Consider the following 55,148-nt stretch of genomic DNA (forward strand, 5'->3'; position numbering starts at 1 on the left):
ATTTTATGGCTCGGGTCCTCCGATTTTATTCGGGGGACCCGAGCCTTTTTTCGTTGTAGCGTCTGGCCCATGGAACCCATGGAGCCCATGGAGCCTGGGGAGTACGAGATACGGACCGTGCGGCCGGCGGAGTGGCGGAAGATCCGCGAGGTCCGGTTGACGGCCCTTCAGGATCCCGTCGCCGTAGTGGCCTTCGCCAGGAGCTACGCCGAGGAGGCGGCGCTCCCCGACGAGGAGTGGCAGCGCCGTGCGTCCGGTGCCGGGGCACAACAGTTCGCCGTCATCCGCCCCCGTACTGGCGACGGCGGGGGAAACAGGGGAGGGGACGGCGACGGCGAGGAGGAGCGGGCCGGGGAGGACTGGGTCGGGATGGCGGTGGTGATCGCCGAACGGCCGGACTACCTGAGCGTCAACGCCGTATACCTGCGGCCCGAGGTGCGGGGCACGGGACTGGCCGAGCGGTTGTTCGCGACGGTGGCGGAGTGGACCTGGGAGCGCGCCGACCGCCTCCACCTGTGGGTGCACCAGGACAATCCGCGGGCCGAGGCCCTCTACCGGCGCGTGGGCTTCGTACGGACCGGGCGGTCGATGGCGCATGCGCGCACTCCCATGCGCAGCGAGTACGAGATGGTGCTCACCCGCGGCTGAGCGGGGCTTTCCTGCCCGGCACGAGGAGCCCTGCCGCGGCTCCCGCGAGGGCCAGTCCCGCCGCCACGCCCATGGCCGGACGGAAACCCGAGGCGAAGGCGGACGCGGAGGCGTAGGTGCCGCAGGCGCTGAAGACGGCGGCCAGGACGGCGACGCCGAAGGCCCCGCCGAGTTGGCGCATGGTGCTGTAGGCGCCCGACGCCTTGCCGATGTCGGCGGGGGCGCTGGTGCTGACGACCGCTTTGGTGACCGCGGGAATGCACAGAGCCGGGCCGACGCCGCTGACCGTGAGGGGGACGACGAAGGCGAGGTAGGAGGCGTGGGTGGTCGCGGCCAGGGCGATCCACGCCGGTCCGAGGGCCGCGAAGAGCATGCCGCCGACGATCAGGGGGCGTTCGCCGATTCGGTCGGCCAGGGCGCCGGTGCGGGGTGCGAGGAGGAACGGGGCCATGCCCCAGGGAAGCATCCGCAGCCCCGCCCCGAGCGGCCCCTGGCCGAGGCTGATCTGCAGGTACTGGGTCATGAAGAAGAGCGCGCCCGCCATGGAGCCGTTGAGCAGGAAGATCACGGTGTTGCCCGCGGAGAAGGAGCGGGAGCGGAACAGGCGCAGGGGCACCATCGGGGTCGTGGCGCGGGCCTGGCGGCGTACGAACAGGGCGGCGAAGAGCGCGCCGGCGGCGAGGGCCCCGGTGACCTCGGGGCTGCCCCAGCCGGCCGCGTCGGAACGTACCAGTCCCCAGACCAGGCCGACGGCCGAGGCGGTGAACAGGGCGAGGCCGGGCAGGTCGAGCGAGGCGGCCTGGCCGAAGCCCTCGGAGACGCGGGTGAGGACGAAGGGGATCGCGGCGAGTCCGATGGGGACGTTCAGCCAGAAGATCCACTGCCAGGCGAGGCCTTGCGTGATGATGCCGCCGAGGGCGGGGCCGAGGAGGACGGCGAGGCTGGTGATGCTGCCGTAGACGCCGATCGCCCAGCCACGGCGCTGGGGTGGGAACGCCGTGTTGAGCAGGCCGAGGGCCAGGGGCATGACGACGGCCGCGCCGACGCCCTGCACCGCGCGGGCGGCGATGAGCGCGCCGACGGACGGCGCGAGCGCGCAGGCCGCCGAGGCGAGCGAGAAGAGGGCGAGCCCGGCCGTGAACAGGCGCCGGCGGCCGAACCGGTCGCCCAGTGACGCGCTGGTCATGAGGAGTACGGCGAAGCTGAGCGTGTAGGCGTTGACCGTCCATTCCAGGTCGGCCATCGAGGCGTGCAGGTCGTCCTGGATCGAGGTCAGGGCGGTGGCCACGACGAGCATGTCGAGGATCACCATGAAGGAGGCGACCGAGGCCAGGACCAGGACCCACCACTGGGCGGCGGTCACCGCGGGGACGGGCGGCGCCGCGCCCGGCCCCGTTCCCCCGGAGCGCGCGTCCGCCCCCGCCCCCGCCCGCGCGCCCGTATTCGTACTCGACTGCGTGCTGCTCACGTTCGTCCTCCGAGGTGTGTCCGGTGTCGGTCCGGTGTCGGTCCGGTCGTGTCCGGTCCGGGTTCCGGTGTGCGTCGGTGGTACGGACACCGGTTCGGGCGGAAAGTGGGCGCGGGGCCGCTCAGTTTCCGCGGCCGGGGGTGTCTGTATCAGGAGGAACGGGGACCAGGACGGGGACGAGGACGACCGAGAGGAGCGGGGTCGTGGCGCGGACGGTGGCGGGAGCCGAGGAGAGCGCGGCGCTGGGGAGGGCGCGGGCGGGGGACGGGGAGGCGTTCCGGCGGCTTGTGGAACCGTACCGGCGCGAACTCCAGCTGCACTGCTACCGCATCCTGGGCTCGGTGCACGACGCGGAGGATCTGCTGCAGGAGACGCTGCTGGCGGCGTGGCGGGGGCTGGGGGGATACGAGGGCCGGGCGTCGGTGCGGACGTGGCTGTACAGGATCGCGACCAATCGCTGTCTGAACGCGCTGCGGGACGGCGCCAGGCGGCCGTCGCAGGAGGCGTCGGGGTGGTGGCGTGCGGAGGTGCCGTGGCCGGAGCCGCAGCGGCGGCTGGCCGAGCCGAGCCGGCTGGAGCCGTATCCGGACGTGCTGCTCGACGGGCTGCCGGACCGGGCGCCTGGGCCCGAGGCGCGGTACGAGGCGCGGGAGGCGGTGTCGCTGGCGTTCCTGACGGCGCTGCAGCAGTTGCCGGCCAGGCAGCGGGCGGTGCTGGTGCTGCGCGATGTGCTGGGGTTCCGGGCGGCCGAGACGGCCGCGATGCTGGGCGCGAGTGAGAGCGCGGTCACGAGCGCGCTCAAGCGGGCGCGGGCCGGTCTGGACGCGCAGGTGGCAGGGGCGGGGCGGGAAGAGGCGCCGCTTCCGGGTTCGGCGCGGGAGCGGCGGATCCTGGACGGCATGGCGCGGGCCTTCGAGACGGGCGACGTCGACGCGATCGTGGCGCTGCTGACGGACGACGCGTGGCTGACGATGCCGCCGCTGCCGCTGGAGTACCAGGGGGCGGCGGCGGTGGGGGACTTCCTGCGGACGGTCGCGCTGCGGGACGGCCGTACGTACGTGATGGTGCCGACGCGGGCGAACGGGCAGCCGGCTTTCGGGACGTACCGGCGCGATCCGCGCAGTCCTGTTCTGCGGCGGCACGGGGTGCTGGTGCTGACCCTCGCCGGGGACCGGGTCGCGATGATGACGCGGTTCATGGACACCGCGCTGTTGGCGGCGTTCGGGCTGCCGGGGTCGCTGCGCGAGGGAGGGGGGTGGCCCGCGTCCCGCGGTGTCTCATGAGTGGCCGCGGGCCGGTTCCGGCTCGTGCCGCGGCGTCTGCTCCTGCCGGAGGAGGAGGAGCGGTGTGGTCAGGATGAGCAGTCCCGTGACGGTGAGAGCGGTGCGCGGGCCGGTGGCGTCGGCGAGCAGCCCGGCGAGCGCGGTGAGGACGGCGATGGACGCCTGCTGCCCGATCGACCAGGCCGACAGGGTGCGGGCGACCAGATGCTTGGGAGTCTGTTCGAGCCGGTAGGTGGCGAGCACCGGGCCGTACAGGCTCATGTTGACGATGATCGCCAGCTCGACGGTCATCACGGTGACGAGGCCGACGACGCCGGGACGGACGAAGGCCAGGCCGATCAGCCAGACGGCGCGCAGGGTGCCGACGGTCCGGAAGACCCACTGCCGGCCGAAGCGGGCCACGACACGGCGGGCAGGTCGGATCGGACCGCGTCAATGGATGCGGACGCACCCGCGTCAATGGATGCGGACGCACCCGCGTCAATGGATGCGGACCGCGTCGGGGACGGCGGGGGGCAGGGTGTCCGCGGTGTCGTCGCCGAAGGCCAGGCGGACGTCGGCGGACTGCCACAGGGGTGAGTGCCAGCGGGCGAGGGCCTGTTCGGGGGAGCGCAGGACGGCGAGGGTGGGCAGGCCCGAGGCGTGGCCGGTGGACAGGAGGGTGGGGAGCTGGGGGAGAGGGGCCAGGGCGGCGACATCGTCGAGGACGAAGGTGAGTGGTGGGTCGAGCCGGCCGGCGGATGACCCTGCGGCCATGCGCCGGCCGTGCTCGACCACGCTGGAGACGAGTGCGGTGAGCAGGGGCATCGCACCCGGGCGTGACTTGGGGTCCTCGATCCGCTCACCCACTACGTACAGCGTTCCCCGTTCGGAGACGAACGACTCCAGGTCGAGGCCGCCGGCAGCGGCCTGTCTCGGAGGGTTGCACGCGTCGCGGATGTGGACGGACCCCAGGGGCTGGAGGATGTGGCGGATGAGCGCCTGGGCGGCGTCGCGGCGGTCGGGGTGGGCGTGCAGGACCGATTCGAGTTCGCCGCTCCAGCCGCTGGTGGCGGCGGTGTGGGTGCGCAGGATGCGGACCGCCTCGCCGGCGCCTGCCCCGGATTCGGGCCGGGCGGAGCCGCGTCTGGTGTCGCTCGCCGCCCAGCGCTGGATCTGCCGGAACGGGCGGCCGTCGACGGCCGCCGCGTGCAGCCAGCAGCGCAGCAGCGTGACGGCGGTGTCGTGGACGATGGCCTCGTCGGGGCGGGCGGGGCGCAGGGGGGCGAGGAGCGCGGCGGCCCGTATCGAGGCGTCCTGGGGGTTTTCGCAGCCGGTGTGCGGTGCCCAGCGCAGCCGCCCGGGGACGTCGAGGAGGTGGGCGGGGTCGTAGACGTGGACGGGACCGAGCTTGGCGCGGTTGCCGACGGTCTGGTGGTACGTGTCGGGGTCCGCGGTGGTGATCACGACCGGTCCCGCGGCGGCCAGGACGGCGGGCTGGATGACGCGCTTGGCCTTGTCGCCGCGCTCGCGGGCGAACAGGGCGTAGGTGCGGGTGATCTCGCCGTCGGCGAAGGGGTGGGCGGCGGTGCGTGCGCTGGGCTCGGGGGTGACGGCGGGCAGGACGGAGGTGGGGGCGTCGTCGCGGCCGGGGGCTCCGGGGGCTCCGGGGGCGTCCGGTGCTCCTGGGGCGCCGGGCGGAGGGACGGCCTGCGGGACGGTGCGGAACCAGGCGTCGAGGGTGTCGTCGCGGTGGGGTGCGGCCGGCCGCCGGGGGGCGGGCACGGCGGCGGTGGGGCCGGTGGGCGCGGCCTGGAGGCCGGTGCCGGGGCCGGTGCCGGGGCCTGCCCCGGAGTCCGCCCCCGTGCCGGGCTCGGCGTAGTCGGCCTGGGCGTCGTCGGCCTCGGCGTAGTCGGGCTCCGGGCCGGCCGTGGGCCGGCGGGCGGCCCGGGGCGTGCGGGCTGGGCGGGCGGGGGTGTCGCGGGGGCGCCGGGGCGCGGGCCGGCGGCGGCCGCGCAGCCGGGCGAGGGTGTTGACCACCCAGACGGCGAGCACGATCAGCACCATGAACTGGCTGATGAACACGCCCCAGAACAGCCCGGAGTCGGGCAGTCCCGCGGGGTCGGCGCCGTTCCAGGCGCCGGGGATGTCGTGCGGGTCGGAGATCAGTGCGCGCATGGCCCGCGGGGTGCGGGTGAAGTGGGCGTCGCCCGGCCAGTGGCCGTGGGCGAGCAGCCCGGCGATTCCGGTGCCGCTCCACACCAGGAAGGTCACCGCGAGCAGGACGGCGATGATGCCGACGACCAGGCCGTCCGGCAGGCCGCCCTCGTCCCTCTTCCGGTCCGCCATGGCGTCACCTCACCTCCTTGCGCTCACGCCACCTCGTCGGCCATCTGCTTGGCGAGCGCGACTTCGGCGGCGGCATGCGCCTCGGCCCGGGCCGCCGCTTCGGCTTCGGCCTCGGCTTCCTGCTCCGCCCGCTGCTGCGAGCTCTCGGTCATGGCGCGGTCGGTGAACACCAGCGGCCGTTCGGCCTCGGTGACCAGGTGCTTGACGACCTGTACGTTGCCGTTGACGTCCCAGACGGCGATGCCGGGCGTCAGGGTGGGAATGATCTCCACCGCCCAGCGCGGCAGGCCCAGGACCCGTCCGGTGGCGCGGGCCTCGTCGGCCTTCTGGGCGTAGATGGTGCGGGTGGAGGCCATCTTCAGGATCGCGGCGGCCTCCTTGGCGGCGGCGCCGTCCACGACGTCGGACAGGTGGTGGACGACGGCGACGAAGGACAGGCCGAGGCGGCGGCCGAACTTCAGCAGCCGCTGGAAGAGCTGGGCGACGAACGGCGAGTTGATGATGTGCCAGGCCTCTTCGACCAGGAAGATGCGCTTCTTGCGGTCCGGGCGGATCCAGGTGTGCTCCAGCCACACGCCGACGATCGCCATGAGGATGGGCATGGCGATCGAGTTGCGGTCGATGTGGGACAGGTCGAAGACGATCAGCGGGGAGTCCAGGTCGATGCCGGAGCTGGTCGGGCCGTCGAACATGCCGCGCAGGTCGCCGTCGACGAGGCGGTCGAGGACGAGGGCGACGTCCAGGCCCCAGGCGCGGACGTCCTCCAGCTGGACGTTCATCGCCTCGGCGGACTCTGCGACGGGGTGGCGCAGCCGCTCCACGATGTCGGTGAGGATGGGCTGGCGGTCCGTCACGGTCTCGGCGACGTGGGCGTGGGCGACCTTCAGTGCGAAGCCGGAGCGCTCGTCCAGGCCGCGGCCCATGGCGACCTCGATGATGGTGCGCAGCAGGGCGAGCTGGCCGGTGACGGTGATCGCGGGGTCGAGCGGGTTGAGTTTGATGCCGCCGTCGAGGGCGGCCATCGGGTCGAGCCGGATGGGGGTGAGGCCCATGGCGCCGGCGATGAGGTTCCACTCGCCGACGCCGTCCTCGCCCTGGGCGTCGAGGACGACGACCTGCCGGTCGCGGAACCGCAGCTGGCGCAGGACGTACGTCTTCTCCAGCGCCGACTTGCCGTTGCCGGACTCGCCGAGGACGAGCCAGTGCGGGGCGGGCAGCTGCTGGCCGTAGAGCTGGAAGGGGTCGTAGATGTAGCCCTTGCCGGAGTACACCTCGCGGCCGATGATCACACCGGAGTCGCCGAGGCCGGGGGCGGCGGTGGGCAGGTAGACCGCCTGGGCCTGGCCGGTCGAGGTGCGGACCGGCAGCCGGGTGGTCTCCACGCGGCCGAAGAGGAAGCTGGTGAACGCGTCCGTGATCGCCGCGAGAGGGTCCAGCATGGGCATGGCAGTGGCCTCCTCGTACGGGCGGGCTAGCGGCGGATGCCGGTAGCGAACGGCAACGTATTGACGAATGCCCGGTGGTGTTCACGATCGCACCACTCAAGCTTCAAATACGACTTACCGGCCGAAGCGCGGATGGTGCGTTTGTCGCGGGCGAGTGCTTCCGGGGTGCGTGAGGAGACTGTGATATAGCCGACGAGGTTCACTCCGGCGGCACCGCTGGCCAGGTCCTCGCCGCGCTGGTCGATCCGGCCGTGGTGGGCGATGTCGCGGGGGTCGATCACGCGGTTCATCTTGGCCTGGCGGCTGGCCTCGGCGTCGTCGTTGGTCTTCTCGGTGAGCATGCGCTCGATGGCCACGTCGGTGGGTTCCAGGTCCATGGTGACCGCGACGGTGCGGATCACGTCGGGCGTGTGCACCAGCAGGGGCGCGAGGAAGTTCACGCCGACCGGGGTGAGCGGCCATTCCTTGATCCAGGCGGTGGCGTGGTGCCAGGGCTCGCGGGTCGCCGACTCGCGGGTCTTGGCCTGCAGGTAGGTGGGCTCGGTGGCGTCGAGTTCGGCCGGCCAGGTGTTGCGGCGGGTCATGGCCTGGATGTGGTCGATGGGGTGGTCGGGGTCGTACATCGAGTGGACGAGGGAGGCGAGGCGGGCCTGCCCGAGCGGCTGGCGGACCCGGATGTCGGCCTCGGCCAGGCGGGCGCAGATGTCGTTGAGCTCGCGGGCCATCACGGCGGCCAGGCCGGCGTCCTTGTCGACCTTGGCGCCGCGGGTGACGGTGGCGCGGGCCATGGCGTGGCCCTCGGCGGCCAGTTCGCGGGTGAAGTGCATGCAGGCGACGAGGTAGGCGCGGTGCTGTTCCGAGGAGGTGGACACCATGGACTGCAGCTGGTCGTAGGAGTCCTTGAGCCACCTGTCGGCGTCGGGGTCGCCGCGCAGGGCGACGTCCTTGGCGTGCGCGTCGGGGTCGGCGGGAAGGGTGCGGGCCAGCATCTGCAGGCGCGTCACATACCCGTCGCCGTTGGCGACATGCTTGAGCAGGGTGCCGAACCGCTCGACGAGGGCCTCCTGGTCCTCGCTGTCGCGCAGGCCGACGCCCGGGCCCTCGATCTCGATGGCGGCGGTGACGGTGCGGCGGTCCACGTGCAGCAGCACCGCGATCTCGTCGGGGCCGAAGGGCGCCGACAGCCAGGTGATCCGCCCGATGCCCGGCGGCGGCCCGACCTCGACCTCGCGCCCGTCGAGGCGGGTGCCGGCCTCCTGGACGCCGGAGCGGTAGGTGGGGGAGACGCGCAGGGTGCGGCGGTAGGTGCGGTTGATCTCGAACCAGCGGTAGAAGGTCCGCTTCCGGTACGGCATGTACACCGCGGCCAGGGCCAGGGTGGGCCAGCCGACGAGGCCGACGATCCGCAGCAGGAGTACCGGGATCAGCAGGCCGCTGAGCATGCCCAGGCCCGCGCCGGCGATGATCAGCGCGATCTCGCCGGTCTCCCGGTTCTTGCCCACGATCGCGTTGGGCCGCGCCTTCCCGATCAGATACGTGCGCCGCGGCTGGGTGAACGGCTGGACCGTCACCTGCGATCACCTCCCTGCGAAGAGCCGTTGGTGGGGCCGGGGCCGGACCTGGAGGGCGAACCGCCCCGGGCCGGCCCGCCCGCTCCGGTGCCCGTACCGGACGAGCCCGGGGTACGGGAGCTGTGGGCGGCCATGCCGCCGGCGACCGGGTTGGCCGGCTGCGGGCCGCCGCCCTGGGCCTGCTCCTGGGGGCCGCCGCGGGCGCTGTGGGTCTTGATGCCCTGTTTGACCAGCGCGGCCGGGGAGGAGATGACGGCGGCGGCCTGGCTGCCGCCGGCCTCCTTGCGGCTGTTGCGCAGGTTGACCACGTCGTCGCCGAAGCCGGGCACGAACCGGTAGATCGCGAAGCTGGCGAAGATCGCGAGCAGGATGATGGCCAGGCCCGAGACGACGGCGGAGAAGGAGTCCGGGCCGTTGTCGCCGGCGGACAGGGCGCCGGCCAGCCCGAGCACGACCACGATGACGGGCTTGACCAGGATGACCGCGATCATGATGCCGGCCCAGCGCCTGACGTGGTGCCACATGTTCTTGTCGACCAGGCCGGCGTAGACGGCAGTGCCCAGCAGGGCCCCGACGTACAGCAGCGCCGCTCTGATCACCAGTTCGAGCCAGAGCACGCCGGCGGCCAGGACGGACACCATCGACACCACGATCAGCATGATCGGGCCGCCTCCTATGTCGGTGCCCTTGGTGAGGGCGCCGGAGAAGGAGCCGAAGAAGATCTGGGTGTCCGACTTGGTGCCCGAGCCGACCACGGCGGTGACGGCGTCCGTGGCGCTCACCACCGTGTACAGCACGAGGGGGGTGAACGCGCTGGCCAGGACGGTCAGCCACAGGAAGCCCACGGCCTCGGTGAGGGCCTCGGTCAGCGGCACGCCGCGCACGGCGCGCTTGGCGACGGCCAGCAGCCACAGGACCAGGGTCAGGATGGTGGACGCGGCGAAGACCACGGCGTACTGCCGCAGGAACGCGGTGTTGGTGAAGTCCACCTGCGTGGTGCGGGTGACGGCGGCGGCCAGTTTGTCGATCGTCCACGACGCGGCGGTGGCGCAGCCCTTGGCCAGCGAGGTGAGCGGGTCGAGGGAGTCGGCGGCGCCGGACTTCGAGGGGGCGGTGGGAGTGCCCCGGGTGCAGTACGACTTGGCGGGGCCGCGGATGTAGGCGCAAGGGTCGTGCGTGGGCGTGGGGTGGCCGGCGCCGTTCGCGGACGAGGTCGCGGACGAGGTCGCGGACGAGGTCGCGGACGAGGTCGCGGACGGGGTCGGGCCGGGGGTGGCGAAGGCGCGCGTGGCCGTCAGGACGGCGGTCGCCTGGACGGCCGCCAGGGCGAGCGCGGCCTTGCGCAGAGCACTACCGGGCATAGGTGAAGCCTCCGAACCCGTTCACCGCGTCGGCCATGTCCTTGGCCGACGACGCCGTCTGGTCCCGTCCTACGGGAGCGGGACCGTCCTTCTGCTGGAAGTCGGTGATCTTCCAGTCGCCGGAGGTCCAGGTCATCCGGAACGTGTTCGTGTACCAGCCCTCGGTCACCGGGCTGGTGGAGCCCTCGCCCGCCAGGCCGAACAGCGAGGAGTACCAGATGCTCACGGTCGCCGTGGCGCCGTCGTAGCCGGTGAGTTCGGCGCCGACGGGGTTGACCCGGCTTATGAACGTCATGCCCTTGGGCGCGGTGCCGTCGCTGTTCAGGCCGATGCGCTGCAGGAACGCGGGGTCGGTGTACGCCTTGTCCAGCTGGTTCCGCGAGGCCGCGGCGGCCCGCGGGGCGTAGACCGTGCTGACGATGCGGTGCCGCGTCTGCGTGTCGAACATCCCCGTCCCGCCCAGGGCCACCGCGTAGTTCGCCGCCGCCGACTGGGCGCCCTGCGCGGTGTGGGCGAAGCCGGAGGGGATGCCGGCGGTCCTGCCCGTGACGGGGGCGACGCCGGTGGGGGCGGTGGGGGCGGAGCCCTTCGAGCCGCGGGAGCCCGAGCCGGAGCCGGAGGAACCGGAGGAGCCGGTGGAACCGGAGGAGCCGGAGGAACCGGAGGAGCCGGAGGAGCCCGAGGCGCTGTCGGAGGACGCCGTGGGGGAGGAGGAGTCGTGGGAGTGGCCGCCGCGGTTGGCGAAGGCGATCGCGGCGATGAGGAGGACGACGATGCTGACGACGGTGATCAGGGCGCGGCGGGGCTGGGCCGGGCGGCGGGCGCCGCCGCCGTGGCCCTCGGGCATCCGGGTCCTGGTCGGGGGGCCGTCCTGACCGAGGCTCATCGGGCCGCCGCCTTCCCGGGCACGCCGCAGCGCCGCGGGACGCGGAGGGCACCGCTGCTCGATTGAGTGGGCATCAGCACGCAGCCTCGGGTGTGAAGGGAAGGCGGAGCCGGGGACGGGCTCCCGGGGGCGGAGCCGGCGCGGGCCGGCGGGGCCGTGGCTAGACGGCCATGCCGTACACGATGGTGAACAGGGTGCCGAGGGAACCGATGATGAACACTCCGGTCAGTCCGGCGATGATCAACCCCTTGCCCTGCTCGGCGCTGAAGGTGTCGCGCAGTGCCGTCGCGCCGATGCGCTGTTTGGCAGCGCCCCAGATCGCGATGGCCAGGCACAGCAGGATCGCCACCGCCATGACCACCTCGACCATCACGCGCGCTTCGTTTCCCAGGCTACCGAAGGGTCCCCAGTCGGGCGCGATGCCGCCGATGATGGTGTTGATGTCGCCCTTCGCGGCTGCAAGATACATATAACTCACCACCCCGCTCGATCAGTTGACTCCCTCGCCGGGGCGCAAGGGGCCAGGATCTATCTTGACTGAGGATTCCGCTGTTTCATGTCGACTCAGCGACTTTCTCGGTGGATCCTCCGTGTGATCCGGCCCCCAACCGGCAGACTGGTGCGCGGACCGGTGTTCGAAAGCCGTGGACGACTACTCTGTGTATCACGAGCATCACCGTAGGGCAACGGAAGGGACGGGCCCGCCGTGGCGCGGAAAATCTGGCTCACCGTCATCATGGGGGTGGGCCTGTTCCTTTCGCTGATCGCGCTTCTCGTGGTGGGGACCTTCTCGGCGGCGGCGGGGCTGGCGAGGAACGCCCGGGAGGCGGTGGCGCTGGCCAAGGGCGCGGTGCCGGCCGCGTACGAGCCGATCGTGCAGCAGTGGGGCAACCTGTGCCCGGCGCTGAACCCGGCGCTGCTGGCCGCGCAGCTCTACCAGGAGAGCGGGTGGAACCCCAGGGCGCGCAGCGGGGCGGACGCGGAGGGGATCGCCCAGTTCATCCCGGGTACGTGGGCGACGCACGGCGTGGACGGCGACGGCGACGGCAAGGCCGACGTGTGGGACCCGCAGGACGCGATCCCGTCGGCGGCGCGGTACGACTGCGATCTGGCGGCGTACGTGAAGAACGTGCCGGGGGACAACACGGACAACATGCTCGCGTCGTACAACGCGGGCGCGTACGCGGTGATCCAGGCGGGCGGCATCCCGCCGTTCGCCGAGACGCAGAACTACGTGCGGATCATCCGCTCGCTGGCGAAGAGCTTCGCGGCGCCCGTCGGCCGCCTGGCGCCCTCGCAGCAGGCGGCGGCGGCGATCTCGTTCGCGCAGGACCAGCTCGGCAAGAAGTACCTGTGGGGCGGCGAGGGGCGGGCCGACCAGGGCGGGCGGTTCGACTGCTCGGGCCTGACGCAGGCGTCGTACGCCTCGGTGGGCGTCAAGCTGCCGCGGGTGGCCAACGACCAGTGGAACGCCGGGCCGCACCCGAGCCGCGACCAACTGCTGCCCGGTGACCTGGTGTTCTTCGCCTACGACCTCAACGACCCGCGCACCATTCACCACGTGGGCATCTACGTGGGCGGCGGCTACATGATCGACGCCCCGCACAGCGGCGCGTACATCCGCTTCGACCCGATCGACGCGGCGGACTACATCGGGGCGACGCGGGTGACCCAGGACGGCGCGGCGGCGCTGCCGTCGGCGCAGGCCGCGTAACGCCTGGGGCGAGTGCGCTCGGTGAGGCGTTGGCCCGTGATCGGGGCCGCGCGGCCCCGCCGGCCCCCGGCGCTGGTCACCCTTGCATAACGGCATGGTGATCATCTGGCGAAAACCGGAACGCTACATATCGTGTCGGCCGTTGTACGGGGGAGAATGGCTTGTGACTCAAGCGACGGGGGTTGCACACGAGCCGAGCCACGTCACGTCAGCCGCCAGACAAGGGGCACCACCGCCATGGCAGAGGTCGCTAACGACAGCGTGAACCCCGACATCCGCCTGCTGCGCGGCATCAACGACCTCGCCCGGCAGGCGCCGCGCGGCGTCGACCGGGTGGTGGAGTTCCTCGCCGAGTACGGGGTGATGGTCGCGCTGGCGGCCGTGACCGCCTGGTGCTGGTGGCGGGTCGCCCGCCGCTCGGACGACGCCCCCGCCGCGGTCGCCGGCGTCGCCTGGTCGGTCCTGGCGGCCGGCGTCACGCTCCTGCTCGGCATCCCGGTGCGCGCCCTGGTCGCGCGCCCCAGACCGTACGAGGAGCACGACGGCCTGGACGTGCTGGCGCGCGCCCACGGCTTCTCCTTCGTCAGCGACCGCTCGGCGGTCGCCGGGGCCGTGGCCGTCGGGCTGTTCATGGTCAGCCGCAAACTCGGCGCCGTGGGCGGGCTGCTGGCCGCCGCCGAGGGGTTCGGCGTCGTCTACCTGGGGCTGCACTACCCGACCGACGTCATCGGCGGCTACGCGCTGGGCGCCGCCACCACCTTGCTGCTGGCCCCGCCCGCCCTGGCCCTGCTGACCGCCGCGACCACGGCACTGGCCCGCTCCCGGTGGGCGGTTCTGGTACGGGTGCCGGCGCGGGCCGGCGCACAAGGCGGTGCCGCGGGCGAGCGGGAGAGGGAGCGGGGGCGGGAGCGGCCGCGCGGCACCCAGCCGGCCCAGCGGCACCACAGCGCGGCCGACAAGGACCTCGCGGCGTAGCGCGGGGACGCGCCGGACGGCACCTCGGGCGCGCCGCACCTCCCCGCGCGGCCCCTCACAGGCCCCCGCGCGGCCCCACGCGGCCTCGCAGGCCCTCGCAGGCCCTCACAGGGCCTGCGGGAAGTCGAACAGCCGGGAGGGGTCCAGGCGGTGCTTGACGGCCGTCAGGCGGTCGGCGTTGGGGCCGTAGTAGGCGGTGCGCCAGGAGCCGAGCGTCGGATCGGCGTAGTTGGCGTAGGCGCCGCCCGAGGCCCAGCGCCGCATGGCCGCGTGAGTGTCCGTCAGCCACGAGCCCGTGGACAGGTGGTCCGAGGCGATGTACTGCACGAGCACGCGGGACCTGCGGTGCGGGAAGGCGGTCGCGGTCGGCGAGGGCCGGTTGACGGCGCCGCCCAGGGCGGTCAGCGCGATGCTGCCCGCGCCGGAGCCCGACAGCCGGCTCAGCCGCTCGGTGTGCGCGAGCAGGGCGTCGACGCCGGCGGACGGCAGTTCGGCGGAGACGAAGTCCGAGCGCGCGGTGTACGTCTCGCGGCCCAGGTGGCCGGCCGGGGCCAGGTGGCACTGGGCGGCGGACAGGTTCGCGCAGCCCGCGTACGCGAACATCGCGTTCACGTAACTGTGGTCCCGCAGGGTCACCGACCTCGCGGGCGAGCCGACCGCGGCGGTCAGGGTGGCGACGGCGGCGGCGAGGCCGGCGTGCGAGCCGGTGGACATCATGGGGACGGCCACCGAGGGCGGGCCGCCGGCCGCGCAGTCCAGGTGCAGCGCCGACCAGATCGCGTCCGGCTGGTCGGGGCCCCAGTGCTGCCAGGCCCGCACCACCTCGGCGGCCCGCGACCAGGGCCAGGTCAGGTAGCCGGTCACCACGGACGGCACCGGGTGGGTGGCGAAGGTCAGGGAGGTCACGACGCCGAACTGGCCGTTGCCGCCGCCGCGAAGCGCCCAGAACGTATCGGGATCGGACGAGGCGGACACCTCGCGGACCCGGCCGTCCGCCGTGACGAGGGTCGCGCCCGTGAGGCTGTCGCAGGTCAGGCCCATGGACCGGCTGACCACACCGTGCCCGCCGCCCAGGGTGAGGCCCGATATGGCGACCGACGGGCACGAGCCGCCCGGAACCGTACGGCCGCGCTGCCCGAGCGTGTTGTAGACGTCGATCAGCTTCGCGCCCGCCCCTATGGTGGCCGTCGTGCCGTCCAGCCGGATCGAGTTGAGCCTGGAGACGTCGATGATCAGCCGTCCGTCGCCGCTGGAGTAGCCGGCGTACGAGTGGCCACCGCTGCGGATGGCCGGCGGCGTGCCCGTCCGGCGGGCGAAGTCCAGGCACGTCCTTATGTCGGAGGTGCTCGTCACATAGGCGATGGCGGCCGGGCGCAGGACGTCGAAGCGGGTGTTGTAGAGGCGGTGGTCGCGGGCGTAGGCGCTGTCCCGCGGGCGTATCAGCGGCCCGTGGAGCGAGGCGGCCAGCGCATTCCAGTCGGCCTTGGCGTGAGCGGCGGTGGTACGGCCGCCGGCCCCGGGCGTCGCCGTCGCGGACGGCGTTGACGCGGCGGACCCGGCCGGCGCCTTGGCGTCGCCGCTCCCCTTGTCCGTGCACCCGGCGGTCAGCCACGCGCCCGCGACCGCCCCGCCGCCCGCCCTGAGCGCCCCGCGCCGCGTCGTACCGCCCATTCCGCCCATCCGCCCACCGCCGTGTCGAGTCCGCAGGTCACCGGGTCGCCCGGCCACCGAGTCAGGAGGGCCGCACTGTCCCGCGCGCGCCTCCGCAAACCCAAGACGCGGGGGGTGGGATTCCGGTTGCCGCCGGCACGGCGGCGGGCTGGGCAGCGTGCGGGGCGGCAGGCGGCGGGGCGGCAGGCGTCCGGTTGCGCCCGGGCGCGCGCCGCCCTCACGCCTGGCCGGTGCCGTCGGCGTGGGACAGGGCGTCGCGCCGGGCGCGGTCGCGGGCACGGCGGGCGGGGCCTTTCCAGCCGCAGTCGCAGCGGGCGGAGGCGAAGGAGCCGCGTTCCACGACGCGGGTGCGGTGGCCGGGGCCCGGGTCGGGGTCCGCGTCCGGCTCCGGGGCGGGCTCGGCGGGCTCGGGCGTGGGGTCCGGCGACGGCACCCTCCCACCGTAACGGGCGAGCGGGCGTCCCGTGACGGGGTCGTCGGGACCGTCGTTATCAGGACGCGGCCCCGGCTGGAAGAGCTGTGGCGGCGGTGTCCCACGGTGTCCATGGGGGTGCGGTGATGGCGGTACGGCGACTGCCCGGCGTGGCGGCGGCCACGGCTCTGGGCGCGGCCCTGCTGTCCGGCTGCGGCGGTCAGGCCGCGGGCTCGGCGGCGGCCGACACCCGGGACGGCGCCGCGGCGCGCGCGGTGACCGCCGCCGCCGACACGCTGGTACGGGCGGGCAGCTCGCGGGTGACCACCGCCATGCGGATGGCCAGCGGCGGCACCTGGCTGACCATCACCGGCACCGGCGCTTTCGACTACACGGCGCGCCGCGGCCGGCTGACCCTCACCCTGCCCAGGAACGCCGCGGGCGCCCAGGAGCACAAGCCGATCACCGAGCTGCTGCTCCCCGGCGCCCTCTACATGAAGGACCGCGGCGAGGGCGTGCCGCCCGGCAAGTGGGTACGGGTGGACACCACGCGGCTGCCCGACGGCAACCTGGTGACCGGCGGCGCCACCGGGCCGCTGGACGCGGCCGACCTGCTGCGGGGGACCCGGGAGGTCACCCTGGTCGGCGAGGAGACCCTCCCGGACGGCACGAGGGCGCGCCACTACGAGGGCACCGCCGACATCGCGCTCGCCGCCCGCGCGACCCCGGCCGCCGACCGCGGCCCGCTGGAGGCAGCGGCCAAGGGCTTCGCCAGGACCCGGGTGCCGTTCGACGCGTGGCTCGACGCGGAGGGGCGGCTGCGGCGGCTGAGTCAGACCTTCACGTTCGGCGCGGCCGGCACCGGCGGGGGCGCGGTCCGCGAGGTCACTGTGGTCTCTACCACTCGCTTCGACGGGTTCGGGGTGCCGGTGCCGATGGCGATGCCGCGACCTGCGGACATCTGGTCCGGAAAGATCGTTTCTGCGCCGGCGGGGCGGGGGTCCGGCCCGGTCGGGTCGCGCTAAATGGTCCTTCCGTGCCATGCGGAGGGGCGCACGGGGTCCTTACGCTGGTGAGCGGCCGCCGCGGGTGCACGGCACGTGCGCCCGCGCTCACGAGCGAGGAGGTGGTGTGCGTATGGCGCCGTCGCCCGGAACCTCGGTGCAGGACGATGCGGTCGCCCTCGCCGAGATCGACCTGTGCGGTGAGCTGATGATTGCTGCGTCCACCGCTGATGAGGAGAGGTTGAGCTTCGCTCGGATCGATGAGGTGCTTGAGGTGGGGCGGGGGACGGGTGCGGGTTGACGGTTCGCCCGGCCTGCGCCGGGCCTGGCCTCTCCGCTGCGCGGCTTGAGGCTTGCGCTTTGCGCTTTGCGCTGCGCGGCACGCTGCGGCCGGGTACGTCGGCGTCGGCGTTCGGCTTGTGGGTTGAGCGGGCGGGCGCCGTTGATGGTTTCGGGCCGTTGCCGTGTGCCGGTGCGTCGTGGCTGGTCGCGCAGTTCCCCGCGCCCCTGTGGGGGCGCGCCCTGCGGGCGCAGCCTGGGTGGCGGCAGCCGAGGGTGAGCCGCAGCCTCCCTTCTTTGGGGCGCGCCCTGCGGGCGCAGCCCGGCGCCCGGGTTCCGCGCCCCTGCGGGGGCGTACGTTCTCTGGGCCTGGCGGCGGCTTCGAGCCGTTGGTGGGTTTGGGCCGTTGCCGTGTAGCGGTTCGTTGTGGCTGGTCGCGCCCGCGCGGCGGCAGCCGCATATCGGGTTGAGCCCCGCGCCCCTGTGGGGGCGCGCCCTGCGGGCGCAGCCCGGCGCCCGGGTTCCGCGCCCGGGTGGCGGCAGCCGAATATCAGCCACAACCCCGCAACCCTTTGCGGGCGCGGCCCGTGCGGCGGGAGCGGATATCAGCCACAGTCCCGCGGCCCTTGCGGCGGCAGGCGCGGGTGAGCCCGCAGGCTCGCGGCCGGGGGCGCGGCGCCTGGGGTGCGGGTTGGGGGGGCGGAGCTCCCCGCAGGGGCTAGGTGCGGAGGAGGCGGGCTATCGCGGCGGTCGCTTCGGCGACCTTCGCGTCGGTTTCCTCCTGGCCGCCGCCCACCGCCGCGGCGGCCACGCAGTGGCGCAGGTGCTCCTCCAGGAGCTGGAGGGCGAAGGACTGGAGGCCCTTCGTGCTCGCCGAGACCTGGGTGAGGATGTCGATGCAGTAGACGTCTTCCTCGACCATGCGCTGCAGGCCGCGGATCTGGCCCTCGATCCTGCGCAGCCGCTTCAGATGGGACTCTTTGTCATGGCTGTAGCCATGCGGTCCGGACGGCTTCACAATCTCACCCGCGACGCTTTCCGTGGTCATCCCGCCTGCCAGCCCTTCTGTCCCGTTATACCCCCGATGGGTATAGCTTACTGAATCGATACCGAGTGCGAGGCATCCCCCGTTCAGGGGGTGTGTGAGCATGGGCGACACTGGGGGACGCCGGTTAGCCGTGGCCGGATGATGCGCCTAGCATCAACGAGACCCGATCCGAGTACAACGAGGACCCCACGTGCGCTTTCGTCTGACCCCCAGGGAGACGAGCTTCTACGACATGTTCGCCGCGTCCGCGGACAACATCGTCACCGGCTCGAAGCTCCTGATGGAACTGCTCGGGGCCGATTCGGCAACGAGGACCGAGATCGCGGAACGGATGCGGGCGGCCGAGCACGCCGGGGACGACGCGACGCACGCGATCTTCCACCAGCTCAACTCCTCCTTCATCACACCCTTCGACCGTGAGGACATCTACTCGCTGGCGGGCTCCCTCGACGACATCATGGACTTCATGGAGGAGGCCGTCGACCTGGTCGTCCTCTACAACGTCGAGGAGCTGCCCAAGGGGGTCGAGCAGCAGATCGAGGTGCTGGCGCGGGCCGCGGAGCTGACCGCGGAGGCCATGCCCAACCTGCGCACGATGTCCAACCTCACCGAGTACTGGATCGAGGTCAACCGGCTGGAGAACCAGGCCGACCAGATCCACCGCAAGCTGCTCGCCCACCTGTTCAACGGCAAGTACGACGCCATCGAGGTACTCAAGCTCAAGCAGATCGTCGACGTCCTTGAGGAGGCGGCGGACGCCTTCGAGCACGTCGCCAACACCGTGGAGACCATCGCGGTCAAGGAGTCCTGACCCGACGTGGACACCTTCGCGCTGCTCGTGACCATCGTGGTCGCGCTGTTCTTCACGTACACCAACGGCTTCCACGACTCGGCCAACGCCATCGCCACCTCGGTGTCCACCCGGGCGCTCACCCCCAAGGCGGCGCTGGCGATGGCGGCCGTGATGAACCTGGTCGGCGCCTTCCTGGGGTCCGGCGTCGCCAAGACGGTCAGCAAGGGCCTGATCGCCACCCCGCAGGGCCGCACCGGCATGGCCATCCTCTTCGCCGCGCTGGCCGGCGCGGTGGTGTGGAACCTGATCACCTGGTACTTCGGGCTGCCGTCGAGTTCCAGCCACGCGCTGTTCGGCGGGCTGGTCGGCGCGGCCCTGGCCGGCGGCACCACCGTGCACTGGAACGGGGTGGTGAACAAGGTCGTCGTACCGATGATCCTCTCGCCCGTGGTCGGCCTGACCATCGGCTACCTGCTGATGCTGGCCATCCTGTGGTTCTTCCGCCGCTCCAACCCGCACAAGGCCAAGCGCGGCTTCCGGATAGCGCAGACCGTCTCCGCGGCCGGCATGGCGCTCGGGCACGGCCTGCAGGACGCGCAGAAGACGATGGGCGTGGTGGTGCTGGCCCTCGTCATCAACGACCCGTCCAAGGGCTTCGGCATCCCGGTCTGGGTCAAGCTGGTGTGCGCGCTGATGATGTCGCTGGGCACGTACGCCGGCGGCTGGCGGATCATGCGGACCCTCGGCCGGCGGATCATCGAGCTGGACCCGCCGCAGGGCTTCGCCGCCGAGACGACCTCGGCGTCGATCCTCTACGGCACCGCGTACATCTTCCAGGCACCGGTCTCCACCACCCACGTGATCACCTCCGCGATCATGGGCGTGGGCGCGACCCGGCGGGTGAAGGCGGTGCGCTGGGGGGTGGCCAAGAACATCGTCGCCGGCTGGTTCATCACGATGCCGGCCGCCGGGCTCGTGGCCGCGTTCTGCTTCTACGTCGTCAAGCTGGTCTTCGGCTGAGCCGGGCCGAACCGAACCGAACCGAACCGGAAACGGCCGGGCCCCCTTCCCCGCGCGGGGAAGGGGGCCGTGCGCCCTGCGGTGGCACCGCCATGCAGCACCGCACGGCGGTCTCGGTCAGCCGAAGCGGCCGGAGATGTAGTCCTCGGTGGCCTGGACCGACGGGTTGGAGAAGATCCGCTCGGTCTCGTCGATCTCGATGAGCTTGCCGGGCTGCCCGACCGCCGCCAGGTTGAAGAAGGCGGTACGGTCCGACACGCGCGCGGCCTGCTGCATGTTGTGGGTGACGATGACGATGGTGAACCGGGTCTTCAGCTCGCCGATCAGGTCCTCGATGGCGAGGGTGGAGATCGGGTCGAGCGCCGAGCACGGCTCGTCCATCAGCAGCACCTGCGGCTCGACCGCGATGGCGCGGGCGATGCACAGCCGCTGCTGCTGGCCGCCGGACAGGCCCGCGCCGGGCTTGTTCAGCCGGTCCTTGACCTCGTTCCAGAGATTGGCGCCCTTCAGCGACTTCTCGACGATCGTGTCGAGCTCGCCCTTCTTGCGGACGCCGTTGAGCCGCAGGCCCGCCGCCACGTTGTCGTAGATCGACATGGTGGGGAACGGGTTGGGGCGCTGGAAGACCATGCCGACCGTGCGGCGCACGGTCACCGGGTCGACGGCGGGGCCGTACAGGTTCTCGTCGTCCAGCATCACCTTGCCCTCGACGCGGCCACCGGGGGTGACCTCGTGCATCCGGTTCAGGGTGCGCAGGAAGGTGGACTTGCCGCAGCCGGACGGGCCGATGAACGCGGTCACCGTGCGCGGCTCGATGGTCATGGATATGTCGTCGATGGCGCGGAAGCCGCCGTAGAAGGCGGACAGTCCGCTGACGTCGATGCGCTTGGCCATGGTGTCGCTCTCTATTCTCTGTCGCCGATGTGGCCGCGTCAGCGACCTGTCTTCGGTGCCTTCCAGCGCGCGATGCCGCGGGCCAGCAGGTTGAGGATCATGACGAAGGCGATCAGCACCAGTGCCGCGCCCCACGCCCGGTCGTAGGAGGCGTCCGTCCCGAGGGTGTACTGCTCGTACACGAAGTACGGGAGGGACGACTGCGGGTTGTGGAACGGGTCGTTGTTGATCGCCGGGTTGCCGAAGACCAGCAGCAGGATGGGCGCCGACTCACCCGCGATGCGGGCGACCGCCAGCATGACGCCGGTCAGGATGCCGCCGATGGAGGTCGGCAGCACCACCTTGAGGATGGTGCGCCATTTCGGGACGCCCAGCGCCAGCGAGGCCTCGCGCAGCTCGTTCGGGACGAGCTTGAGCATCTCCTCGGTGGAGCGGACCACGATCGGGATCATCAGGATGGCCAGGGCCAGGGAGCCGGCGAAGCCGGAGAAGCCGAAGCCGAGGATGAGGATCCAGAACGCGAGGATGAACAGGCCGGACACGATCGACGGGATGCCCGTCATGACGTCCACGAAGAAGGTGACCGTCCTGGCCAGCGCGCCGCGCCCGTACTCGACGAGGTAGATCGCGGTGAGCATGCCGACCGGGATGGCGATCAGCGAGGCCAGGCCCACCTGCTCCAGGGAGCCGATGATGGCGTGGTAGACGCCGCCGCCGGCCTCGGTGTTGAGCACGCCGCTCATCGAGTGGGTCAGGAAGTGCCCGTCGATGATCTTGGCGCCCTTGGAGATGGTGGTCTCCACCAGGGAGTACAGCGGGACGACGGCCACCACGAAGCAGGCCCAGACGAGGCTGGTGGCCACCCGGTCCTTCGCCTGGCGGGTGCCCTCGACGCGGGCGGTGACCGCGTAGGTGCCGCCGACGAACAGCGCGAGCGCGATCAGTCCCCACTGGACGTGGCTGGACAGGCTCGCGCCCGCTCCGATCCCGACGCCCAGGGCGATCGACACGGCGGCTGTGGCGGCCGGGGCCCAGCGCGGCAGGCGGCGGTGGGTCAGGGACGGCTGGGGGACGGAGGCCGGCGCGGGGCCGCCGGCGGCGGCCGTTGTCGTGTCGCTCATGCGTTGGCCCCCGAGTACTCCTTGCGGCGGGCGATGATCACCCGAGCGGCGCCGTTGACCAGCAGGGTGATCACGAAGAGCACCAGGCCGGAGGCGATGAGGGCGTCACGCCCGAAGTCGTTGCTCTCGTTGAACTTGATCGCGATGTTCTGGGCGAAGGTGCCGCCCGCGGGGTCGAGGATGTGCGCGGTGAGCACCGGGCTGGAGGACAGCACGGTCGCGACGGCCATCGTCTCGCCCAGCGCGCGGCCGAGCCCGAGCATCGAGGCGCTGATGATGCCGGAGCGGGCGAAGGGCAGCACCGACAGCCGGATCACCTCCCAGCGGGTGGCGCCGAGCGCGAGCGCGGCCTCCTCCTGCATCCTCGGGACCTGGCGGAAGACCTCGCGGCTGACGTTGGTGATGATCGGCAGGATCATGATCGCCAGCAGGATGCCCACCGTGAACAGCGACCGGGCCGCGGTTCCCGCGTTGGACTGGTCGAAGACCACGGTCCAGGCGAAGTAGTGGTCCAGCCAGGTGTTCAGCCCGTTCATGTGCGGCACCAGGTACAGGGCGCCCCACAGGCCGTAGACGATGCTGGGCACGGCGGCCAGCAGGTCGATCACGTACGCCAGCGGCGTGGCCAGCCGGCGCGGGGCGTAGTGCGAGATGAACAGCGCGATGCCGACCGCGACCGGCACGGCCAGGATCATGGCGATGACCGAGCTGACGACGGTGCCGTAGGCGAGGACCGCGATGCCGAACACCGGCGGGCTCAGCTGCGGGTTCCACTCGAACGTGGTGAGGAAGTTCCCGTGGTCCTTGGAGACCGCGGTGATCGCGCGCACGGTGAGGAACACCGCGATCGAGGCCATGATCAGCAGGAGCAGGAGGCCCGAGCCGCGGGCGAGGCCGGCGAAGACCCGGTCGCCGGGGCGGCTGACCGGTTTGGCCGGGGCTGGTGGGGCGCTGGTGGGAGGTGCTGTGGTTGCCATGGGAGGGTCTCCGGTCTGTGGTGGGGGAGCGGTCGTGCTCCCCCGGCGGCGGTGCACCGGATGAACGGGGCCGGACCGGGCGGTGAGCGCCGGTCCGGCCCCGTCGGGTCAGGACAGGGAGGAGATGGTGGCGCGGACCTTCGTGGCGATCGTGTCGGGCAGCGGGGCGTAGCCCTGGTCGCCGAGCAGCTTCTGGCCGTCGGCGCCGGCGATGTAGGTCAGGAAGGACTTGACCAGCGGCAGAGTGCCGGCCTTGTTGCCCTTGTCGCAGGCGATCTCGTAGGTGACCAGGGTGATCGGGTAGGCACCCTCCGCCTTGGTCTTGTAGTCGAACTTCAGGGACAGGTCGCTGCCCGTGCCGACCACGGAGGCGGCGGCGATGGCCTTGGAGGCGTTGTCCGTGGTGGCCTCGACCGGGGCGGAGGCGCCCGTGGCGATCTTGACCGTGTTCAGGCTGCTGGCGGTGGCGTAGGACAGCTCGCCGTAGCCGATGGCGCCCTGGGTCTGCTTGACCTGCGCGGTGACACCGGAGGTGCCCTGCGCGGACTGGCCGCCCTTGGCCTGCCAGGCCTTGCCGCCGGTGTACGGGAAGTCGCTGCCGGCCGCGGCGATCAGGTACTTGGTGAAGTTGTCCGTGGTGCCGGAGTCGTCGGAGCGGTGGAACGCCTGGATCGACGTGGACGGCAGGGAGGCGCTCGGGTTGAGCTTCTTGATCGCCTCGTCGTTCCACTTGGTGATCTTGTTGTTGAAGATCTTGGCCACGGTGGGCGCGTCCAGGACCAGGTTGTTCACGCCGGGGAGGTTGTACATGATCGCGATCGGCCCGCCGACCATGGGCATGTCGATGGCCTGGCCGCCCGTGCAGACGGACTTGGACTTGGTGACCTGGTCGGGCTTGAGCGGCGAGTCCGAACCCGCGAAGGAGGTGCTGCCCTGCAGGAACTCCTCGATGCCGGCGCCCGAGCCGTTGCCCTTGTAGTTGATGCTCGCGCCGGAGCACGCCTGCTGGTAGTTCTTCACCCACAGCGCCATGGCGTTCTGCTGCGCGGTCGAACCGGACGCGAGGACCTGGCCCTTGGCGCAGGAGATGCTGGAGGCGTTGGTGGCGCTGCTGGCCCCGGAGGAGCCGCTGCTCGGGGTGGAGTTGTCACTGCTGCTGTTGTTGTCCGAACCGCAGGCGGTCAGGACCAGCGCTCCGGTAACCGCGACCGCGCCGACGGTCAGGGCGCGCAGCCCGCTCTTACGCTGAAGCTTCACCTTCGTGTGTTCCTTCCGAGAGCCCGCCGGTGGACGGCGAAGCAGAGGGTTGAGGAGTTCTGCATCCACCCGGCGGCGATGCGCCCACCGGTACGGCCGAAATTAGGCAGATCAGGTGAAGCGACCCTCGGGGGACGGTGAACGCGAGGTGAACCTCGTCCGTCGGGGTGATGGCGCACTTGTCCGCCGTGACACAGAGCGTCGTACGAGTGACACGTGTGGTTCACGGAAAAGCTGCGGTCACGACCGCATAACGTTACGGTCTCAAGGCCCGGAGCAACGCGTCGAGCAGCGGACGGTCCCGGTCGTGGGTCAGGCGGTGCCGGGCGGCGGCCGGCGGCAGCCACTCCATCCGGTCGACCTCGCGGCTGGGCTCGAACCGCCCGCCGCCGGCCCTCGCCTCCCAGTAGCGGACCTCCTTGGGGCGCCCGTCGACCAGGTAGCGGCAGGTGGGCAGCGGCTCGCCCAGCTCGCACTCCGTCCCGGTCTCCTCGCGTGCCTCGCGCGCCGCGGCCGCCGGGAAGTCCTCGCCGCGCTTGAGCTTGCCCTTGGGCCAGCTCCAGTCGTCGTAGCGCGGCCGGTGCACCAGGGCGACCTCGATGCCGCCTCCCCCTGCCGCGGGGCGCCACATCAGCACGCCCGCGGCCCGGACGGGAGCGGGGCCGGGCGGGAGGCCCGCGATGTCGGTCCTGGTCATGTCTCCTCCTGTCCCGGGAGGCCGGTGGCGGCTGTTACCCGCGCGGGCCGGGCAGCGGACGGTCGCCCTCCGGCGCGGGGGGCAGGCCCTGCCACAGCCGGGAGAAGGCGAACCTGGCGGCCTCCACCTCGTGCCGCTGGTCGGCGTGCAGCACGCCCAGGGCGTACGCGGTGGCGGGCGCGATCCGCGGGGTGCGGGCGGCGGCGGCCACGGCGGCGGCGGACTCCGCGGCCTCCCGGTGCCGCCCCAGCACCTGCGCGGCCTCCACCAGCCGGTCGTCGCCGTACGGCTCCACGCCGGGCACCTCGGCGGCGTACCGGGCCAGCCGCAGCAGGATCCGTACCTGGTGCCAGGGCGCGTCCTGCAGGTCGGCGGTCAGTTCCGCGCCCAGCGACGCCTGCACCGCCTCCGCGTTGTACGGCAGCGCCGCCCGCCCCAGCGGCAGCGCGTCGGCGGCGTCGCACAGCCGCTGGTACGCCTGCGCGGCCAGCGGCGGCAGTACGGCGGGGGCGGGGTCGGCGGCGCGCCCGGTCAGCGGCACCTCCGAGGCCAGCACCGCCATGGAATCGGCCAGGCCGTGGAAGCGGGAGGAGCCCACCGCCTGCAGGGCCGCGGAGTGCGCCCGGGTGCGGGCCAGCGTCAACTGCCGCTCCAGCAGCGCCGCGGCCCGCGCGGCGCCCAGCGCGAGCGGTCCCGACCCGGTGCCGCCGCCCTCGACCTCGGCGAGCACGGACTCGGGCACGCCGGCCGTCGACAGCCGCCTGAGCGCCTCCAGCAGCCGGGCCAGCCGGCCGGTGTGCTGCGGCTCGCGGCCCAGCGTCGAGGTGAGCCAGCCCAGTTCGCCGCGCAGCGCCTCCGCCCAGCCCGGCTCGGTCAGCGGCGCGTACGTGTGCAGCACCGCGGCGATCCGCCGCGCGCTGCCGCGCAGCAGCGCGTCCGCCTGCCCCTCGCGTTCCGAGCGCAGGCCCAGGCCCCGCAGGAAGGCGGTCGCCTGTTCCCGCAGGTACCCGGTCAGCGCCCGCCCCGCGGTGAGCGTGCCCGCGGGGGGTGCGAGAACGGCCGTGTCGGGCGGCCCGCCCGTGGTGCGCGCGGGCGGTTCCCCGCCCGGCGTCGTCTTGCCGCTGGCCACTGCCGTGCTCCCCGTTCGCCTGGCCGCCGTGCGGTCGCGCGGCGGCTCGCTGGTCGTCGTCACTCCCGCACCCGGTGCCGCGGACGCCCGTCCGGGCGGCACGGCCGGTTCAGGTGGCTGCTGCTGGGCCACGCCGGCGCCTCCGGGCGTCGATGAGCATCTCCTGGATGTTGGTCAGCGGCCGGCCCTCGGCGTCGGCGCTGTGCCGGGTCCAGTTGCCGTCGGCCGACAGGTGCCAGGACGACGTGGTGTCCGCCATCCCCGTCTGCAGCAGGTCGTTGAGCGTGGCGCGGTGGACCGGGTTGACCACCCGTACCAGCGCCTCGATCCGCCGGTCGAGGTTGCGGTGCATCATGTCGGCGCTGCCCAGCCACACTTCGGACTCGCCGCCGCCGCCGAACACGAACACCCGGGAGTGCTCCAGGAACCGGCCCAGGATGCTGCGCACCCGGATGTTGTCCGACAGCCCGGCCACGCCGGGCCGCACCGCGCAGATGCCGCGCACCCAGATGTCCACCGGCACCCCGGCCTGCGAGGCCCGGTACAGCGCGTCGATCACCGCCTCGTCGACGATCGAGTTGACCTTCATCCGCACGTACGCCGGCCGGCCCGCCTTGTGGTGCGCGATCTCCGCCATGATCCGGCGGATCAGGCCCTCGCGCAGGCTGCGCGGGGCGACCAGCAGCCGCTTGTAGGCGTCCCGCCGCGAATAGCCGGACAGCCGGTTGAACAGGTGCGACAGGTCGGCGCCCACCTGCGGGTCGGCGGTCAGCAGGCCGAGGTCCTCGTACACCCTGGCCGTCTTCGGGTGGTAGTTGCCGGTGCCGACGTGGCTGTAGCGGTTGAGGACCTCGCCCTCCTGCCGCACCACCAGCGACAGCTTGGAGTGCGTCTTCAGGCCGACCAGCCCGTACACCACGTGGCAGCCCGCCTCCTCCAGCTTGCGGGCCCACTTGATGTTGGCCTGCTCGTCGAAGCGCGCCTTGATCTCGACCAGCACCAGCACCTGCTTGCCGGCCTCGGCCGCGTCGATGAGCGCGTCCACGATCGGCGAGTCGCCGGAGGTGCGGTACAGGGTCTGCTTGATGGCCAGCACGTCCGGGTCGGCGGCCGCCTGCTCCAGGAACGCCTGCACCGAGGTGGAGAACGAGTCGTACGGGTGGTGCAGCAGCACGTCCCGCTCGCGCAGCGCCGCGAAGATGTCCGGCGGCGAGGCGGACTCCACCTCGGCCAGGTCGCGGTGGGTGCCGGCGATGAACTTGGCGTACTTCAGCTCCGGCCGGTCCAGGCCCGCGATGGCGAACAGCCCGGTCAGGTCCAGCGGACCGGGCAGCGGGTAGACCTCGCGGTTCTGCATCTTCAGCTCGCGCATCAGCAGGTTCAGCACGCGCGGCGCGATGGACTCCTCGACCTCCAGCCGCACCGGCGGGCCGAAGCGGCGCCGCATGAGCTCCTTCTCCAGCGCCTGGAGCAGGTTCTCCGCGTCGTCCTCCTCGACCTCCAGGTCCTCGTTGCGGGTGACCCGGAACATGTGGTGGTCGATGACCTCCATGCCGGGGAAGAGGTAGTCCAGGTGCGCGGCGATCACGTCCTCCAGCGGCACGTACCGCTGCGGGCCGGCCTCCAGGAAGCGGGACAGGATCGGCGGCACCTTCACCCGCGCGAAGTGCTCGTGCCCGGAGACGGGGTTGCGCACCACGACCGCCAGGTTCAGCGACAGCCCCGAGATGTACGGGAAGGGGTGCGCCGGGTCCACCGCCAGCGGCGTCAGCACCGGGAAGATCTGCTGCCGGAACAGGATCGCCAGCCGCTCCTGCTCCTGGCGGGTCAGATCACCCCAGCGGATGACGTGGATGCCCTCCTCGGCGAGCTGCGGCGCCACGTCGTTCTGGAAGCAGGCGGCGTGCCTGGCCATCAGCTCGCGCGACCTGGTGAGTATCAGGTCGAGGACTTCCTTGGGCTGCAGGCCGGAGGCCGAGCGGGTGGCCACACCCGTGGCCATGCGGCGCTTGAGGCCCGCCACCCGGACCATGAAGAACTCGTCGAGGTTGCCGGCGAATATGGCCAGGAACTTGGCCCGCTCCAGCAGCGGGGTGGTGGGGTCCTCGGCGAGCTCCAGCACCCGCTCGTTGAACGCCAGCCAGCTGCGCTCGCGGTCCAGGAACCGGCCCTCGGGCAGTTCCTCGCCGAACTCCTCGCCCGCCTTGCTCAGGTCGGGCAGGTCGGGTTCGGCGGGCGGGGCGACCAGGCGCGGCCGGAAAACGCCGTCGGGCTCCCCCGGCTCGCCGGGCAACGACTGGGCGGGGACACTGGGATTGTTGGTCTGGGCCATGGGGTTCGAGCCCTCCTCCGGTTCCGGCACGTGCGGCGTGCGGCCGGCGGCCTTGCCGAGGCGGCCATCAGCCGTCGCTCCATTGTCCCGTGTTCCCGAGGATTCCGGCAGGTCGGGCGGGGGTGCGGGGGCAGGGGCGGCGGGCTGCATCCGCCGATGCTCGCAAGGGAGATTGAATCGCCGGTAACGAGCGCGTTGCCGTCAGGCAAGCGGGGTGCTTCCGGAAAGGGTGGGGCGGGGGCGGCGGAGGGGTCCGTTCCGGGTTCCTTCCGGGCTCGCTCGCGGCTCGTTCCGGGCTCGTTTTCGGCCTCGTCCGCGTCCTGCCAACGCCGTTCCCGTGCCCTCGCGGCGCCCGCCCGCGCCCGCCGTTCCCCGTACCCTCCGCGGCCGCCGTATGTCCTTGCGTGCCTCAGTTCTCCGTGCGGTACATCAGGTCCGTCTCGTGCACAGTGAACCCCAGGCGCTCGTAGACCGTCACGGCCGGGGTGTTGTCGGCGTCCACGTAGAGCATCGCCGTCGGCAGGCCGCGGTCGCGGGCCAGGTGGCGCAGGCCCAGCACGGTCAGGGCCCGGCCGAGGCCGCCGCCCTGCTCGCTGGGGGCGACCCCGACGACGTACACCTCGCCGAGCCGCTCCTCCTGGTGCACCTTCGTCCAGTGGAACCCGGCCAGCGCCGGGCCGCGGAAGGCCAGGAAGAACCCGGCCGGGTCGAACCAGGGCTCGGCCTTGCGGTCGTCCAGGTCGCGCTGGGTGAGGCTGCCCTGCTCGGGGTGGTGGGCGAAGGCGGCGGCGTTCACCGCGAGCCAGGCGGCGTCGTCCTGGCCGGGTACGAAGGGCCGTACGGTGACGCCCACCGGCCAGGACGGCTCGGGCAGGTCGGCGCAGTCCGGGTCCAGCGGGCGGCGCATCTGCCGCAGCTCGCGGAAGAGCTTCAGGCCGAGCTGGACGGCCAGGTGGCGGGCCGGCGGGTGGCCGCCGTGGGCCCACACCCGCAGCCGCTTGCCGGTGGCGGTCAGCAGCGCCCGGCCCAGCGCGGCGCCGTGCCCGCGCCCGCGGTGCGCCGGATGCACCACGAACTCCGCGGCCGGCGCCTCCACCGGATCCGTCCCGTCGAGCTGGCCGTAGCCCACCAGGACCTCGGCCTCCCCGTCCCCGTCGGGCGCCCACACCAGCAGATGCCGCACGCCCTCGCGCGCCCCGCCCCGTACATGGAGCCTGCCCTGCTCCGACACCGCGGCCTGGCCGTCCTGCGCGGCCGCCGCGCCGATCAGCCCGAGCACCTTGTCGGCGTCGTGCCCGGGCAGTTCGCTCACGTCCTCGATTCGCCGGTCGGTCATGGTGCAGATCGTACGGCGGCCCGCCCCGGTGATCGATGAGGAACGGCGATACGCCCGCCCCGTCCCGCTAAGGCCGCCCGGCCGCCCCGAGCTCCGGTGCCGGTCCCTGCCCCGGTCCCTGCCCCGGGCCCTGCCCCGGTCCGGCATCAGGAGCTTCCGGTGCCTCGGCCCCCTCCCGTTCCCGCCGCGCGGCGACCGGCACGATCAGTGCGGACAGGCCCGCCGTGGCCGCGGCCAGCGCGAAGCCGGGCCAGTAGGCGGTGGCCGAGATCACGGCCGCCATGGCCGGCGGCACCAGGGCGGCGGTGAGGTTCTGGCCGGTGTTGTGCACGCCCAGGGCGCGGCCCGACCAGGCGCTGCCGGCGATCTCGGCGGTGGAGGTGAAGGACAGCCCGTTGGTGCTCGCGGTGATCGCGATCGCCGCGACGAGCAGCGCCGGGGTGAGCGGCGAGGGGAAGGCGGTGCTCAGCGCGGTGGCGGCGACCACCGCGGCGGTCACGGCGGCGAGCTGCCGCATGGGCCGCAGCCGGCTGCCGGTCCGGTCCGACCAGCGGCCGACCAGCACGCGGGACAGCGCGCCCAGCCCCTGGGCGAGCGCGATCAGCCGGCCCGCGCCGACCGCCGACCAGCCCCGCACGTCCACCAGCAGCACCAGCGCGAACGCCCCGGCGGTGAACTGCGGCACCACCAGCAGCGCCGCCGAACCGTGGATCCGCGGCAGGACGCGCGAACCGCGGTACGGATTGGGCGCGGGCCCGGCCGCCGCCGTCCGCGGCCGGGCCGGGTCGGCGGCGAAGGCCGCGACGAGTGCGGCGACGACCCCGCAGGTCACGGCCAGGAACCCGATCGCGCCCGGCAGCCCGTGGGCGCCGGCCAGCGGCGGCATCGCCAGCGCGGCCAGGCCCATGCCCAGCGGGGTGGAGGTCTGCCGGATGCCCATCGCCAGCCCGCGCTCGCGCCGCCCGAACCAGCCCATGACCATCCGTCCGCTGGCCGAGTACACCGAGGCTCCGGCCGCGCCGGCGACCACGAGCAGCGCGCCCAGCGGCACCGCCCCGTGTACGCCCCACGCGGCGGCTGCCAGCGCGCCGAACGCCGCCGCGAGCCCGCAGGCGATCACCAGCCGCTCCCCGAACCGGTCGGCGGCGGCGCCCCAGGCGTACAGCGCCAGCACCAGCCCCGCCGTGGGGCAGGCCACCAGCACCCCGACCTGCGTCAGCGAAAGCCCCTCGCGCCCCCGCAGCTCGTCGGCGAGGTACGGCACCCCGTACACGAACGCGCAGGCCGCCGTCTGCGCCGCCGTCCCCAGCGCGAGCATGATCCATCGACGCAACGCCTCGGCACCTCCTGGGTGGGTGGTGCGGCCAAGTATCCGCTGAGGCCGTCATGTGAGACAGACATTTCCGTATGGCGAGACGATCACGGACGGACGGCTGCGGCCCCTGCCCCGTCATTACTCTGTCGTCCATGGAAACGACCGCACCCGAGTTCATCCGGAACGCGTCGAGGATCCTCGCGGCCGCCGAGCGCGGCGAACGCGTCACGGTGACCAGGAACGGGCGGCCGGTCGCCGTCCTCACTCCCGTCGGCGACAAGAGGGACGTCGCCCTGTGTCCGACCGGCCCGATGGGCGAGGACGACGAGGCGCCGGTGTTCCGCGGTGGCACCGCCGTGGACCGGTCCGCCGGGCGCGAGGGCTGCCTTGAGGGGTTCGGGGCGTGACCGAGCTCATCGCCTCCGCGGTCGAGCGGGAGCTGCGCGGCCGGATTCTCGACGGGTATCTGGCCGAGTACGAACGGCGCAAAGGGCCGCTGTCCCGCGAGCAGCAGGACCGTGCCCAGCAGGTCTTCGACGAGGCGTTTGATTCCCGGTGTGATCCACCCCGCTCACCCGCCGCCGCTCCCCGGTGGGGCCGTCGGGGCTCCTGGGAGGAGGAGTGAGGCGAGGGTGCCGCCGCCCGGGGCCGGGGTGAGGGAGACCTCGCCGCCGGACTGCTCGACGGTGCGGGCCACGATCGACAGGCCGAGGCCGCTGCCGGGCAGGCTGCGGGCCGAGGGGGAGCGCCAGAAGCGCTCGAAGACGTGCGGGAGTTCGTCGGCGGGGATGCCGGGGCCGTGATCGCGCACGGTGAGCCGGCCGCCGTGCAGGCGGACCTCGATCTCACCACCCGCCGGGCTGAACTTCACCGCGTTGTCCAGCAGGTTGACGATCGCGCGCTCCAGGGCCGCCGCGTCGCCGCGGACGTACCAGGGCGCGACATCGGAGATGATCTTCAGGTCCGGGCCGCGCAGCCGGGCCCGCTCCAGGGCCGTGGCCGTCACCTCGTGCAGCGCGACGACCGTGACGGCGGGCCCGGCGTCCGGCCGGGACAGCTCCTGCAGGTCGCCGATGAGCGCGGCCAGCTCCGACATCTGCGCCTTCACCGAGGCCAGTAGGGCCTTGCGGTCCTCCGGCGGGATCGCCCGGCCGGTCGCCTCGCTGCGCTCCAGCAGTTCGATGTTGGTACGCAGGGACGTCAGCGGCGTGCGCAGCTCGTGCCCCGCGTCCGCGATGAGCTGCTGCTGCCGGTCCCGCGACGAGGCGAGCGCGGCGGTCATCGCGTTGAACGACGCGCCGAGCCGGGCGATCTCGTCCTCCCCGCTCACCGGGATCCGCACGTTCAGGTCCTCGGTCCTGGCGATGTGCTCCACGGTCTGGGTCAGGGTGTCCACCGGGCGCAGCCCCGTCCGCGCGATCCACATGCCGGCGCTGGCCGCGCCCAGCACACCGACACCGGACACGGCGAGCAGCACCCAGGCCAGGGTGGTGAGGGGGTCGGTGACGTCGCTGGTCGGGCGGGCGACGGACAGGGCGGCCGGCTGGCCGCCGTTGACGAGCAGCCCGTTGGTGGTGCGCACCCGCAGGCGGTGGCCGTCGTCCTTGACCGTGTGGGTCACCGAGACCGGCGGATCGCTGGGCGGCACGGCGGCGACGGCCTTGTCCTCGGCCGTGACGGTGAACGTGCCGGACCCGGAGATCCAGCAGGTGGTGCCGTCGGCGAGGACGAGCTGCGCGGTGACGTTCGACGGGTTGATGTTGTACTGCCCCTGGTCGGGCCGCGGCGGCCGCGTCCGGCAGGGGAGGACGCCGAGGGTCTTCTCCACCTGCTGGAGCTGCCGGGAGGCGTCCGCCTGCCCCTCGCTCAGCGACTTGTCGAGCTGCGAGTTGAACCGGTCCCTGGTGATCAGCCAGCACGCCAGCGCCGCGGCGGCCACCGCGACCGCGACGGCGACCGCCGTCAGCAGGGTGAGCCGGGAACGCAGCGGGAGCTTGCTCATGGATCGGTCCCGTCCGTCAGCGGCCGGGGCCGTTGTCCGCGGCGCGCAGCACGTAGCCGACGCCCCGCACGGTGTGGACGATCCGCGGCAGGCCGCCCGCCTCGGTCTTGCGGCGCAGGTACATCACGTACACGTCGAGCGAGTTCGAGGACGGCTCGAAGTCGAAGCCCCACACCGCCTTGAGGATCTGCTCGCGGGTGAGGACCTGGCGGGGGTGGGTCAGGAACAGCTCCAGCAGGGTGTACTCGGTACGGGTCAGCTCCACCGGCCGCCCGGCCCTGGTGACCTCGCGCGTGGCCGGGTCCATGCGCAGGTCGCCGAAGGTCAGTGCGGTGTCGTCGGGGTGGCCGGCGGCGGCGGTGTAGGAGGAGCGGCGCAGCAGGGCGCGCAGCCGGGCCAGCAGCTCGTCCAGTTCGAAGGGCTTGACGAGGTAGTCGTCGGCGCCCGCGTCGAGGCCGGTGACCCGGTCGCCGACGGTGTCGCGGGCGGTGAGCATGAGGATCGGGGTGGTGACCCCGCCGGCCCGCAGCCGGCGGGCGGTGGTCAGGCCGTCCATGCGCGGCATCAGGACGTCGAGCACGATGGCGTCCGGGCGGTGGGCGGCGACCTGGTCGAGGGCGGCCAGGCCGTCCCCGGCGAGTTCCGTCTCGTACCCCTCGAAGGCCAGGCTGCGGCGCAGCGCCTCCCGCACCGCGGGCTCGTCGTCCACGATCAGGATGCGGGCGGGCGCCTCGCCGTTCTCGCCGGAGCCGGAACCAGGGCTCATGTGTGGGTTACCTCGCTGCTGAAGGCTCGAAGGCCGCTCGAAGGCCACTTGACGACCGTACGTATGGATGCCGAACCGCTGGTGCCGTCGCCGGACCGGGCAGGACCGGGGCGTCCCGGCACCCCTCAGCGTCGCACAGCGCCGCGGTGCGGTGCGGCGGGGTGCCGCGGGTGGGCCGGTGCCGCCGGTGCGGGGCCCGGCCCGGCGGCTCGGCGCCGGCCGCCTCAGCTCTGGGTGCCGCCGGCCCGCAGGGTCGCCAGGTCGGCCTTGACGGTGTTGACCGGGATGGCGAAGCCCAGGCCCACGCTGCCCGCCGACGAGGAGCCGGCCGAGGAGGAGCCGGCGTACATCGCCGAGTTGATTCCGACGATCCGGCCGCTCATGTCGATCAGCGCGCCGCCGGAGTTGCCCGGGTTGAGCGAGGCGTCGGTCTGGATGGCCTTGTACGTGGTGGTGGACGAGCCCGTGTCACCTTTGTACTGGTTGCCGCCGAAGGAGAACGGCCAGCGCCCGTCGCCGCCGCCGAACGGATTGCCCTGGCTCTCGTCGGTGGGCACCGTCACGTCGCGGTCGAGCGCGGAGACGATGCCGCTGGTGACGGTGTTGCTCAGGCCCTCGGGGGAGCCGATGGCCACCACCTGGTCGCCGACCGCGAGGCCGCTGGAGTCGCCCAGCGTCGCCGCCGGAAGTCCGCTCGCGCCCCGCACCTTGATCAGCGCGAGGTCCTTCTTCGGGTCGGTGCCGACCACCGAGGCGCTCGCGGTCCTGCCGTTGCAGTACGTCACGGAGACGTCGTCGGCGCCGGCGATCACGTGGTTGTTGGTGACGATCTGGCCGTCCGCCGTGATGATCACGCCGGCCCCGGTGGACTTCCCGGAGTTCGAGGTCGCGTTGATCTCCACGACGCTCGGGCCGACCGCCTTGGCCACGCCCGCTACGCTGCCGTCGAGCGCGCTGGCGTTCCTCGCGGCGGCGGCCGACACGGTGGCCGTCGTGTCCGAGCCGCCGGCCGCGTTCCCGATGAGGGCGCCCGCGCCGCCCCCGATCGCGCCCGCGGCCACCGCCACGGCGGCCAGCAGGGCGTACGGTCCGCGTACCCGCCTTCTGCGCCGGCCCGCGGCCTCGGGGGCGGGGGCGTACGCGTACGCCTCAGGAGTCGCGGGGCCCGTGGGCGCCGTGGGCGCCGTGGGTCCGAAGTAGAGCGGAAGCTGAGGGTCCGGCCGACCCTGGTGTTCATCGCCGGTGTGGCTGCTCTCGTTCATGTCTCCGACTGTGCGGCGCTTTCATGAGAGGTTCCTGAGCGCACGCTGAGAAGCCCGGCAGAAGGGTGTACGCCCGAGATGAGGATCCACCGGACGGGCCCGTGCCGCCCCGGTCAGTGCGGCCCGCAGCCGCAGGAGTTGCGGACGACGAGGCGGGACGGGAACTGCCGCACCCGCTCGCGCCTGCCGCCGGGCACCCGCAGGGAGTCGTCGAGGACGGCGTCCACCGCCGCACGGGCCATGGCCTGGCGGTCGGAGGCGACGGTGGTGAGCGGGGGGTCGGCGAGCGCGGCTTCCTTGACGTCGTCGAAGCCGGCCACCGCGAGGTCGCCGGGCACGTCGAGGCGCAGCTCACGGGCGGCGCGCAGCACCCCTATCGCCTGGTCGTCGGTGGCGCAGAAGATCGCCGGGGGCCGGTCGGGTCCCGACAGCAGCCGCAGTGCGACCTCGTAGGCGTCGTAGCGGTTGTACGGGGACTGGAAGAGGCGGCCCTCGGTGGGCCGCCCCGCCTCCTGCATGGCGCGTCTCCAGCCGGCGACGTGGTCGGTGACCGGGTCGCCGGTGACCGGGGTGATCTCGGTGCCGCCGAGGCAGGCCACGTACTCGTACCCGTGCTCCAGCAGGTGCCGGGTGGCGAGCTGCGCGCCGCCGATGTCGTCGGTCACCACGGCGATGTCGTCGATGGCCTCGGGCCGCTCGTGCAGCAGCACCACCCGGGCGTCCCAGGCGTCGATCTCGGTCGCGGCGTTCTCGCTCGGGCCCTGGCTGATCAGGATCAGGCCGGAGACCCGCATCCCGAGGAACGCCCGCAGGTAGTGCACCTCGCGCTCGTCGAGGTAGTCGGAGTTGCCGACCAGCACCATCTTGCCGCGCTCGGACGCCGCCTGTTCGACGGCGTGCGCCATCTCCGCGAAGAACGGCTGCCGCGCGTCCGGCACGATCAGGCCGATCAGGTCGGTACGGCGGCTCGCCATCGCCTGGGCCACCCGGTCCGGGCGATAGCCGAGCTGCTTGATGGCCGCGAGCACCCGCTCGCGGGTGGCCGGGGCTACCGGCCGGGGTCCGTTGTTGATGACGTAGCTGACGACCGCGGTCGAGGTCCCCGCCAGCCTGGCCACGTCGTCGCGCGTCACCTTGGGCACGTCGCGCAGTCTACGCGGGTCCACCCTGCGGCCATACGGCTTGTCACACGGTCTGCTCGGCGGAGGTACGGGCCCGCTCCCGGCCGCCGTCCGCCGCGCCCGCCCGCGCCGCGCCCGCCGGCCCCGCGGCCTGCTCCCCGCCCCGCGCGCCCTCGCCGCGGGCCGCGTCCTCGGCGGCGCGCTCGGCCTTGTCCGGTGCCACGAAGCGGTAGCCGACATTGCGCACGGTGCCGATCAGCGACTCGTGCTCCACGCCGAGCTTGGCCCGCAGCCGCCGTACGTGCACGTCCACGGTCCTGGTGCCGCCGAAGTAGTCGTAGCCCCACACCTCCTGCAGCAGCTGGGCCCGGGTGAACACCCGCCCCGGGTGCTGCGCGAGGTACTTCAGCAGCTCGAACTCCTTGAAGGTCAGGTCGAGCACCCGGCCCTTGAGCTTCGCGCTGTACGTCGCCTCGTCCACCGACAGGTCGCCGTTGCGGATCTCCATCGGGCTGTCGTCCGTGGTGATCTGCTGGCGGCCCATGGCCAGCCGCAGCCGCGCCTCGACCTCCGCCGGTCCCGCGGTGTCCAGCAGCACGTCGTCGATGCCCCAGTCCGCGGTCACCGCGGCGAGCCCGCCCTCGGTGACGACCAGCAGCAGCGGGCAGCCGGGCCCGGTGGAGCGCAGCAGCTGGCACAGGCTGCGCACCTGCGGCAGGTCGCGCCGGCCGTCGATCAGTATGACGTCGGCCCCGGGGGTGTCGACCAGGGCCGGGCCCTCGGCCGGGGCCACCCGCACGCTGTGCAGCAGCAGCCCGAGCGCGGGCAGCACCTCGGTGGAGGGCTGGAGGGCGTTGGTCAGAAGCAGGAGAGAACTCACCGGGCGCTCCCGTCGGTCGTCCTGACGTGCCGCGCGGCGCCGGCGGTGCCGCGCGTTCGGCGTGGGTCGGGCTGCTGGTCGGGTCGGCGCAAAGTGAACCCCTTCCTCGCCCCCGGCGGGGACGACGTGCCGGGTGCCCGAAAGCACGAAAGGACCCGGGGGCGACATTGCCCAGGTCCTCTGCACGGAAGAATAGCCCACATGGACAGCCCTGCCGAGACCGGCGACGAGCGTTTCCGTGCTCCCCTGATCACTTCGGGTGGCCGGCGGGCGGTTCTGTTGACGTCGGACGGCGTGCCGATCGAGGCCGAACACCGCCCCGCGCAGGACGATTCCGGCCATCTCGCGATCGTGGTCGCGCACGGTTTCACCGGGGCGCTGGACCGGCCCGCGATCCGCGCGGTCGCGCGGCGGATGTCCGGGTTCGGCGCGGTCGTCACGTTCTCGTTCCGCGGGCACGGCCGCTCCGGCGGGCGCTCCACCGTCGGCGACCGCGAGGTGCTCGACCTCGACGCCGCCGTCGTGTGGGCCCGCTCCCTCGGCTACACCCGGGTGGCCACGCTCGGCTTCTCCATGGGCGGCTCGGTGGTGCTGCGGCACGCCGGCCGCACCGGGCCGGTCGCACCGCGGGCCCGTACGGACGCGGTGGTCGCGGTCAGCTCGCCGGCCCGCTGGTACTACCGGGGGACCGCCCCCATGCGGCGCCTGCACTGGGTGGTCACCCGGCCCGCGGGACGGCTCGTCTCCCGCGTCGGCCTGCGCACCCGCGTCCACTCCCGCGAGTGGGACCCCGTACCGCTCTCCCCCGTCGAGTCGGTGCCGCACATCGCGCCGACCCCGCTCCTCGTCGTCCACGGCGACCGCGACGGCTACTTCCCGCTCGACCACCCCCTGTCCCTGTTCGACGCGGCCGACCCCGCCACCAGCGACCTGTGGATAGAACGGGGCTTCGGCCACGCCGAGAACGCGGCGGACGCCGCCCTCCTCTCCCGGATCGGGGAGTGGCTGCGCCGCAGCACGTCGCAGGCACCCTCGCCCGTCACGGCGGACCCGGTCCGCACGGAGCCGCCCGCGGGGACCGGGCATGATGGACGTCGACACGACGAGACGTGAGGGAAACGCTCATGGCAGCAGCCGAGAGGGCCGCGGCGGCGGGGACGATCCGCTACTGGGCCGCCGCGAAGGCCGCCGCGGGGACGGCGGAGGAGCCGTACCGCGGGGCGACCCTCGCCGACGCCCTGGCCGAGGCCCGCGCCCGCCACGACGCGGAGTTCGCGCGCGTGCTGGGACGGTGCTCGTTCCTGGTCGACGGCACCCCCGTGGGCACCCGGGAGCACGCGAGCGTGCCGCTGCCCGACGGCGGCACCGTCGAGGTGCTCCCCCCGTTCGCGGGAGGCAGCGCGTGAGCGACCGGCAGGACGACGACTACGGACACGGGCCCGGGCCCGGGCCCGGACACGGACATGGGCCCGGACATGGGCCCGGACACGGGCCCGGCGGCCACGGGAGCCACGGCGCCCCGTACGACCCGGCGTACGACAGCCCCTACGTGCCCGAGACCTACGTGCCCGAGCCGCTGAGCGGCCAGGTCCCGCTGGAGTCCGAGCCGGGCGCGGCCTTCGGCGCCCCGGCCGGCGGCGACGCCTGGGCCGCGCCCGCGCCCGAGGCGCCCGGCGGCCACGGGGCGTACGGCACGGCGCAGGAGGGCTGGGCCGCCGCTCCCCCCGCCGCCCAGCCCTGGCAGGCGCCCGCACCCGGCGCGTGGGAGCACTCGGGGGAGCAGGGCCAGTACGGCGGGGGGTTCGCGCCGCAGCCGCAGCCGCAGCCGTATCCCCAGCACCCCCAGCCGTATCCCCAGCACCCCGGGCCCTCTCCGCAGCCGTATCCGCAGTCGTATGCCGAGCCGCAGCCGCAGCCGCAGCCGCAGCCGTACGCGCAACCGCAGCCGTACTCCTACGACGGGCCCGCGCCCGCCGGGGGCGGCGAGCACACCGCCGTGCTCCCGGTGGTCGAGGAGCTTGCGGCGCCCGCCCACGCGGGGCACGGCGAAGCCGCGTCGCCGGCGGCCGCCCGGCGCACCGGCTCGCCGATCATCCCGCCGGGTATCGAACCCGCCGCGCTGACGGCCGGGCTCGGCCTGCTGACCGCCGGCGCCGCCGTGCTGGGCAAGCCCGCGCTCGCCGTGGCGCTGGTGCTGCTGCAGGCGGTCACCGCCGCCGGGTGGTTCCGGCTGAACGGGATGTGGCCCGCCCGGCAGGGCATCGCGCTGGCGTTCCTGTCCGGGGTCACCGCGGACGTGGCGCTGCTCGCGGTCGACGGCCGTCACGGGCCGCCGGCGCTGGCCGGCACCCTCGGGGTGTGGCTGCTGCTGGTCCTGGTGCTGCAGTTGCGCCACCACGGCAGCGCCGACGAACGCCTCTCGTCGCTCACCGCGACCTCGGCGTCCACCCTGCTCACCGTGGTCGCCGCGACCTACCTGGCGACGGCGTCCTCGCACGCGGGCCCGCACCCGGTGGAGGTGGGCGCGATCGCCGTGGCGGCCGCGACCCTGGTCCGCGCGGTGCGCCTGCCGGGCGGCGAACCCGTCTCGCTCGTGCTGTCGCTGCTCGCGGCCGTGGCCACGGGCCTGGCGACCGGCCCCGCCACCGGTTTCGGCACCGGGCATGCCGTCCTGCTGGCCGCCGCTGCCGGGGCGTGCGCCCTGGTCGGGCTGCGGGTGGCGAGCTACGACTGGCCGTCCCGCTTCGTGCACTTCACGGCGGGGGTGGCGCTGCCGCTGACCGCCGCGGCGCCGGTCGTGTACGTCCTCGGCCGGGCGCTCGGCTGACGTGCGGCGGGGCGGCGCGGTTCGCGACGCGGGCCGCGACGCGGTTCGTGACGCGGTTCGTGACGTGAGCCGCGCCGCCGGCGGCCGCCCGGGTGGCCGCCGCGTAACGGATCGGCAGCGGCGGGAACCGCGGAGCCCGTACCGCCCGTCAGGCGTTGGGGAACGTTGATCGAACGGGGGAGTGCGCACGCATGCGAGTGGCCCGGATTGTCCTGATCGTACTGGTGGTCCTCGGCGGGCTGTTCGTCGCCGCCGACCGGATCCTGGTGTCCGTCGCCCAGGACAAGGCCGCGGAACAGGCGAAGATCACCGAGGGGCTGAGCAGCAAGCCGCACGTGTCGATCGAGGGTTTCCCGTTTCTGACCCAGGTGCTCACGGGCAAGCTGGACGACGTGAAGGTCGAGGCGACGGGTCTGGCGGCGGACGGCGGGACCGGGCAGCAGGTGCGGTTCCAGAGCCTGCGCGCTGACCTGCGCGGGGTGAAGCTGTCCGACGGCTTCAAGCGGGCGGTCGCCGACAAGGCCGACGGCCAGGTCTTCCTCACCTACGCCGACCTGCGCGACGCGATCGGCGTCCCCGGCCTGAAGGTCTCCTACGGCGGCCCGGCGAAGAACGGCGCCGCGCTGGTCAAACTGTCCGGGCCGATCCTGGGCGGCGACCTGAGCGTGGTGAGCGAGGTCAGCGTGCGCGGCGGCGACTCGGTCGCCCTGCACGCCGAGAACATCCCCACCGCGTTCACGGCGCTGGGCCTGGAGAACCAGGTGCGGCAGCGGATCGACGTCCAGGTGCCGATCGCCCATCTGCCCTCGGGACTGGGCCTGACCGGGGTCGGCACGGCCCCCGACGGCATATCCGTGGCGGCCGCGGGCAAGGACGTCGTGCTCGCCGACTGAGACGGCGGTGTCCGCACACGGGTACGAAGGGCGGCACGCGGCGGCCCGGTTCGGCCGCCGTGTCCGATTCCGCCCCGCCCGCGAGTGCCCACCCGGCGCCTGCCACGGCGTGAGCGTTCCGCCGCATTCCGCCATACGGACAATCTTGTCTCGACATGCGACACGGCGGTGACACCCGCCCTTCGGTGTCCCTACGATCGAGCGCATGAAGCGACAGGCGGACCTCACGAAGCGGCGGGCAGTCGACCTGTGCCGCGTTGCCGCCATGCTCTGTCGCATGTCCTAGGGCGCCGCGCCTCCCGCGCCGCTTCCGGCCGGCCCGGCCCGATCCGGGTGCCGCCCGCGCCCCTCACCTGACGCCCGCCCCGGCGCGCGCAGCCGCGCGCCCCAGCAGATCCACGCGCATCCGCAATCCGCACTGCCCCGGAGGAGAACAGCATGAGCCGCAGTGACGTCCTGGTCGACGCCGACTGGGTCGAGGCCCACATCGACGACCCCAAGGTGGTCATCGTCGAGGTCGACGAGGACACCTCGGCCTACGACAAGAACCACATCAAGAACGCCGTCCGCATCGACTGGAAGCAGGACCTGCAGGACCCGGTCCGCCGCGACTTCGTCGACCAGGCCGGCTTCGAGGCCCTGCTGTCGGCCAAGGGCATCGCCAACGACGACACGGTCGTGCTGTACGGCGGCAACAACAACTGGTTCGCCTCGTACGCCTACTGGTACTTCAAGCTCTACGGCCACGAGGACGTCCGCCTGCTCGACGGCGGCCGCAAGAAGTGGGAGCTGGACTCCCGCGACCTGGTCGCCGCGGTACCCGAGCGCCCCGCCACCGAGTACAAGGCCAAGGCGCAGAACACCGCGATCCGCGCCTTCCGCGACGACGTCGTCGCCGCGATCGGCTCGCTGAACCTGGTCGACGTGCGCTCGCCCGACGAGTTCTCCGGCAAGCTGCTGGCCCCCGCGCACCTGCCGCAGGAGCAGTCGCAGCGCCCCGGCCACGTGCCGACCGCCCGCAACATCCCCTGGTCGAAGTCGGCCAACGACGACGGCACCTTCAAGTCGGACGACGAACTGAAGGAGCTGTACGAGAGCGCGGGCGTGGACCTGTCCAAGGACACCATCGCGTACTGCCGGATCGGCGAGCGCTCCGCGCACAGCTGGTTCGTCCTGCACGAGCTGCTGGGCCAGCCCAACGTGAAGAACTACGACGGCTCGTGGACCGAGTACGGGTCCCTGGTCGGCGTGCCGATCGAGCTCGGCGCCAACTGAGCGGCCCGAGACGGCCCCGAGACGCGAGAAGGACGGAACAACCATGTGTGGAGCGAAGGCCGGCGGCCCGGATCTGGCAGGAGTTGACGTGGCGAACGAGACGATCATCCAGGGTTCGGTGACCCGCGACGGCGAGCCGGTCAGCGGCTACGTGCGGCTGCTGGACGGCGGCGGCGAGTTCACCGCGGAGGTGCCGACCTCCGCGACCGGGCAGTTCCGCTTCTTCGCGGCCCCCGGCACCTGGACGGTGCGCGCCCTGGTCCCGGGCGCCACGGTGGACCGCACGGTCGTCGCCCAGCAGGGCGCGGCGGCGGACGTCGCCATCGCCGTCTGAGCCACCAGGCGGCTCACGGCGGCTCACCGCGGCGCACGGCGCGCCGGACGAGGGCCCGGGCACTTCCGGACACCGGAGGTGCCCGGGCCTTGCCGTGCGGGTGCCGCCCGCACCCGTCCGGCGTACGGTTGAAGTGTGTTGGCACGGCGTCGTCACATGTACTACGCCATGATGGGCACCTGCGTGGGTCTGTTCGTCCTGGCGTGGGCGGTCGTACGCATCTGGTCCGTGCCGGCGGCCATCGGCATGTGCGTGGTGGCCATGGTCATCCCCCCGGTCGCGGCGATCGTCGCCAACAGGCGCGGCCCGGAGGACCGGTGGTGGGACGACCCGTCCGGTGATCCGCAGTCCGACGAATGGTGGGCCGAACTCGACGGCCGGGACCGCGGTGACCACAAGGACCGCCACGAGTAGTGTCCGCGGGCCGCGGGCAGGCGGCACGGGCCCCGCGCGCGATCAGTAGACGAGTGCCTGCGTCCCGTCCGTCATCGCCTCGCTGACGAAGACCTGCGCCCCGGCGATCCGCACTCCCTCGATGACGTCGGCCTCCCCGATGTCACGGCGGGCCGCGCACTGCGTGCACAGCGTCACCGTGCCGCCCGCGAGCACCGACTCCAGCAGATCCGGCAGCGGCGCGGAGTGCGGCAGCTCGAACCCCGCCGCCCGCCCCGGCAGCGCGAACCACGCCGACTCCCCGGTGAGCCACAGCGACACCTCGACCCCGCTGGCCACCGCGACCGCCGCCACCGTGAACGCCTGCGAGCACCGCTCCGGCGCGTCCGCACCGGCCGTCACCTTGATAACGAGCCTCTTCGCCATGCGCCCAGCCTAGGCCAGCGCTGTGACCGGGAAGGTTCACCGGTTCGCGACCCTGCCCGCCGGGCGTACGGCCCCTGCCCGCCGGGCGTACGGCCGGGTCCGGCGGCGGGGGCCGGGCGGCCGAGGTGCCGTTCCGGCAGACCGTACGGCTGCAGGCCCGCCTGCTGGGATGACCCGCGTCCCGATTAGACTCGGGGGCGGCCGTGAACGTACCGCCTGTCCGAGGAGCACCCCGCCGTGCGCATTGAGTACTACTTCGACGCCTTGCTGGTGCTGGTGTGCCTCGGCGTCGCCGCCTTCACGCTGTACGTGGTGAAGAAGCTCTACCAGGGCCAGCGCTGACATGATCGAGATCCCCTCCGACCTGCACCCGAGGCTCGTCCCGCTGGCGTTCCTGCTCGGCCGCTGGACGGGCGCGGGCGTGCACGACTTCCCCGGCGCCGAGAAGTGCAACTTCGGGCAGGAGGTCGTCTTCACGCACGACGGCCGGCCCTTCCTGGAGTACACCTCGCACACCTGGGTGCTCGACCAGGAGGGCAACAAGGTCCGGCCGCTGGAGAACGAGACCGGCTTCTGGCGGGTCGACGACGAGCGCCGGGTGGACCTGACCACCACGCGCGACGACGGCGTCGTGGAGATCTGGACCGGCGAGCTGGCCCAGGGCAAGCCGCAGATCGACCTGGTCACGGACGCGGTGGCCCGGCTGGCGGGCGCGGCCGAGTACAGCGGCGGCAAGCGGCTGTACGGCTACGTGAACGGCGATCTGATGTGGGTCGGCGAGAAGACCACGCCGTCCGTGCCCCTGCGCCCGTACATGTCCGCGCACCTGAAGAAGGTGCCGGACCCGCGGGAATGGGTGGCGGACCTCAAGGACCTCCCGGACGACGGGATCGCCTTCTTCAAGTGAGGGTTCCTACACTGGCCGTGTGGCGAGCACGGACTGGAAGAGCGATCTGCGGCGGCGCGGCTACCGGCTGACACCGCAGCGGCAGCTTGTCCTGGAGGCCGTCGACACCCTCGAACACGCCACGCCCGACGGCATTCTGTGCGAGGTCCGCAAGACGGCCTCCGGGGTGAACATCTCCACCGTCTACCGCACGCTGGAACTGCTGGAGGAGCTGGGCCTGGTCAGCCACGCCCACCTCGGGCACGGGGCGCCCACGTACCACCTGGCCGACCGGCACGACCACATGCACCTGGTGTGCCGGGACTGCGGCTCGGTCACCGAGGCCGGGGTGGAGCTCGCGGCGCCGCTGCGGGACGGGCTGCGGGAGCGGTTCGGCTTCGAGACCGACATGAAGCACTTCGCGATCTTCGGGCGCTGCCGGGACTGCGCGCGCACGGCGGGGAACCGGGGCGGGGCGCCCGGCGGGGACGCCGGACGGCCGGCGGAACCGGGCGGGTGACCAGTCGTACGCTTGACGGCATGACGAAGAGCCCTTTGCTGTCGCTGCCCGGCGCCGTCCCCGCTGAAGGCCCCGACGAGGGTGTCGCCGCCCACTACGGCGACCTGTTCCGCGAACAGCGCGCGCTCGCGGACGGCACGGGCTTCGTGGACCTGTCGCACCGCGGCGTCGTCACCGTCACGGGCGAGGACCGGCTGTCCTGGCTGCACCTGCTGCTGACCCAGCACGTCGAACAGCTCCCGCCGCACCAGGCCACGGAAGCGCTCATCCTGTCGGCCCACGGCCACGTCGAGCACGCCCTCTACCTGGTGGACGACGGCACGACCACCTGGATGCACGTCGAGCCGGGCACGCAGGGCGCCCTGACGGCGTACCTGGAGAGCATGAAGTTCTTCTACCGGGTCGAGGTCGAGGACGCGACCGAGCGGTACGCGGTGGTGCACCTGCCGGCCGGCTCCATCACCGCCGTCGGGGACCTGACCGTGCGCGAGACGCCGTACGGCCGGGACGTCTTCGTCCCCCGCGAGCGCCTCGCGGCCTTTGCCCGCCCGTCTCCCGCCACCACCCTTCCAAGGAATGGCTCCGCCGCCTTCCTTTTCGAGGCCGGGCCGGCGATCGGTGTCCTGGCGTACGAGGCGCTGCGGATCGAGGCGCACCGGCCGAGGCTGGGCCTGGAGACCGATCACCGCACCATTCCGCACGAGGTGGGCTGGCTGGACACCGCGGTGCACCTGAGCAAGGGCTGCTACCGCGGCCAGGAGACGGTCGCCCGGGTGCACAACCTGGGACGCCCGCCGCGCCGGCTGGTCTTCCTGCACCTGGACGGCAGCGAGGTGCGGCTGCCCGGGCACGGCGCGCCGGTCCGGGTCGCCGAGGACGGCGCCGACGGCCGCCCGGTGGGCTTCGTCACCTCCTCCGCCCGCCACTGGGAGCTCGGCCCGATCGCCCTCGCCCTGGTCAAGCGGAACACCCCGGAGAACGCCACGCTGCTGGCGCAGGACACGGCGGCGGCGCAGGAGACGGTGGTGGCGCCGTAGCGGCGGTCACCGCCACGCGCGGGCGCGCGCGCCTCGCATGCGCGGGTGCGCCGACCTGCGCGTGCACGCAGGCATGCGCGGGTGCGCCGACCAGGGTGCGCCGCCCTTGCGCGGGTGCGCCCGAGCGCCCGCGCCGGCCTATATGTCGATGACCACGGTGAACGGTCCCTCGTTGGTCAGGGACACCCTCATCTCGGCGCCGAACACGCCCGTCGCGACGGTCGCGCCCAGCTCCCGGAGCCGGGCGACGACCTCGTCGACGAGCGGTTCGGCGACGTGACCGGGCGCGGCGGCGTTCCACGTGGGGCGGCGGCCCTTGCGGGCGTCACCGTAAAGCGTGAACTGGCTGATCACCAGGAGCGGTCCGCCGGTGTCGGAGCAGGACTGCTCGCCGGGCAGGATGCGCAGCGTCCACAGTTTGCGGGCCAGCGCGGCGGCCTTCTCCTTGGTGTCGTCGTGCGTCACCCCGACCAGGACGCACAGTCCGGGACCCCCGATCTCGCCGACGGTCTCGCCGCCGACCACGACCTTCGCCTCGCTCACCCGCTGGGCCACCGCTCGCATGGCCTCATTGTGCCGGGGCGGCGCGGGAGCCTTCCGGGCGGGCCGGACCGGCCGGTTCGTACACCTGTCGCGGCGGCCGTTCGGGTGCAGGGCGCTGCGCTGCGTGACCGGCTAGTGGCAGCATCGGAAACCGGGCGCGGCGTACGCGCCGCCAGGAGGGGATACGACACCGCATGACCACACCCGCCACTGGACACACTCCCGGCACCGCCGTACCCGCCGCAGCGGCGGTGTCCGTCACGAAGGGGCCACGTATGCCGGAGGCCGAAGCGCCGGGGCCGCAGGTCCCGTCCGGCCCGTGCGACGCGCTCGCGGGGCCGCTCGAGGGGGAGCCGGGCCCGCCCGACCCGGGCGCGCTGGACCTCGCCGCCCTGCGCGCCCTGCGCCGCGACGCCCAGCGGCAGGAGGCCGACCTGTCGTACCTGCGGCGCCTGCTGCACGGGCGGATCGACATCCTCCAGGCCGAGCTCGGCCGCCGGGCGCACCGGGCCGGTGCCGCCGGGGGGCCCGCGGCGGCACCGGCCGCGCCGGAGTCGCCCTCCTCGCCGCTGGTCGACCGGCTTCCGGAGATCCTCACCGACGAGCCGTCCCCGGTCCGCACCTCCGCCCGGCACGTCACCTTGGGCACCCCGCTGACCGAGCCGGTCCGCCGCCTGGCCGAGGACATGCTCGCCGAGGTCGGCCTGTCCGACCCCGCCGCCCGTACGGACGCGGAGCTCACCGCCGCGATGGCCCGCCTGCGCGGCCACGAGCACCACATCTCGCGCCGCCGCCAGGCGCTGCAGCAGACCGTCGACGCCACCTCCGCGGAGATCGCCCGCCGCTACCGCAGCGGCGAGGCGCGGGTGGACGACCTTCTGGCGGGTGAATGAGCTGCGAGCGGGACCGTGCACGGGCGAGCGGACGAGCGGGCGCGTGGGCGGCGCGGGCGGGCGTGAGCGCGGCGTGAGCGGGGGATCGCGGGCGGTACGCGCGGGGCCGGTGGCCCGGGACCTGCGGTTTATTCGAGTGCGCCCGGCGATCCGCCGCCCTTAGCGTGCGGGTATGACCGTGGAGATCCGCACCCTGGACGAGTCCGACGTCGCCGACTGGCTGAGGGCCCTGCACGCGGGGTTCCTCATCTCGCCCTCGGTGACCGAGGAGGAGGTCGCGGTGCGCCGCCCCTCGTTCGACCTGGCCCGCACCCGCGGTGCCTTCGACGGGGGCCGCTGTGTGGGGACCTTCCGCAGCATGCAGCGGGAGCTGACCGTGCCCGGTGGCGCGGTGGTGGCCGCCTCCGCCGTCACGAACGTGTGCGTGCTGGGCACCCACCGCCGCCGCGGCCTGCTGTCGCGCATGATGGCCGCCGACCTCGCGGAGGCCAAGGAGCGCGGCGAAGCGGTGTCGATCCTGATCGCCGCCGAGCACCCGATCTACGGGCGGTACGGCTTCGGCCCGGCGACCTGGGTCGGCGAGTGGGAGATCGACGTCATGCGCGCCGCGCAGGACAAGCGGTACGGGGGCCCGGCCGACGGCGGCCGGGTGGACCAGGTGACCGTCGCCGAGGTGCGGAAGACCGGGCCCGCGCTGTTCGACCGGGTCCGCGCGGTGACGAACGGCGCGATCGACCGGCCGCCGTTCTGGTGGGAGCTGGCCACCGGCGAGCGCGTGCCGCCCTCCCGTCCGTGGAAGGAGCCCTTCTTCGCGGTCTACCGCGACGCCGCCGGCCGCGCCGACGGCCTCGTCGCGTACGACGTGGACGACCACGAGTGGCCCAACAAGCTGTCGAGGACCGAGGTGAAGGTGCGCCAGCTCGTCGCGGCCACCCCTGCCGCCGAGGCCGCGCTGTGGCAGTACCTGATATCGCTCGACTGGGTGACACAGGTGCGCACGAACCTGCGGGCGCCGGACGACGTGGTGCCGCTGCTCCTCGGCGACCCGCGGGCCGCACGCCCGGTGACGTACGCGGACTTCATGTGGCTGCGGGTGCTGGACGTGCCCGCGGCGCTGTCCGCCCGCACCTACTCGGGGACGGGCCCGGTCGCGCTGGTCCTCGACGTGGCGGACCCGGACGGCATGTCCGGCGGGCGCTTCCTGCTGGAGACGGACGTCTCGGGCGCGGCCGTGTGCGGCCCGGCCCCGGCGGGCGCCTCGCCCGACCTGACCGTGCCGCTGCCCGAACTCGGCCGTCTCTACCTCGGCGACGAGTCGCCGGTCAGGCTGGCGGCGCTCGGCCGGCTCACCGAGCACCGGGCGGGCGCGGCCAGGACAGCCGACGCGCTGTTCCGCACGCCGCGCCGCCCGTGGTGCCCCGACTTCTTCTGACGGCCCGCCTCACTGCGCCAGCAGCAGGGCCAGTGCGGTGAGCCCGACGGCGGTGAAGGCGGTGCTGCGGATCCTGTGGCCGACGGTGACCAGGCCGACGGCAAGGACGCCGGCCCATCCGTACCGCCACTGGACGACTTGATCGGCGATGTAGGCACACATCGTGAGAGCGAGCACAGTTCCCTCCTTCGTTGCGCTGGGTGTGGCTGAAGGCGGGTGGGTGCTGTGCGTCCCCGTACGTCCTCGGACGGGAAGTCCGGCATCCCCCGTGGAGAGGTTGCCTCATTCAACTCCCGGTGATCGACCAGTAGTTGAATGATTCCTCTCATGTCCTGGTGTGCCCGGTTGGCAGAGATCGGTAAACTTGGTTCCATCAAGGGGTCTTCCTGGTCGGGCAGTTGTAACGTTGCCTCGTGGACGAGGACACCCGTACCAGTGACCGCCTGCCCGCCGGAGCGGCCCCGTATCTGCGCATCGCCGACATTCTGCGCGGCGAGATCCTCGACGGGCACCTGGCGATCGGTCAGCGCATCCCGTCCCAGGCGGAGTTGGAGGAGCGGTTCCAGGTCTCCCGCCCCACCGTTCAGCGCGCCCTGACCAAGCTGCGCGAGCAGGGCTTCATCGACAACCGCAGGGGACGCCCCGCGGAGGTCCTGCCCTGGCGGGAGCGGGGCGGCGCGGCCGCTCCCGTGGCGACGGAGGAGCCCGAGCGCGCCTTCGCCTCCCTGGCCACGCACCTGGCGGCGGCTTTCGAGCGCGCGCACGTCACCATCGACGCCTTCTCCCTCACCGCCGAGACGCTCAACTCCGCGCTGACCACCCAGATCCAGCGGGTGCTGCGCGGCGAGGTGCACCCCAAGTCCCTGCACGTCCGCCTGCTGCTGCCCAGCCCGTCGGCCCGCCTGGCGATCCCCCGCCTGGTCGCCGACCCCGCCGACGAGCGCCCGCTGCGCCGGCTGTACCAGCTCGTGCACGGCCAGACCATCACCTTGCGCAGCGCCTTCAACGGCCTGCGGGACACCGGCCGCGACATCGAGCTGTCGATCGGGATCAGGACCGTGCCGGTCACCCCGCTGCACAAGCTGTACCTGATCAACCAGACGACCGCGCTCTACGGCCTGTACCGGGTCGTCGAACGCCCGGTCCGGCTGACGGACGGCGAGTTCGCGGAGATCTACGACGTGCTCGGCATCGACGCCACCCTCTTCCCGTACCGGGCCGACCCCATGCGGCCCGAGACGTTCGACTCCCGGTACGTGGCGGAGGCCTACGCCTGGTTCGAGTCGCTGTGGACCACCATCGCCGAACCGCTGACCGACCTTGGCTGACCCCGGGCCGCCCCGGCGGCGGCCGTCCCACAAGGAGCAGCCGCAGGAGCTTCTGCGGGAGCCCCGCCAGGAGCCGTCGCAGGAGCTTCGGCGGGAGCCGTCGAAAGAGCCTCGCCAGGAGCCGTCACGGGACCCCGGCCAGGAGCCGCCGCGGCCCGGCGGACCCGCCCCGAGCCCGGGGCGGCGGGCTCTGGCGGCCGGACCGGTGTCCACCGAGACTCGACAGGTGACTTCCGCGCACGACGGGTTCCCCGGGGCCCCAGAGGTTCCCGCGGCCCCCGAGTTCCCCGAGTTCCCCGGGTTCCCCGGGTTCGACGCCTTCGCCGAGTTCGACCGGTCCGGCGGCCCCGCCCTGCTCGCCGCCGCGCGCGGCCTGCTGCTGGACTTCGACGGACCCATGTGCCGGCTGTTCGCCGGCCACCCGGCGGACGGGGTGGCGCTGCGGATGCGCGAGCTGCTCGCCGAGCGCGCGGGGATCGCGGACCCCGGTCCGGTCCGGGCCGCCCTGCGCGACCCGCACGGGCTGCTGCGCGCCGCGCGCGGCCGGGAGATCGTCGCCGACCTTGAGGCACTGCTGGCGGAGCAGGAGGAGGTGGCCGCGCTGTCGGCCGAGCCGACGCCCGGGGCCGGCGCCTTCGTACGGGCCGTGGCGGACAGCGGCAGGGTGCCGGCCGTCACCACGAACAACGCGCCCCGCGCCGTCCTGGCCTACCTGAAGGCGCACGGGCTCGACGCATGGTTCGGCGACCGGGTCTTCGGCCGCGACCCCGAGGACCCCTCGCGGATGAAACCGCACCCCGACTGCCTGCTGCGGGCCGTCGCCGCGCTCGGCGTGCCGCCCGGGGACTGCCTGATGATCGGGGACTCGCCGGCCGACGCGGAGGCCGCCGTCGCCGCCGGCGTGCGCTTCCTCGGCTACGCCCGCAGCCCGGACCGCGTGGCCCGGCTGCGGCGCGACGTCCCGCACCCGGTGGTCGTGGGGATGGCACCGCTGGTGAGCGCCGCCCGCACCTTGGGCGCCGTGCCGGGACCGTCCGAGGAGTGAGACCCGCGGCGCGCCCGCGTCCGCGACACAGCCCCACGACGCCCACCCGTCCCGCGGCCCTCTAGTCTTCCGTCTGCCGGACCGTCGTACCGCCGGCCGGACCGTGATCGTGCAGTGGCCGACCGTACAGGAGAGGCGCCTTGGGCAGTTCTGGAACGGCGACGGCGGCCGGGACCGGCGAGGCGGGCGGCACCGCCCCCGGCCCCGGCTCCGCGGCCGGCCCCTGGCAGCGGCTGCTCACCGACGCCGTCTCGCGCGGCCGCCCCCTCGCCGGGTTCCACAACAGCAACTACGTCCTGGAGCGGGCCGGCGGCCACGCCCGGCTGCTGGACGTCGACCCCGGCACACCGCTGAAGGTCCGCGTGCGGCGCGGGGCGCTGACGGTCGTGGAGCGGGCCTGGTCCGACGAGGGCGCCATCCTGGCGGCGCTGGACCGCACCGAGGCCGTGCGGGGCACCCCGCGCCACTACGCGGGCGCCGGCGAGGCGTGCGTCCACGAGTACGTGCCCGGGGTCGCGCTGTCGCAGGTGTGCCCGCCGGGCAAGCCGCTGGAGCGGCGGTACGTCGAGGCCGTCGCCGCGCACCTCGCCTCCTTCGGCGCGGTCCGCCTCGCCGACCTGCCCCCGCTGCCCGCCGGCTGGGCCGCCGACGGCGACTCGCGCGCCTTCCTGCTCGGCCGGGTCCGGTTCACCGACACGCGGGTCAGGGGCGCGCACGAGGCGGATTTCGGCGGGCTGCTGGGGGCGCTGGGGGTGCCGGAGCGCGCGCTGGACGACTACGCCGCCCGGCTGCCCGCGCTGACCCGGCGGCCCTTCGCCCTGCTCCACGCCGACCTGCACCGCGGCAACCTGATCGTCCGCGACGACGGCGACCTGGCCGTCGTGGACTGGGAGCTGGCCCTGTGGGGCGATCCGCTGCACGACCTGGCCGTCCACCTGGTGCGCACCCGCTACCCGGACGACCAGCGCGACGAGGCCGTCCGTGCCTGGCGGGACGCCGTGGAGCCCGCGGCGGCCGCCGGCCTGGCCGACGACCTGCCCGTCTACATCGGCTACGAGTACGCCCAGTCGCTGTACGCCGACACCTTGCGCGCGGCCCACGGCCTGAGCGAGCACCCCGAACCCGCCGCCTTGGACGCGGCCGCGCGATGGGTGCGGGACGCGCTGTGGCGGGCCGCGGCGCCGCTGCGGCTGGACCGGGTGCCGACCCTGACCGAGGTGGAGCGGGCACTGCTGGCGTGGGCGCGGCGCCGGGCCGGCGCCCGGCCGTGAGGCGAGGGGCGCTACCGGCCCCGTACGCGTGCCTCGTCCGCGGGCCGTCACCGCCCGCCCAGGGTCATCCACTTCTCCGGGTCGGACAGGGGCTCGAAGCCGAACCTCGCGTAAAGGGAGTGGGCGTCGGCGGTGGCGAGCATGATCCGGCGCAGGCCGTAGGGGGCGAGGTGCTCGCGGACGGCGGTCAGCAGCAGGGTGGCGACGCCCTGGCCGCGGACGGCGGGGTCCACGTAGACGTCGCACAGCCAGGCGAAGGTGGCGCGGTCGGTGACCACGCGGGCGTACGCGTGCTGCTCGCCGGTCCCGGAGTGGTACGCGCCGAAGTTCAGCGAGCCGGCTATCGCCGCCTCCTGCTTGGCGAGGGGGCGGCCGAGCGCCCAGTAGGCGTCGGTGGACAGCCACCGGTGGACACGGGGAACGTCGAGGCGGGCCGGATCGGCGGAGATCTCGTACATGGGGCAGCAGCGTAGAACTGCTTAAGGGTTCCCTGCACGACAATTAACTGGACCTTCTGTATCGGTGCGGGCGAGACTCGGGGACATGATCCACGTACCGCTGATCACGCCCTTCGGGAGCGACGGGCGGGTGGCGGCCGCCGCGCTGGAGGACCTCGCGCACGAGGTGCTGGCGGACGGCGCCGGCGGCCTGGTCGCGCTCGGCACCACCGGGGAGCCGGCCGCCCTGGACGACGGGGAGCGGGCCGAGGTGGCGGCCGTCGTCGGCCGGGTCTGCGACGAGCGCGGCGCCCGCTTCGTGGTGGGCGTCGGCGCGAGCGGCACACGGCGGGCCGCCGCCGGGCTCGCCGCCCTCGCCGCCCTTCCCGTCGTGCCGGACGCCGCCTTGGTGACGGTCCCGTCGTTCCTGCGCCCCGGCGAGGCCGGGGTCGTCGCCCACTTCCGCGAGCTGGCCGCGGCGAGCCCCGTACCGCTGCTCGTCTACCACGTCCCCTACCGCACCGCCCAGCCGCTGTCCGCGGCCGCCCTTGCCGAGCTCGCCGGGATCCCGGGCGTGGCGGGCGTGAAGTACGCGACCGGCCGCGTCGACGGGCAGACCGTGGAGCTGATGGGCGCCCTGCCCGACGGCTTCGAGGTGCTGGCCGGCGACGACGTGCTCGCTCCGGCCCTGTTCGCGCTGGGCGCCCACGGCGCCGTCCTCGCCTCCGCGCACCTGGCCACCGCGGCCTGGGCGCACCTCGCGTCCGGCGGCGGCACCGGTCCGGACCGCGCCGCGCTCGGCCACCGCCTGGCCGCGCTGGCCGCCGCCGTGTTCCGCGAGCCGAACCCGGCCGTGGTCAAGGCGGTCCTGCACGCCCAGGGCCGCATCCCCACCCCGGACGTCCGCCTGCCGCTGCTGCCCGCGAGCCGGGAGGCGTTCGAGGACGCGCTCGGCGCCCTGGACACGCTGGCCGGACCGGACGCGTACGAGGGCGCCCGCGCGGGCGCCGCCAGGGGGCGTCTCGTCCCCTGAAACCCTCGCGCGCCCTCCCTTCCGCCGGGGTGATACTCGAAGCGGGCACGGGCGGGGAGGGGCGCCCACCGTCAGCCGCGTAGCAGATCGGAGAGAGACCGCATGAGGATCGGAATCGTCGGAGCCACCGGACAGGTGGGCGGCGTCATGCGCCAGGTGCTGGCCGAGCGCGAGTTCCCGGTGACGCGGCTGCGGCTGTTCGCCTCGGCGCGTTCGGCCGGGCGGACCCTGGACTGGGCCGGCACCCCGGTCACCGTCGAGGACGCGGCCACCGCCGACTACAGCGGCCTGGACATCGTGCTCTTCTCGGCCGGCGGGGCCACCTCCCGCGAACTCGCCCCGAAGGTCGCCGCCCAGGGCGCGGTCGTGATCGACAACTCCTCCGCCTGGCGGCGCGACCCCGAGGTGCCGCTGGTCGTCTCCGAGGTCAACCCGCACGCGCTGGCCGACCGCCCCAAGGGGATCGTCGCGAACCCCAACTGCACCACCATGGCCGCCATGCCGGTCCTCAAGCCGCTGCACCGGGAGGCCGGACTGGTCTCCATGGTCGCCACCACCTACCAGGCGGTCTCCGGCTCCGGCCTGTCCGGCGTGGCCGAACTGCACGCCCAGGCGCTGAAGGTCACCGAGACCGCCGACCGCCTCACGTTCGACGGCGGCGCGGTCGACTTCCCGGAGCCGAGCGTCTACGCCCGCCCGATCGCGTACAACGTCCTCCCGCTGGCCGGCAAGATCGTCGACGACGGCCTGTTCGAGACCGACGAGGAGCAGAAGCTCCGCCACGAGACCCGCAAGATCCTGGAGATCCCCGGGCTGAAGGTGTCCGGCACCTGCGTGCGGGTCCCGGTCTTCACCGGCCACTCCCTCCAGATCAACGCCCGCTTCTCCCGCCCCTTGGACGTGGCCCGCGCCTACGAGATCCTCGCGGACGCGCCCGGCGTGGAGATCTCCGAGATCCCCACCCCGCTCCAGGCCGCCGGCAAGGACGCCTCGTACGTGGGCCGCATCCGCCGGGACGAGACCGTCGACCACGGCCTCGCCCTGTTCGTCTCGAACGACAACCTCCGCAAGGGCGCGGCCCTGAACGCCGTCCAGATCGCGGAGCTCGTGGCGGCCGAGGCGAGGTAGCCGTCAGAGGCCCGGCGGCCGTCAGTCGAAGGCCCCGCCCCCGCCGTCCGAGCGCCAGATGAGCTCGGGCGGAGTGTCCTCGGCGACCTCGTACCACCCCTCCGGCTGCCGCGGGCGCGGTATCTCGCCGCCCCGCCGCAGCCGGTGGGCGTCGCGCACGTGCCGGCCGAGCAGCGCGCCGCCGAAGACGACGAAGCCGACGCCGACCAGCCAGGTCTCCACCGTCAGCACGGTGCCGACCGGCCCGTAGGTGTCGGCGTTGGCGACGGTCATGCGGGCGAAGACGAACTGCGAGAACACCCGCAGCCCGGCCAGGCCCAGCATCGTGAAGACCGCGCCGGGCAGGGCGGTGCGCACCCGCACCCCGCCGCCGACCAGGAACCGCTGGCCCCAGGCGAAGAAGGCGACGCCGAGGACGAAGGTCGCCGCGATGCGCACCGCCCGCGACACCA

Annotated in this window: 57 protein-coding genes and 1 pseudogene (1 of these 58 running past the window's edge); 28 read left to right on the top strand and 30 right to left on the bottom strand. The window is 73.4% G+C overall.

The window, feature by feature from the left end:
* Positions 1-69 precede the first annotated feature (69 nt).
* Positions 70-648, top strand: coding sequence for a GNAT family N-acetyltransferase (locus K7G61_RS18470; protein WP_225847980.1), 579 nt, complete (start codon positions 70-72; stop codon positions 646-648).
* Here K7G61_RS18470 and K7G61_RS18475 read toward each other — a convergent pair.
* Positions 635-2,116, bottom strand: a complete 1,482-nt coding sequence (locus K7G61_RS18475; RefSeq protein ID WP_225847981.1) for a DHA2 family efflux MFS transporter permease subunit — start codon at positions 2,114-2,116, stop codon at positions 635-637. The two genes, K7G61_RS18470 and K7G61_RS18475, sit on opposite strands and share 14 nt — an antisense overlap.
* Before the next feature lie 203 nt (positions 2,117-2,319).
* On the opposite strand from K7G61_RS18475, the gene K7G61_RS18480 reads away from it, so the two are divergent.
* Positions 2,320-3,399, top strand: coding sequence for a sigma-70 family RNA polymerase sigma factor (locus tag K7G61_RS18480; protein ID WP_225847982.1), 1,080 nt, complete (start codon positions 2,320-2,322; stop codon positions 3,397-3,399).
* Here K7G61_RS18480 and K7G61_RS18485 read toward each other — a convergent pair.
* The 7 genes and pseudogenes from K7G61_RS18485 to K7G61_RS18515 all read right to left on the bottom strand — a co-directional run.
* Positions 3,394-3,819, bottom strand: a pseudogene (locus K7G61_RS18485) (MFS transporter); the annotation flags it as partial. The gene K7G61_RS18480 and the pseudogene K7G61_RS18485 overlap by 6 nt on opposite strands.
* A gap of 60 nt (positions 3,820-3,879) precedes the next feature.
* Complete coding sequence (locus tag K7G61_RS18490) at positions 3,880-5,727, bottom strand: TraM recognition domain-containing protein (protein ID WP_225847983.1); 1,848 nt, start codon at positions 5,725-5,727, stop codon at positions 3,880-3,882.
* Positions 5,728-5,750: 23 nt separating this feature from the next.
* Positions 5,751-7,172: an ATP-binding protein gene (locus K7G61_RS18495; protein ID WP_225847984.1), complete on the bottom strand. Its 1,422-nt coding sequence runs from the start codon at positions 7,170-7,172 to the stop codon at positions 5,751-5,753.
* A gap of 26 nt (positions 7,173-7,198) precedes the next feature.
* Entirely contained in the window at positions 7,199-8,743 is a 1,545-nt protein-coding gene (locus K7G61_RS18500) for an SCO6880 family protein (protein WP_225847985.1), read from the bottom strand.
* Complete coding sequence (locus tag K7G61_RS18505; protein ID WP_225847986.1) at positions 8,740-10,104, bottom strand: hypothetical protein; 1,365 nt, start codon at positions 10,102-10,104, stop codon at positions 8,740-8,742. Before K7G61_RS18505 ends, K7G61_RS18500 begins: the two co-directional genes overlap by 4 nt.
* The gene (locus tag K7G61_RS18510) at positions 10,094-10,990 is read right to left on the bottom strand and encodes a hypothetical protein (RefSeq protein WP_225847987.1); all 897 of its coding nucleotides are present in this window, start codon (positions 10,988-10,990) and stop codon (positions 10,094-10,096) included. The genes K7G61_RS18505 and K7G61_RS18510 overlap by 11 nt, the downstream gene beginning before the upstream one ends.
* Before the next feature lie 160 nt (positions 10,991-11,150).
* Entirely contained in the window at positions 11,151-11,459 is a 309-nt protein-coding gene (locus tag K7G61_RS18515; protein WP_225847988.1) for a hypothetical protein, read from the bottom strand.
* Positions 11,460-11,726: 267 nt separating this feature from the next.
* On the opposite strand from K7G61_RS18515, the gene K7G61_RS18520 reads away from it, so the two are divergent.
* Together K7G61_RS18520 and K7G61_RS18525 are read left to right on the top strand one after the other, a co-directional pair.
* Positions 11,727-12,704 carry a bifunctional lytic transglycosylase/C40 family peptidase gene (locus K7G61_RS18520; RefSeq protein WP_225848155.1) on the top strand — a complete coding sequence of 326 codons (978 nt, stop codon included), beginning with the start codon at positions 11,727-11,729 and terminating at the stop codon, positions 12,702-12,704.
* A 237-nt stretch (positions 12,705-12,941) separates the two neighbouring features.
* Positions 12,942-13,679 carry a phosphatase PAP2 family protein gene (locus tag K7G61_RS18525; RefSeq protein ID WP_225847989.1) on the top strand — a complete coding sequence of 246 codons (738 nt, stop codon included), beginning with the start codon at positions 12,942-12,944 and terminating at the stop codon, positions 13,677-13,679.
* A 105-nt stretch (positions 13,680-13,784) separates the two neighbouring features.
* On the opposite strand, the gene K7G61_RS18530 is transcribed toward K7G61_RS18525, so the two are convergent.
* Both K7G61_RS18530 and K7G61_RS18535 read right to left on the bottom strand, forming a co-directional pair.
* The gene (locus tag K7G61_RS18530) at positions 13,785-15,350 is read right to left on the bottom strand and encodes an FAD-binding oxidoreductase (RefSeq protein WP_225847990.1); all 1,566 of its coding nucleotides are present in this window, start codon (positions 15,348-15,350) and stop codon (positions 13,785-13,787) included.
* Positions 15,351-15,567: 217 nt separating this feature from the next.
* Entirely contained in the window at positions 15,568-15,783 is a 216-nt protein-coding gene (locus tag K7G61_RS18535) for a hypothetical protein (RefSeq protein WP_225847991.1), read from the bottom strand.
* 125 nt (positions 15,784-15,908) lie between these two features.
* Here K7G61_RS18535 and K7G61_RS18540 point away from each other — a divergent pair, with 125 nt between their 5' ends.
* Both K7G61_RS18540 and K7G61_RS18545 read left to right on the top strand, forming a co-directional pair.
* A complete protein-coding gene (locus K7G61_RS18540; RefSeq protein WP_225847992.1) occupies positions 15,909-16,787 on the top strand; it encodes a hypothetical protein in 879 nt (292 codons plus the stop codon).
* A 106-nt stretch (positions 16,788-16,893) separates the two neighbouring features.
* Positions 16,894-17,067 carry a hypothetical protein gene (locus K7G61_RS18545; RefSeq protein ID WP_225848169.1) on the top strand — a complete coding sequence of 58 codons (174 nt, stop codon included), beginning with the start codon at positions 16,894-16,896 and terminating at the stop codon, positions 17,065-17,067.
* Positions 17,068-17,763: 696 nt separating this feature from the next.
* On the opposite strand, the gene K7G61_RS18550 is transcribed toward K7G61_RS18545, so the two are convergent.
* The gene (locus K7G61_RS18550) at positions 17,764-18,093 is read right to left on the bottom strand and encodes a metal-sensitive transcriptional regulator (RefSeq protein ID WP_225847993.1); all 330 of its coding nucleotides are present in this window, start codon (positions 18,091-18,093) and stop codon (positions 17,764-17,766) included.
* A gap of 190 nt (positions 18,094-18,283) precedes the next feature.
* Here K7G61_RS18550 and K7G61_RS18555 point away from each other — a divergent pair, with 190 nt between their 5' ends.
* Entirely contained in the window at positions 18,284-18,904 is a 621-nt protein-coding gene (locus K7G61_RS18555) for a DUF47 domain-containing protein (protein WP_093787998.1), read from the top strand.
* A 6-nt stretch (positions 18,905-18,910) separates the two neighbouring features.
* Positions 18,911-19,906 (top strand): inorganic phosphate transporter, encoded by a 996-nt coding sequence (locus K7G61_RS18560; RefSeq protein ID WP_225847994.1) that lies wholly within the window; start codon positions 18,911-18,913, stop codon positions 19,904-19,906.
* 117 nt (positions 19,907-20,023) lie between these two features.
* Here the strand turns inward: K7G61_RS18560 and pstB are convergent, their stop codons facing one another.
* From pstB to K7G61_RS18605, 9 genes are all read right to left on the bottom strand, one after another.
* A complete protein-coding gene (pstB, locus tag K7G61_RS18565; RefSeq protein WP_225847995.1) occupies positions 20,024-20,800 on the bottom strand; it encodes a phosphate ABC transporter ATP-binding protein PstB in 777 nt (258 codons plus the stop codon).
* A 38-nt stretch (positions 20,801-20,838) separates the two neighbouring features.
* The gene (gene pstA, locus K7G61_RS18570) at positions 20,839-21,921 is read right to left on the bottom strand and encodes a phosphate ABC transporter permease PstA (RefSeq protein ID WP_225847996.1); all 1,083 of its coding nucleotides are present in this window, start codon (positions 21,919-21,921) and stop codon (positions 20,839-20,841) included.
* A complete protein-coding gene (gene pstC, locus K7G61_RS18575; RefSeq protein WP_225847997.1) occupies positions 21,918-22,898 on the bottom strand; it encodes a phosphate ABC transporter permease subunit PstC in 981 nt (326 codons plus the stop codon). Before pstC ends, pstA begins: the two co-directional genes overlap by 4 nt.
* A 108-nt stretch (positions 22,899-23,006) precedes the next feature.
* On the bottom strand, positions 23,007-24,155 hold the full coding sequence (pstS, locus tag K7G61_RS18580) for a phosphate ABC transporter substrate-binding protein PstS (RefSeq protein WP_225847998.1): 1,149 nt from the start codon (positions 24,153-24,155) through the stop codon (positions 23,007-23,009).
* Between the two features lie 256 nt (positions 24,156-24,411).
* Positions 24,412-24,852, bottom strand: a complete 441-nt coding sequence (locus K7G61_RS18585; protein WP_225847999.1) for an NUDIX hydrolase — start codon at positions 24,850-24,852, stop codon at positions 24,412-24,414.
* Between the two features lie 34 nt (positions 24,853-24,886).
* Positions 24,887-26,044, bottom strand: a complete 1,158-nt coding sequence (locus tag K7G61_RS18590) for a CHAD domain-containing protein (RefSeq protein ID WP_374204160.1) — start codon at positions 26,042-26,044, stop codon at positions 24,887-24,889.
* Positions 26,045-26,090: 46 nt separating this feature from the next.
* Positions 26,091-28,313 carry an RNA degradosome polyphosphate kinase gene (locus K7G61_RS18595; protein WP_374204161.1) on the bottom strand — a complete coding sequence of 741 codons (2,223 nt, stop codon included), beginning with the start codon at positions 28,311-28,313 and terminating at the stop codon, positions 26,091-26,093.
* 409 nt (positions 28,314-28,722) lie between these two features.
* Complete coding sequence (gene mshD, locus K7G61_RS18600; RefSeq protein ID WP_225848001.1) at positions 28,723-29,649, bottom strand: mycothiol synthase; 927 nt, start codon at positions 29,647-29,649, stop codon at positions 28,723-28,725.
* Between the two features lie 67 nt (positions 29,650-29,716).
* Complete coding sequence (locus K7G61_RS18605) at positions 29,717-30,982, bottom strand: MFS transporter (RefSeq protein WP_225848002.1); 1,266 nt, start codon at positions 30,980-30,982, stop codon at positions 29,717-29,719.
* Positions 30,983-31,116: 134 nt separating this feature from the next.
* Between K7G61_RS18605 and K7G61_RS18610 the strand changes: the two genes are divergently transcribed.
* Together K7G61_RS18610 and K7G61_RS18615 are read left to right on the top strand one after the other, a co-directional pair.
* Complete coding sequence (locus K7G61_RS18610; protein ID WP_225848003.1) at positions 31,117-31,371, top strand: type II toxin-antitoxin system Phd/YefM family antitoxin; 255 nt, start codon at positions 31,117-31,119, stop codon at positions 31,369-31,371.
* Positions 31,368-31,589, top strand: a complete 222-nt coding sequence (locus tag K7G61_RS18615) for a hypothetical protein (RefSeq protein ID WP_374204162.1) — start codon at positions 31,368-31,370, stop codon at positions 31,587-31,589. Before K7G61_RS18610 ends, K7G61_RS18615 begins: the two co-directional genes overlap by 4 nt.
* Here K7G61_RS18615 and K7G61_RS18620 read toward each other — a convergent pair.
* The 5 genes from K7G61_RS18620 to K7G61_RS18640 form a co-directional block, all read right to left on the bottom strand.
* Positions 31,536-32,966 (bottom strand): cell wall metabolism sensor histidine kinase WalK, encoded by a 1,431-nt coding sequence (locus tag K7G61_RS18620; protein ID WP_225848004.1) that lies wholly within the window; start codon positions 32,964-32,966, stop codon positions 31,536-31,538. The genes K7G61_RS18615 and K7G61_RS18620 overlap by 54 nt on opposite strands.
* Before the next feature lie 16 nt (positions 32,967-32,982).
* Positions 32,983-33,732: a response regulator transcription factor gene (locus K7G61_RS18625; protein ID WP_225848005.1), complete on the bottom strand. Its 750-nt coding sequence runs from the start codon at positions 33,730-33,732 to the stop codon at positions 32,983-32,985.
* A 224-nt stretch (positions 33,733-33,956) separates the two neighbouring features.
* Positions 33,957-34,994, bottom strand: a complete 1,038-nt coding sequence (locus K7G61_RS18630; RefSeq protein ID WP_225848006.1) for a S1C family serine protease — start codon at positions 34,992-34,994, stop codon at positions 33,957-33,959.
* A gap of 113 nt (positions 34,995-35,107) precedes the next feature.
* Positions 35,108-36,136 carry a LacI family DNA-binding transcriptional regulator gene (locus K7G61_RS18635; RefSeq protein ID WP_225848007.1) on the bottom strand — a complete coding sequence of 343 codons (1,029 nt, stop codon included), beginning with the start codon at positions 36,134-36,136 and terminating at the stop codon, positions 35,108-35,110.
* A 43-nt stretch (positions 36,137-36,179) separates the two neighbouring features.
* Positions 36,180-36,995: a response regulator transcription factor gene (locus K7G61_RS18640; protein WP_225848008.1), complete on the bottom strand. Its 816-nt coding sequence runs from the start codon at positions 36,993-36,995 to the stop codon at positions 36,180-36,182.
* 201 nt (positions 36,996-37,196) lie between these two features.
* Here K7G61_RS18640 and K7G61_RS18645 point away from each other — a divergent pair, with 201 nt between their 5' ends.
* The 8 genes from K7G61_RS18645 (at position 37,197) to K7G61_RS18675 (ending at position 42,738) form a co-directional block, all read left to right on the top strand.
* Positions 37,197-38,108 carry an alpha/beta hydrolase gene (locus K7G61_RS18645; RefSeq protein ID WP_225848009.1) on the top strand — a complete coding sequence of 304 codons (912 nt, stop codon included), beginning with the start codon at positions 37,197-37,199 and terminating at the stop codon, positions 38,106-38,108.
* An 11-nt stretch (positions 38,109-38,119) separates the two neighbouring features.
* Positions 38,120-38,401, top strand: coding sequence for a MoaD/ThiS family protein (locus K7G61_RS18650; protein ID WP_225848010.1), 282 nt, complete (start codon positions 38,120-38,122; stop codon positions 38,399-38,401).
* Entirely contained in the window at positions 38,398-39,822 is a 1,425-nt protein-coding gene (locus tag K7G61_RS37000) for a hypothetical protein (RefSeq protein ID WP_225848011.1), read from the top strand. Before K7G61_RS18650 ends, K7G61_RS37000 begins: the two co-directional genes overlap by 4 nt.
* A gap of 191 nt (positions 39,823-40,013) precedes the next feature.
* Complete coding sequence (locus K7G61_RS18660; RefSeq protein WP_225848012.1) at positions 40,014-40,715, top strand: DUF2993 domain-containing protein; 702 nt, start codon at positions 40,014-40,016, stop codon at positions 40,713-40,715.
* 205 nt (positions 40,716-40,920) lie between these two features.
* The gene (locus tag K7G61_RS37325) at positions 40,921-41,001 is read left to right on the top strand and encodes a putative leader peptide (protein ID WP_374204171.1); all 81 of its coding nucleotides are present in this window, start codon (positions 40,921-40,923) and stop codon (positions 40,999-41,001) included.
* A 152-nt stretch (positions 41,002-41,153) separates the two neighbouring features.
* Positions 41,154-41,990, top strand: coding sequence for a sulfurtransferase (locus K7G61_RS18665; protein ID WP_225848013.1), 837 nt, complete (start codon positions 41,154-41,156; stop codon positions 41,988-41,990).
* Between the two features lie 43 nt (positions 41,991-42,033).
* Entirely contained in the window at positions 42,034-42,324 is a 291-nt protein-coding gene (locus K7G61_RS18670; RefSeq protein ID WP_225848014.1) for a DUF1416 domain-containing protein, read from the top strand.
* A 135-nt stretch (positions 42,325-42,459) separates the two neighbouring features.
* Positions 42,460-42,738 (top strand): DUF3099 domain-containing protein, encoded by a 279-nt coding sequence (locus tag K7G61_RS18675; RefSeq protein ID WP_225848015.1) that lies wholly within the window; start codon positions 42,460-42,462, stop codon positions 42,736-42,738.
* A 42-nt stretch (positions 42,739-42,780) separates the two neighbouring features.
* Here the strand turns inward: K7G61_RS18675 and K7G61_RS18680 are convergent, their stop codons facing one another.
* Positions 42,781-43,143 carry a DsrE family protein gene (locus K7G61_RS18680; RefSeq protein WP_225848016.1) on the bottom strand — a complete coding sequence of 121 codons (363 nt, stop codon included), beginning with the start codon at positions 43,141-43,143 and terminating at the stop codon, positions 42,781-42,783.
* 343 nt (positions 43,144-43,486) lie between these two features.
* On the opposite strand from K7G61_RS18680, the gene K7G61_RS18685 reads away from it, so the two are divergent.
* The 3 genes from K7G61_RS18685 to K7G61_RS18695 are packed head-to-tail and all read left to right on the top strand — an operon-like array spanning position 43,487 to position 45,586.
* Positions 43,487-44,050, top strand: a complete 564-nt coding sequence (locus tag K7G61_RS18685; RefSeq protein WP_225848017.1) for an FABP family protein — start codon at positions 43,487-43,489, stop codon at positions 44,048-44,050.
* 19 nt (positions 44,051-44,069) lie between these two features.
* The gene (locus K7G61_RS18690) at positions 44,070-44,549 is read left to right on the top strand and encodes a Fur family transcriptional regulator (RefSeq protein WP_225848018.1); all 480 of its coding nucleotides are present in this window, start codon (positions 44,070-44,072) and stop codon (positions 44,547-44,549) included.
* 20 nt (positions 44,550-44,569) lie between these two features.
* The gene (locus K7G61_RS18695; RefSeq protein WP_225848019.1) at positions 44,570-45,586 is read left to right on the top strand and encodes a folate-binding protein YgfZ; all 1,017 of its coding nucleotides are present in this window, start codon (positions 44,570-44,572) and stop codon (positions 45,584-45,586) included.
* 138 nt (positions 45,587-45,724) lie between these two features.
* Here the strand turns inward: K7G61_RS18695 and dtd are convergent, their stop codons facing one another.
* Positions 45,725-46,150 (bottom strand): D-aminoacyl-tRNA deacylase, encoded by a 426-nt coding sequence (gene dtd / locus K7G61_RS18700; RefSeq protein WP_225848020.1) that lies wholly within the window; start codon positions 46,148-46,150, stop codon positions 45,725-45,727.
* A 173-nt stretch (positions 46,151-46,323) separates the two neighbouring features.
* On the opposite strand from dtd, the gene K7G61_RS18705 reads away from it, so the two are divergent.
* Together K7G61_RS18705 and K7G61_RS18710 are read left to right on the top strand one after the other, a co-directional pair.
* A complete protein-coding gene (locus tag K7G61_RS18705) occupies positions 46,324-47,022 on the top strand; it encodes an ABC transporter substrate-binding protein (protein ID WP_225848021.1) in 699 nt (232 codons plus the stop codon).
* A gap of 172 nt (positions 47,023-47,194) precedes the next feature.
* Positions 47,195-48,454: a GNAT family N-acetyltransferase gene (locus K7G61_RS18710; protein WP_225848022.1), complete on the top strand. Its 1,260-nt coding sequence runs from the start codon at positions 47,195-47,197 to the stop codon at positions 48,452-48,454.
* A gap of 9 nt (positions 48,455-48,463) precedes the next feature.
* Here the strand turns inward: K7G61_RS18710 and K7G61_RS18715 are convergent, their stop codons facing one another.
* Positions 48,464-48,631 (bottom strand): hypothetical protein, encoded by a 168-nt coding sequence (locus K7G61_RS18715; protein ID WP_225848023.1) that lies wholly within the window; start codon positions 48,629-48,631, stop codon positions 48,464-48,466.
* A gap of 236 nt (positions 48,632-48,867) precedes the next feature.
* Here K7G61_RS18715 and K7G61_RS18720 point away from each other — a divergent pair, with 236 nt between their 5' ends.
* The 3 genes from K7G61_RS18720 (at position 48,868) to K7G61_RS18730 (ending at position 52,098) form a co-directional block, all read left to right on the top strand.
* A complete protein-coding gene (locus K7G61_RS18720; RefSeq protein WP_225848024.1) occupies positions 48,868-49,782 on the top strand; it encodes a GntR family transcriptional regulator in 915 nt (304 codons plus the stop codon).
* A gap of 226 nt (positions 49,783-50,008) precedes the next feature.
* Positions 50,009-50,827, top strand: a complete 819-nt coding sequence (locus K7G61_RS18725) for an HAD family hydrolase (RefSeq protein WP_225848025.1) — start codon at positions 50,009-50,011, stop codon at positions 50,825-50,827.
* A gap of 140 nt (positions 50,828-50,967) precedes the next feature.
* Positions 50,968-52,098 carry an aminoglycoside phosphotransferase family protein gene (locus tag K7G61_RS18730; protein ID WP_225848026.1) on the top strand — a complete coding sequence of 377 codons (1,131 nt, stop codon included), beginning with the start codon at positions 50,968-50,970 and terminating at the stop codon, positions 52,096-52,098.
* Between the two features lie 47 nt (positions 52,099-52,145).
* On the opposite strand, the gene K7G61_RS18735 is transcribed toward K7G61_RS18730, so the two are convergent.
* Positions 52,146-52,556: a GNAT family N-acetyltransferase gene (locus K7G61_RS18735; RefSeq protein WP_225848027.1), complete on the bottom strand. Its 411-nt coding sequence runs from the start codon at positions 52,554-52,556 to the stop codon at positions 52,146-52,148.
* 85 nt (positions 52,557-52,641) lie between these two features.
* Here K7G61_RS18735 and K7G61_RS18740 point away from each other — a divergent pair, with 85 nt between their 5' ends.
* Both K7G61_RS18740 and K7G61_RS18745 read left to right on the top strand, forming a co-directional pair.
* Entirely contained in the window at positions 52,642-53,568 is a 927-nt protein-coding gene (locus tag K7G61_RS18740; protein WP_225848028.1) for a dihydrodipicolinate synthase family protein, read from the top strand.
* Positions 53,569-53,670: 102 nt separating this feature from the next.
* Positions 53,671-54,696, top strand: a complete 1,026-nt coding sequence (locus tag K7G61_RS18745) for an aspartate-semialdehyde dehydrogenase (protein WP_225848029.1) — start codon at positions 53,671-53,673, stop codon at positions 54,694-54,696.
* 21 nt (positions 54,697-54,717) lie between these two features.
* Here K7G61_RS18745 and K7G61_RS18750 read toward each other — a convergent pair whose 3' ends face one another.
* Positions 54,718-55,148, bottom strand: the 3' portion of a protein-coding gene (locus K7G61_RS18750) for a YhjD/YihY/BrkB family envelope integrity protein (RefSeq protein ID WP_225848030.1). Its footprint extends 466 nt past the window's final position; the window shows 431 of its 897 coding nt (coding positions 467-897); the start codon falls outside the window, past its right edge — the gene reads right to left on this strand; it ends in the stop codon at positions 54,718-54,720.

Source organism: Streptomyces sp. HPF1205 (genome assembly GCF_020400825.1).
Taxonomy (GTDB): domain Bacteria; phylum Actinomycetota; class Actinomycetes; order Streptomycetales; family Streptomycetaceae; genus Actinacidiphila.

What these genes read in the sequence shown, in the direction of transcription:
- K7G61_RS18745 (WP_225848029.1), top strand. Translation starts at nt 53,671, where the DNA reads ATGAGGATCGGAATCGTCGGAGCCACCGGACAGGTGGGCGGCGTCATG.
- K7G61_RS18710 (WP_225848022.1), top strand. Translation starts at nt 47,195, where the DNA reads ATGACCGTGGAGATCCGCACCCTGGACGAGTCCGACGTCGCCGACTGG.
- K7G61_RS37325 (WP_374204171.1), top strand. Translation starts at nt 40,921, where the DNA reads ATGAAGCGACAGGCGGACCTCACGAAGCGGCGGGCAGTCGACCTGTGC.
- K7G61_RS18550 (WP_225847993.1), bottom strand. Translation starts at nt 18,093, where the DNA reads ATGACCACGGAAAGCGTCGCGGGTGAGATTGTGAAGCCGTCCGGACCG.
- K7G61_RS18470 (WP_225847980.1), top strand. Translation starts at nt 70, where the DNA reads ATGGAACCCATGGAGCCCATGGAGCCTGGGGAGTACGAGATACGGACC.
- K7G61_RS18490 (WP_225847983.1), bottom strand. Translation starts at nt 5,727, where the DNA reads ATGGCGGACCGGAAGAGGGACGAGGGCGGCCTGCCGGACGGCCTGGTC.
- K7G61_RS18515 (WP_225847988.1), bottom strand. Translation starts at nt 11,459, where the DNA reads ATGTATCTTGCAGCCGCGAAGGGCGACATCAACACCATCATCGGCGGC.
- K7G61_RS18595 (WP_374204161.1), bottom strand. Translation starts at nt 28,313, where the DNA reads ATGGCCCAGACCAACAATCCCAGTGTCCCCGCCCAGTCGTTGCCCGGC.
- K7G61_RS18610 (WP_225848003.1), top strand. Translation starts at nt 31,117, where the DNA reads ATGGAAACGACCGCACCCGAGTTCATCCGGAACGCGTCGAGGATCCTC.
- K7G61_RS18735 (WP_225848027.1), bottom strand. Translation starts at nt 52,556, where the DNA reads ATGTACGAGATCTCCGCCGATCCGGCCCGCCTCGACGTTCCCCGTGTC.
- K7G61_RS18540 (WP_225847992.1), top strand. Translation starts at nt 15,909, where the DNA reads ATGGCGGTACGGCGACTGCCCGGCGTGGCGGCGGCCACGGCTCTGGGC.
- K7G61_RS18530 (WP_225847990.1), bottom strand. Translation starts at nt 15,350, where the DNA reads ATGGGCGGTACGACGCGGCGCGGGGCGCTCAGGGCGGGCGGCGGGGCG.
- K7G61_RS18650 (WP_225848010.1), top strand. Translation starts at nt 38,120, where the DNA reads ATGGCAGCAGCCGAGAGGGCCGCGGCGGCGGGGACGATCCGCTACTGG.
- dtd (WP_225848020.1), bottom strand. Translation starts at nt 46,150, where the DNA reads ATGCGAGCGGTGGCCCAGCGGGTGAGCGAGGCGAAGGTCGTGGTCGGC.
- K7G61_RS18510 (WP_225847987.1), bottom strand. Translation starts at nt 10,990, where the DNA reads ATGAGCCTCGGTCAGGACGGCCCCCCGACCAGGACCCGGATGCCCGAG.
- K7G61_RS18585 (WP_225847999.1), bottom strand. Translation starts at nt 24,852, where the DNA reads ATGACCAGGACCGACATCGCGGGCCTCCCGCCCGGCCCCGCTCCCGTC.
- K7G61_RS18685 (WP_225848017.1), top strand. Translation starts at nt 43,487, where the DNA reads ATGATCGAGATCCCCTCCGACCTGCACCCGAGGCTCGTCCCGCTGGCG.
- K7G61_RS18625 (WP_225848005.1), bottom strand. Translation starts at nt 33,732, where the DNA reads ATGAGCCCTGGTTCCGGCTCCGGCGAGAACGGCGAGGCGCCCGCCCGC.
- K7G61_RS18520 (WP_225848155.1), top strand. Translation starts at nt 11,727, where the DNA reads ATGGGGGTGGGCCTGTTCCTTTCGCTGATCGCGCTTCTCGTGGTGGGG.
- K7G61_RS18525 (WP_225847989.1), top strand. Translation starts at nt 12,942, where the DNA reads ATGGCAGAGGTCGCTAACGACAGCGTGAACCCCGACATCCGCCTGCTG.
- K7G61_RS18680 (WP_225848016.1), bottom strand. Translation starts at nt 43,143, where the DNA reads ATGGCGAAGAGGCTCGTTATCAAGGTGACGGCCGGTGCGGACGCGCCG.
- K7G61_RS18665 (WP_225848013.1), top strand. Translation starts at nt 41,154, where the DNA reads ATGAGCCGCAGTGACGTCCTGGTCGACGCCGACTGGGTCGAGGCCCAC.
- K7G61_RS18740 (WP_225848028.1), top strand. Translation starts at nt 52,642, where the DNA reads ATGATCCACGTACCGCTGATCACGCCCTTCGGGAGCGACGGGCGGGTG.
- K7G61_RS18495 (WP_225847984.1), bottom strand. Translation starts at nt 7,172, where the DNA reads ATGCCCATGCTGGACCCTCTCGCGGCGATCACGGACGCGTTCACCAGC.
- pstC (WP_225847997.1), bottom strand. Translation starts at nt 22,898, where the DNA reads ATGGCAACCACAGCACCTCCCACCAGCGCCCCACCAGCCCCGGCCAAA.
- K7G61_RS18620 (WP_225848004.1), bottom strand. Translation starts at nt 32,966, where the DNA reads ATGAGCAAGCTCCCGCTGCGTTCCCGGCTCACCCTGCTGACGGCGGTC.
- K7G61_RS18505 (WP_225847986.1), bottom strand. Translation starts at nt 10,104, where the DNA reads ATGCCCGGTAGTGCTCTGCGCAAGGCCGCGCTCGCCCTGGCGGCCGTC.
- K7G61_RS18695 (WP_225848019.1), top strand. Translation starts at nt 44,570, where the DNA reads ATGACGAAGAGCCCTTTGCTGTCGCTGCCCGGCGCCGTCCCCGCTGAA.
- K7G61_RS18630 (WP_225848006.1), bottom strand. Translation starts at nt 34,994, where the DNA reads ATGAACGAGAGCAGCCACACCGGCGATGAACACCAGGGTCGGCCGGAC.
- K7G61_RS18670 (WP_225848014.1), top strand. Translation starts at nt 42,034, where the DNA reads ATGTGTGGAGCGAAGGCCGGCGGCCCGGATCTGGCAGGAGTTGACGTG.
- K7G61_RS18645 (WP_225848009.1), top strand. Translation starts at nt 37,197, where the DNA reads ATGGACAGCCCTGCCGAGACCGGCGACGAGCGTTTCCGTGCTCCCCTG.
- K7G61_RS18705 (WP_225848021.1), top strand. Translation starts at nt 46,324, where the DNA reads ATGACCACACCCGCCACTGGACACACTCCCGGCACCGCCGTACCCGCC.
- K7G61_RS18660 (WP_225848012.1), top strand. Translation starts at nt 40,014, where the DNA reads ATGCGAGTGGCCCGGATTGTCCTGATCGTACTGGTGGTCCTCGGCGGG.
- mshD (WP_225848001.1), bottom strand. Translation starts at nt 29,649, where the DNA reads ATGACCGACCGGCGAATCGAGGACGTGAGCGAACTGCCCGGGCACGAC.
- pstB (WP_225847995.1), bottom strand. Translation starts at nt 20,800, where the DNA reads ATGGCCAAGCGCATCGACGTCAGCGGACTGTCCGCCTTCTACGGCGGC.
- pstA (WP_225847996.1), bottom strand. Translation starts at nt 21,921, where the DNA reads ATGAGCGACACGACAACGGCCGCCGCCGGCGGCCCCGCGCCGGCCTCC.